The sequence below is a fragment of the Erythrobacter sp. JB1-7 genome (genome assembly GCF_057365015.1).
Map to the genome: position 1 here is coordinate 284,816 of NZ_CP200291.1, position 57,671 is coordinate 342,486.

Below are 57,671 nucleotides of genomic sequence, written 5' to 3' on the forward strand. Positions count from 1 at the left end.
TGGCCCTGTGACCATGGTTTGAAACGCGCCGCGCCACACGATCTCTCCGCCCACGCGGGCGAAGATTGGGCCTGAGGTTTTGCCGTATTCCTCATAAGCGCGCTTGCCTGACCAGCCATTGCCATGGTGCTCATGGCCTTGCGGGTATTCGGCCAAATCGCGGAAACGAAGCAGGTTGAGCATATGGATCGGCTCATCGCGGGGCAGATCTTTGAATGCTTGGAAGTTGGCGGGCGATGGGTCGATATATGCTTTAGCCACCGCGTCACCCCTCCAGCTTATAATCGGCGAACCTATCGCGCAGGTCTTTCTTCGAAATTTTGCCCGTGGCGGTGTGCGGAATATCGTCCACAAATTCGACCGCATCGGGCAGCCACCATTTGGCAACGATAGGCTTTAGATGCTCCACGATATCCTCGCCCGTGCAGGCAGCGCCCTCGTTCTTGATGACGAACAGGACGGGGCGCTCATCCCATTTGGGATGCGGCATGCCCACACAAGCGGCCTCTGCCACGTCTGGGTGGCCCATGGCGGCGTTTTCAAGCTCCACAGAGCTGATCCATTCGCCGCCCGATTTGATCACGTCCTTGGTGCGGTCGGTCAGCTGCAAAGTGCCATCGGGGTGGATGATGCCAACGTCGCCGGTATCGAACCAGCCATCTGCGCCCACCGCGTCTTTTTCCGCTTTGAAATACCGCTTGATAATCCACGGGCCCCGGATTTGCAGGGCGCCTGATGTTTCGCCATCGCGCGGCAATTCGGTGGTCATGTCATCGAGGCTGACAATGCGCAGCTCCACGCCGAAAACGGGGCGGCCCTGCATGGCGGTTTTGTCGACTTTTTCCTCGAACGAAAGCTGGTCCCAATCCCATGTCGGCCCGCCAACGGTGCCGATAGGCGATGTTTCGGTCATCCCCCATGCGTGCTGGACGCGGGTGCCGTTTTTCATCAACCGCTCGATCATAAAGCGCGGGCAGGCAGAGCCGCCGATGGTCGCGGCTTTCAAAGGCGGCAGGTCGATGCCTTCACGATCACAATATTGGAAATGGGCGAGCCACACGGTCGGCACGCCGGCGCTGTCGGTCACCCCTTCGCGCAGCATCAATTCGTGCAGCACAGCCGGATCATTAACAGCCGAGAACACAAATTTGATCCCCGCCATCGCACCCGCATAAGGCAGGCCCCAGCTCGCCGCATGGAACATCGGCACAACGGGGAGCATCACAGAAGCGCTGGAGAAATTGAACGCCGCCGGTTGCAGCCCGGCAAGCGCATGGAGCACGGTGGAGCGGTGCTCATATTGCACGCCTTTGGGATTGCCCGTCGTGCCCGACGTATAGCAGATCATGCACGGATCGGTCTCCGCGCCGTCAACCCAGCTGTAATCGCCCGATTGTTCGCCAATCCAGTCTTCGAATGCGGGGGAATGCTCGGCTGAATCGTAGCAAATGTAATGCTTAACCGTGGGCCAGCGGTCTTTCATCTGGTCGATAATGGGCTGGAACGCCGCATCATACAGCATCACTTTGTCTTCGGCATGAGTGACAATATATTCGAGCTGATCGGCAAACAGGCGCGGGTTCACTGTGTGCAGCACCCCGCCCATGCCCGCAACGCCGTACCAGCTGACGAGATGGCGTGAATGGTTCATCGCGAGGCTGGCGACCTTTTCGCCCGGTTTCAGACCCAAAGCCTCCAGCGCCTGCGCCATTTTCAGCGCATCGCGGCGAATGCCTGACCAATCCGTGCGCGTTTCATTGCCATCAGCCCAGCGCGTCACAATTTCGCGCCCGCCCGCCTCGCACGCGGCATGGTCGATCACATGGGTGACCCGCATGGTCCAGTTTTGCATGGCTCCGAGCATCAATTGTGTCCTCTCTCATCAAGCGCTCTTGCGCGTTTCTTTAAGCAACCTTCTGGCAAGGCTCACCGCGCTTTTCAATGATATTGCGTGACAAGAAAAAGGGGCCGGCGCTAACCGACCCCCTTGTCTCGTTTAGCCGAAGCAATCCGCGTTACCGGATAAAGAACCCGGCGATATCGAAAGTCTCGCCATTTTTGATCAGAATGACGGTTTCCGTGGACCAGCCCTCAATGTTCTCAAATTCGGTTTGATATTGCAGGATTTCATAGTCCCCTGCTGGCGCTCCGGGTAGAGTTTCGACTTTTTCGACCGAAACCAAACGCCGTTTTGTTACCGCGCCCAATGGCTGGCGAACAGGTTCGACAAGCGCTGCCCATTCGCTCGCGCTTGACTGGCTTTGAAAGAATTCTCCAGCGCGCTTCCAGCTGGCTTCCCAGTCGCCTTTATCTACCGCGCTCATGAATGATTTTGCGCGGCTGAGCGCTGCAGGCGAAGCATCTTTGAACGCGCCTGACGCTGCTTGCTGTGCTGCCGTGGTGGCAACAGGAGCCGATGCGGCTGAATTTGAGCCATCCTCTTCTCCAGAGCCTGAAACAACTGCGATGATGGCGGCGGCGATTACGATAGACATGATGAGCATTCCTCCTGCGAGCCAGATGAGCCGGGATGGCCGTGATTGGCTGAGGTCTGCATTGTCTGCGCCAGCGCTTTCATCCGCTATCCCAGAAGATGTGCGCGCAGGATTTTGGGGTGAGTTTTGCGGTGAGGTTTGGGGCGCGCTGCCCTCGGCATCCCCCAAGATTCTTGCGGCCTCTCGGCTGCTGCCCACACCCAATTTGCGGCGTGCATTGCGCAGCCGGTCGTTGACGGTGTGTACCGAGATGCCAAGTTCAGTCGCGCTCGATTTGGTGTCATGGCCGCCGAGCAAAAGGCGCAAGGCTTCCTTTTCTTTCTCGGTTAGCTGCCCAAGCGCCTCAGCCATTATGCGACCCGTTTCAGCTTTGCGCGGTCGCGTTTCGGCTCAAGCGTCACATTGGCCAGCCCTTCGGCCTCCTGCAGCCGGTCAGCCAGCGCTCCATCAAGCGCATAGCGCGAGCCAAGCCGGATATGCGCCTCCTCATCCGCGCCCAGCACAAGGCGCAGCAGCACCTCACCCATGGCGCTTTCGCTGGGGGTAAGCTCCAGTTTGAGATCCGCCAGCGCCGACACGCTGAGCACATCGGCTTTCAATATCATCGGAATGCTGCCCGATACGCTTTCAAGCGGGCGCGCGCCGCGAATGGTCAGGCGCGGCGGTTCACCCGGATTGGGCGCGTCGAGTTCCGCGGTGAGCAGCAGGCACGTGCCCTCGCCCGCCCAGTTTTCAAATTGGGGGACAAGGCTCTCTTCAAAACAGGCGGCGGAAAACTGGCCTGAAGAGTCAGAGAAATCCGCACGCACATAATTGGCCCCGCGCTTGGTGCGCAATTTGGCGACCCCTTCGACCATGGCGGCCAGCATTGCGGTGCCTTTGCCGCCCACAGGCGCGCCCGCTTCCATCACCGCCTGATAGCTGCGAGCGCCCTGGCCAGAGGCGACATCGCGGTATTGCTGCACTGGATGGGCAGAGAAATAGAAGCCAAAATTCTCCCGCTCTTTCGCCATCTGTTCGATGCGCGGCCATGCAGGTGTCTCTTTCAAACGCAGCGTGTCTTCGGGTGCGTCTTCTCCGCCGAACAGTCCAACCTGCCCGCTATCGCGTTCACGCGCGGCGGCTTCTGCCACGGCCAGCAGCATATCGGCATTCGCAAACAATTCACCGCGATTGGGATGTAGGCAATCAAACGCGCCAGCGCAGATCAACCCTTCCAATTGCCGGCGGTTCATTGATCCTTGCGGCAGGCGTTCAAACAGATCGGACAGGCTTTCAAATTCGCCGCTCGCATCGCGCTCTGCAGTGATCGCGTCCATGGCTTTCTCACCAACATTGCGAATGCCTGCGAGCGCATAGCGCACACCGTATCCATGATCGGTCTGTTCGACAGTGAATTTGGCCTGCGATGCGTTGATGCAGGGGGAAGCACTTCGATCCCGCCTCCTGCTTCTCCCGCAACCGGATAACGGCGCGCATCATCGACAAAGATGTTGAGCTTTTCCGATTGGTGGAGGTCAAAACACATGGAAGCGGCGTAAAACTCTTCGGGGTAATGCGCTTTCATCCAGCCCGTCTGATAGGCGAGCAAAGCGTAAGCCGCCGCGTGCGATTTGTTAAAGCCATAGCCTGCAAACTTGTCGATCAAATCGAACAATTCGTTGGCCTGCTTTTTCTCAATCCCGGAGACTTCCTTACAGCCATCCACAAACCGGACGCGCTGAATGTCCATTTCGGCCTGCACCTTTTTGCCCATGGCGCGGCGCAGCAAATCGGCATCCCCAAGCGAATATCCCGCCAGGATCTGCGCGGCCTGCATCACCTGTTCCTGATAGACAAAAATGCCGTAGGTTTCGGCCAGAATGCCTTCGAGTTTAGGATGCGGGTATTCGATGGGCACTTCGCCCGCTTTGCGCTGGCCGAACAGCGGGATGTTATCCATCGGCCCGGGACGATAGAGCGAGACGAGCGCGATAATATCGCCGAAATTGGACGGCTTCACCGCTTTCAGTGTGCGCCGCATCCCTTCGGATTCCAGCTGGAACACGCCGACTGTGTTACCCGCCTGCATAAGATCGTAAACGGCCACGTCATCGAGCGGCAATGTGCCCAGATCAATTGTGATCCCGCGCTCTTCGAGCAAGTCCACCGCTTTGCGCAGCACCGAAAGCGTCTTCAGCCCCAGAAAGTCGAACTTCACGAGCCCCGATGATTCGACATGTTTCATATCGAACTGCGTGACCGGCATATCCGAACGCGGATCTCGGTATAGCGGCACCAATTGCGCCAGCGGTCTGTCGCCAATCACAACGCCGGCTGCGTGCGTGGAGGAATTGCGCGGCAAACCTTCGAGCTGCATGGCCAGATCAACGAGGCGCTTTACCTCGTTATGATTGGTGTATTCCGCCTTGAAATCCGATGCCCCATTCAAAGCGCGCGGCAGCGTCCACGGATCGGTCGGGTGGTTGGGCACCATTTTGCACAGCCTATCGACCTGGCCATAGCTCATCTGCAAAATCCGCCCGCAATCGCGCAAGACGGCGCGCGCTTTCAGCTTACCAAAAGTGATGATCTGCGCGACGTGATCGGCACCATATTTCTGCTGCACATAGCGGATAACCTCGCCCCGGCGCGTTTCGCAGAAATCGATATCGAAATCCGGCATGGAAACACGTTCGGGATTGAGGAAGCGTTCAAACAGCAGCCCCAGATCAATTGGATCAAGATCGGTAATCGTCAGCGCCCATGCAACGATTGACCCCGCACCAGACCCGCGACCCGGCCCCACGGGAATGCCGTTATCCTTGGCCCATTGGATAAAGTCGGCAACGATCAGGAAATAGCCGGGAAAACCCATATTGACGATGATGCCGATTTCATAATCGAGGCGGTCGAAATATTCCTTGCGCGCCTCTTCGCTCATTGCGCCGTAGGGTTCGAGCCGCGCTTCAAGCCCTTTACGAGATAGGTCGGCCAGCATTTTCGCCTCGCCTTCCAGATCGCCAGCCAAGCTAGGCAGGATCGGATCGCGGTAAGGCGGCGCGTAGGCGCAGCGTTTGGCAATGGTCAGTGTGTTCTGGATCGCTTCGGGCAAGTCGATGAACAGATCGCGCATCATATGGGCGGATTTGACAAACCCTTGCGCATTGGACCGCGCGCGGTCTTCGTTATCGACATAAGTGGACCCGGCAATGCACAGCATCGCATCATGCGCTTTATGCATATGTGGTTCGGCAAAACTGGCAGGATTGGTCGCGACCAGCGGAATGTCGCGGGCATATGCCATGTCGATCAGGGCTTCTTCCGCCGCTGCGCAGGCCGGATCGCCGTGGCGAGCGAGTTCGATGTAGAGCCTGTCAGGGAACAGCGATTGCAACCGGTCTGCCACCTGCTCGCCTGCATCCCCCTGCCCTTCGGCCAAAAGCCGGGTGAGCGCCCCCTCACCCGCGCCCGTCAGCGCGATCAGGCCGTCTGTGTGCCCGGTCAGATCATCCCAAACGACATGCGGATCAAATTCCAGCGGGCGCTCCAGATGCGCTTTGGAAACGAGATGGCACAGATTGTCATACCCGCTGGAGGTTTGGGCATAGAGCGGCAGGTAATCGACAAGCTTGCCTTCGGACCCGTCACGCGCAACGCCCAGCAGGGTGCCGATAATCGGCTGCACACCTTCGCTTTTGCAAGCGCCTGCAAACATCACCGCGCCGTAAAGGCCATTGCGGTCACATATGGCAATGGCGGGAAAATCGCGCTCTTTTGCGAGCTTCGCGATCGCCTTGGGGTCCGCCATGCTTTCGAGCATGGAATAAGACGACAGGACGCGAAGGGGAACGAACGGGGCGAAAGGCATCATGCGAAACTACGCAAGGCCGCGCGACATTCAACCGCGCGCCCGCACCTCTTGGGGAAAAGCTGGGGGCAAGCTATAATCCACAGACGGGAGGACAAAATGACTGACATGATCGAAGTTGAAAATGTGAACACGCCGGGCAGAATGACCCGCGTAAATGCACCTAAATACAACGATATGCGCGCAGCATTAGAAAAATCGCTGCCCAAAGCCTCCCCCGGCCTTACTCAGGATGAGACACGCGAAGCGGTTAAGCCGCACTTGAGCGAAGACTTGTTTCCCGGCGGAAAGACCTGCGGATGGTGGGCAAAAACGGTGCAGCTTGATCTGGAAGCAAAAGGATTGCTGGTTCGCGAGGCGACCAAGCCGCTCAGGTGGCATTGGAAGTAAGCCTGCCTGCCCCCAAGACGCTAAATCAGCTTTTCAATATCCTTTGCAATGCGCGCAGGGGTGTCGCCTGATCCGTACCGTTTGACCACTTCGCCTTCCCGGTTGATGAGGAATTTGGTGAAATTCCACTTGATCGAGCGCGTGCCCAATGCGCCGGGGGCTTCTTTCTTCATCCAGTCAAACAAAGGCGATGCGCCTGATCCGTTGACCTCCACCTTTTCCATCAGCGGGAATGTGACGCCGAAATTGACTTTGCAAAATTCCGCGATTTCATCCGCATTGCCCGGTTCCTGCCCGCCGAACTGGTTGCAGGGAAAACCAAGCACTTCGAAATCAGAATCCTTGAACTGCTGATACAGAGCCTCAAGCCCATCATATTGCGGGGTAAATCCGCATTTCGACGCGGTGTTCACCACCAGCAGAACCTTGCCCTTCTTCTCGGTAAGATCGAGGCTTTCACCGCGATTGGTGGTAACGGTGAAATCTGCGATCGTGGGCATAGAACTATCCTTTTGCTGCTCTCCCGCAAATGGGGAGCGGCAAGGGCTATTCAAGCACCCCTTCGTGCAAGCGCACCACACGGTCCATCCGCGCAGCCAGGCGTTCATTGTGCGTTGCGACCAGTGCCGCGCTGCCTTCGCCGCGGACCAGTTCCAGGAATTGGCCCAGCACTGTGTCGGCGGTGTGTTCATCCAGATTGCCCGTCGGCTCATCCGCCAGCACCAATGTTGGCCGATTAGCGAGCGCGCGGGCGACGGCGACCCGTTGCTGTTCACCGCCCGACAATTGATTGGGCCGGTGCGTCAGCCGGTGGCCAAGCCCAAGGCTGGAAAGCAAATGCTCCGCGCGCCCCTGCGCTTCCTCACGCGAAGTGCCGAAAATCATTTGCGGCATCACCACATTCTCGCTCGCGTCGAAATCGGGCAGCAGATGGTGGAACTGATAGACAAAGCCCAGATGTTCGCGCCGCAAACGAGTGCGCTGATCGGGCGGCATGCTTTCGGCCGCTTCGCCGGCAATGCGGATGCTGCCTTCAAAGCCGCCTTCCAGCAGGCCGACCGCTTGCAGCATGGTCGATTTGCCCGAACCCGATGGGCCAAGCAGCGCGACAATCTCGCCCGGCATAATATCCAGATCTACACCGCGCAGCACTTCGATGCGCTGGCCGCCTTGCTCAAAACTGCGCTGAAGCGCACGCAAGCTGGCGATAGGGGCGTTTTGGTTATTCATAACGCAGCACCTGAACCGGATCGGTGTTCGCCGCTTTCAATGCGGGGTAAAGCGTCGCCAGAAAACTCAGCACAATCGCGAGAGTGACAATGCCCGCAATCTCCCAAGGATCAGTTTTGGAAGGAAGCTCTGTCAAAAAGCGCACTTTGGGATCCCACAATTGCTGACCGGTCACAAAAGCGATGAATTCAACAATCGGATTGCGGAAATAAAGGACGAGGAACCCGAGCGCCAATCCCGCCACCGTTCCCAGCGTGCCAATTGTCGTGCCTGTCGTCACAAATATCTTGAGCAAAGACCGCCGCGTTGCCCCCATTGTGCGCATAATCGCAATATCGCGCGTTTTGGCACGCACCAGCATCACAAGGCTCGACAGGATGTTAAATGACGCGACCAAAACCATGAAAGACAATGCAAAGAACATCGCCACACGCTCAACTTCCAAGGCTTCAAAAATGGTTGAGTTGATCGTTTTCCAATCGGCAATCTGCGCCCTTCCTGTCAGGCTTTCTTGAACCGGTTCCAATATCTCTGCGACATTGTTGGGATCGGTCACAGTTACTTCGATCAGGCCGACCGTATCATCAAGCAGCAGCAGGGTCTGCGCATCGGACATCGGCATGATGACAAAAGTTTCGTCAAAATCGTAAAGGCCAATCTCAAAGATTGCGCCCACTTCGTAAGCGACTTGCCGGATGGATGTGCCAAACGGAGTGCTGCGCCCTTGCGGGTTGATGATCGTTATCGAATCGCCCACACGCACGCCCAGATTGCTGGCCAATTGGGTGCCAATAGCAACGCGGCTTTCGCCCGGTTCAAGGCTGGCCATGCTGCCCAGCATCACCTTATCTTCAAGCTCGGCAATGTCCTGCGCTGTGTGGCCTCGCACAAAAATCTGGTTCACCCTGCCATTAAAGCTCGCCAGCAAAGGCTGTTCGATCAGCGGGGATGCTTTGATCACGCCTTCGGTGCCGCGCACATCTTCGAGCACGCTTTCCCAATTATCCAGCCTGCCGCCAAACGCCTGCACTACGGCATGGCCGTTTACGCCTGCAAACCGGTCAATCATTTCAGAGCGAAATCCGTTCATCACGCTCATCACGATCACCAGCATGGCCACCGACAGCATCACCACGCCCACAGAAATCCCGGCGACCAGCGCGATAAACGCCTCGCCTTTGCCCGGCCATAAATAGCGCTTGGCAATCATTCTTTCAAAAGGTGTGAGCATAGGTGCGCTCGCGCATGTGCAAGTGTGGATATGAACCGCCGCTGTAGGCGCAGGCTCGCCGCCTCGCAATCGCTGCCCTCACCGCTATTGTGTGTAAAAATGCGCGCGCGAAATTCCCGCATTGAGAAACCCGGCATGTGCGCCATCACGAAGCTTGTAATTGTATCGTAACATCGCCATTGATCCTGCTCCCCAGCACGCAGCGCAGCGGACTTCTGGTGATGCCCAATAATACCGATAAAGTCGCAGGCCCAGTTCCAGGCAATCTAACCCACCCATGGCTCGATCTCGACGGCGATAAGCTGCGAGAGGAATGCGGCGTTTTCGGCGTTATCAACGCCGCCGATGCGGCCGCTGCGACCGCTCTGGGCCTCCACGCTTTACAACATCGCGGACAAGAAGCGGTGGGGCTGACGAGTTTTGATGGCAAAGAGTTTTTCTCGCGCCGCGGGCTTGGCCATGTGGCGGAAAACTTCTCCACACCCGAAGCCATCGCCGAATTGCCGGGCACAATGGCAGCGGGCCATGTGCGCTATTCCACCACGGGCGGATCGGGCCTGCGCAATGTTCAGCCGCTTTATGCAGAGCTGGCAAGCGGCGGATTTGCCGTGGCGCATAACGGCAATATCTCCAACGCGAAAATGCTGCGCAAGGATCTGGTCGGCAAGGGTTCGATCTTTCAATCAACCTCTGACACCGAAGTCATCATCCATCTCGTCGCCACATCGCGCTATCCCACCATTGCAGACCGGCTGATCGATGCTTTGCGATTGGTCGAGGGCGCCTATGCGCTGATCGTGATGACACCCGAAGGGATGATCGCCTGCCGCGATCCTTTGGGCATCCGCCCGCTGGTGATGGGCAAAATGGGCGATGCCATCGTCTTTGCCTCGGAAACGGTTGCGTTTGATGTGGCTGGCGGCGAATTCATCCGCGAAGTTGAACCAGGCGAATTGTTGCAAGTGGGCTTTGATGGCGAAGTGAAAAGCGTCCACCCCTTCGCCAAACCGCCCGCGCGCCCCTGCATTTTTGAGCATGTCTATTTCAGTCGTCCTGACAGCTTCTTCGCAGGCCATTCAGTATATGAGGCTCGCAAAGCCATCGGCGCTGAATTGGCGCAAGAATCGCCGTGCGATGTCGATCTGGTCGTGCCTGTTCCCGATAGCGGCGTGCCAGCGGCCATCGGCTATGCGCAAAGTTCCGGCGTGCCGTTTGAGCTTGGCATTATCCGTTCGCACTATGTCGGGCGCACGTTCATCCAGCCATCGGACAGCGCGCGCCATGCAGGGGTAAAGCGTAAACACAACGCCAATCGCTCTTTGGTCGAAGGCAAGCGCATTGTTCTCATTGACGATTCCATTGTGCGCGGGACAACCAGCCTCAAAATCGTTGAGATGATGCGCGAGGCAGGCGCAAGCGAAGTGCATTTCCGCGTCGCCAGCCCGCCCACGGCGCATTCCTGCTTTTACGGGGTGGACACGCCCGAGCGCGAAAAACTGCTCGCCGCGCGGATGGAATTGGAGCCGATGCGCGAATATATCCAGGCAGACAGCCTGGCGTTCATCTCAATTGATGGCCTTTACCGCGCGGTCGGCGCGAAAGGGCGCGATAAAGCGTGCCCGCAGTTTTGCGATGCGTGCTTCACCGGGGATTACCCCACCAGCCTCACCGATTTGCGGGCGAAAGAGGAAGGCAGCGATGAGCTCCCTTTTGCTGATCCAAAAGCTGCTTAAAGGCGTGACCCATGACTGATTCTGAAACCCTTATCCGGCCAGACCGCGCTGGTCACCGGCGCGAGCCAGGGCATTGGCGCGGCCACAGCGAAAGCTTTGGCGAAAGCGGGCGCGCATGTCATATTGGTGGCGCGCAAAGTGAAAGCGTTAGAGCTGATCGAGGATGCCATCCATGAAGAAGGCGGCACATCCACCATCGCGCCTGTCGACCTGACCGAAGCGGACGCGGTATCGCGCCTGGCCAGCGCCATTGGCGGGCGCTGGGAAAGCCTTGATATCCTCGTTCTTTCAGCGGCTTATCTGCCAGAGCTTACACCGCTTTCGCAGATTGATCCAAAACAGTTCACCACCGCCGTGATGACCAATATGGTCTCCACTCAGGCGATGCTGGCAGCGTTTGATCCGTTGATGCGGCGCGCGAAGGCCGGCAAAGTCATCGGGTTAACCAGCTCGGTCGGCGCGTCCCCTCGCCCGTTCTGGTCGGCCTATGGATCGACCAAGGCTGCGTTTGACAATCTGCTCGAAACCTATGGAGCAGAAGTTGAAAAACTCTCGCCGCTTAAAGTGGCCATTATCGATCCCGGCGCAACCCGCACCGGTATGCGCGCGCGCGCCTATCCGGGCGAAGATGCGCAATCGGTCAAACCGCCAGAAGTGGTGGCCGCGCGGATTGCGGAGCTCGCGAGCGAAGGATTTGCAACAGGTCATCGCGAACGCATCGACGGCTGATCGCAAAACGCATCCTTCACGGGGGACAAATTTACCTGGTGGTAACCATTTTCAGTGACGGGTTGGAAGGCCGCTCTGCTGCACTACGTAGTTTGACCAAGGGCGAAGAGACCTCCCGCTGATTGGACCCGAGTACCGCACGATGCCGATTGAAAAAGAACCTTATGCCGTCGCAGCACAGGAAGACCGCTGCGCGCCGCGTACAAAGCTGACGATCCCTGCGACTTTGCGGGCCTCTGGCGGGCGCGCATTTCAAAGCGTGGTGCATGATCTGTCGATCTCAGGCTTTTCCGCCGCGTCGATCAACCGCATGCACGAAGGCCAGAAATGCTGGCTGACACTGCCGGGGCTCGAATCGCTTCAGGCAGAGGTTGTGTGGTGGGACAATTGCATTGTCGGCTGCGCGTTCGAAGAGCTGCTGAGCCCGATTGTGCATGACAACATCCTGCAACGATACAGCAATCTGAACGCGCCCCGAAAAGCCATTTGAAGCAAGGCGAACTGGGCGATCTTAAGCGCCCGGCGCGCTTCCCGGCTTAACCGCCGCCCGGCACTGCCAGCTTCGCGATAATCGCGCCCGCCTGCCCGCGAAATGCGCCCGATGTTGCCTCTGGCCAATTGCTCACAATCGCGATGACGGTGTTGGTGCCGGGTATTACGGTGATTGCCTGGCCGAAAATTCCCTGCGCGCCGTAATTGTTGCCGGGATAGGTCCACCATTGATAGCCATAGCCAAACCCGCCGCCAAACTGGACCTTGGCAGAGCCAGCCTCGCCAAACCAACCTTCGGGAACGATCTGCTCACCTGACTGGCCTTTGCCGCCTTCCAGCGCGAACTGGCCCATGCGGGCATAATCGGACAGGCGCAAAGACAGGCAGCACCCGCCAATATTGCCGCCGCGCGGATCGACCATCCAGAACATCCCGCCTTCAAATCCGGCAGGTTCGACAATCTTGGTTTGCGCATATTCAGCCATGGGCAGGCCGATGGCGTTTTCGATCAGAAGGCCGATCAGGTTTGTCTCGCCTGTGGAATAAGAGAATTTCTCCCCCGGCGGATTGGCCCTGCCCAACTCTTTCATCTGCGCAACAATCGCATCCTCACCATATTCGGTCACAAATTTATTCAGCTGCGCGACGTCGCTTTTTGGGTCGGTGTAATCCTCGTTCCAGTCGGCACCGCTGGTCATCGTTACCAATTGGCCGACGGTCACACCGTCATAGGAAGACCCTATTAATTCAGGGATATACTGCGTCACAGCATCATCAAGGCCGCCGATAAACCCATCCGAAATGGCAGCGGCAAGCAGAGTTGAAGTGAAGCTTTTCGCGACCGAAAAACTGGTCCACCGGTCCGCTTTACCAAGGCCAAGGCCGTATTGTTCGTACCGGACCTTGCCATCCTGCAGCACCATAATGCCAGCGGCATTGGTGTCAGCCATGAGCTTTGCCAGATCAGCTTGAAGATCATCGCTCAGCGGAGCGCCTTGCGGCAAAGCGCGCGTGTTGGTGGCAGCGGGCACTTCGTGGCCGGCAAACCAGCTTTCCATATCGCGGAACCGGGCCGAACGGGTGGCATCATCCCAGAAAAGCACCTGCTGCTGCGCGGGATCAAGAACAGGCGGCTGGGTCAATTCAACCGCCCCAAGCGGCGCGGTCTGCGCCCCTGTTTCTGCCCCCTGATAAGACGGAGCGCATGCCGTCATCGCCAATGCCGCCGAAGCGCTTAACAACAGCCGCGCGGCCAATCGTGTGCGTGTCATGCCCTCATCCCCTTTGTGTTTATTCGTTCAGCTCTACAGGATTAATCAAAGTCACCTGGTGCACATTAACGTTACCTGTGAGAAAGCCCGCTTCGCAATAGGCAAGGTAATATCGCCAGAGCCGCACAAACCGATCGTCAAACCCTTTGGGCAGGCGCGATTGTTCGGCCGCAGCGTCAAACCTTTCGCGCCAGATACGCAAAGTGGCGGCGTAATCAGCGCCAAAATCGGTTTGATCGCGCCATTCAAGCCCGCGCGCCTCAGCAAGGCCGCGAAATTCGGATGATTTGATCAGCAGCCCGCCGGGGAAGATATAAGCCTGAATGAAATCGACCGTGGCGGCATAGGTTTCAAACAGGTCATCGGCCATGGAGATATACTGGATCGCCGCCTTGCCGCCCGGTTTCAGATTGCGCGCAAGGCAATCGAGAAAATGCGGCCAGTTTTCGCGGCCCAAGGCTTCGACCATTTCAACGCTGGCAATCGCGTCAAATGCGCCATCACAGTCGCGGTAATCGAGCCGCTGCCAATTCACATTGCTGGTGCGGCGGCGAGCCCAGTCCAATTGTTCATCCGACAGGCTGATGGCGGTGGCCGCGGCGGCGCGTGCATCAAGCTCACACGCCAATGCGCCCCACCCGCACCCAATTTCGAGCGCTGTGTGATGTGGCTGCAGGTCTAGCCGATCAAGGATCGCTGTATTTTTGCGCTTTTGCGCTGCTTCTAGCCCATCTTCATCCACACCGCTCAGCGCAAGCCCGCTTGAATAGGTCATGCCGGGATCAAGCCAGGCGGCATAGAAATCATTGCCAAGATCATAATGCGCCGCGATATTGCGCTGAGAGCCCTGGCGGCTGTTGCGGTTGAGCCTGTGCGCCGCGCTGGCGGCCCATTTGAACGGCCCGGATGATCGCGCGGTGCTGCCAAGCGTGCGCGCATTGTCGCCCATCACCGCAAACAAAGTGGTAAGATCAGCGCAGTCCCATTCGCCCGCCTCATATCCCTGATACCAGCCAATCGACCCACCTGTCGCAAGCCGCAACAAGGACCGCCAATCCTTTAGTGTCATCTCCGCATCAAAGCCGCGCGCGCGCCCGCCCAGCATCCGCGATGTGCCATCTGGCAGATGCGCCAGGATTGATCCGCGCTCCAGTCCCGCATCCACGCGGTCCACCATCGCGGTAAAACCGGGCGCGATTAGCCGCGCAAGCCATCCGGGCGATGCGCCAAAGCGTTCGCCTGCGCTTATCAGCGCATCCCCTCTCATCTTTGCTGGCAATTCAGGCGCATTCATCGCGCAAAGCATAGGCGCGGCCATGCATGCGGGGCAAGCGCTAGCGGGCGGCTATCCGCCTTCTTTCATGGCTTTATACGCATCCAGCGCCCGTGTCCGCGCGGCCTTGTGGCCGATGATCTTGGCGGGGTAGGCTTTGGGCAGGCAGCCATGCTCTTCAGGATCATGGATATAGGGTTCATCCAGATCGCTCAGTTCCGGCACAAATTCGCGGATATAGGCGGCGCAATCAAACTTTTCCGATTGCGACAGCGGCGCCATGATCCGCACGAACATATTGCTGTCGACGCCCGTGCCCGCTGTCCATTGCCAATTGGTCGAATTGGACGCGTAATCCGCATCGCACAGCGTGTCCCAAAACCACTTCTCGCCCTCGCGCCAATCGATCAGCAGATGTTTGATTAAGAAGCTTGCCGTTATCATCCGCACCCGGTTGTGCATCCATCCCGTCTGGTAGAGCTCACGCATGCCTGCATCGACGATTGGGTAGCCTGTGCGGCCCTCTTGCCACGCTTTCAAATCGCGCGCGGCCTGTTTGTCGGAATGCGGATCGCGCCAGGTGAGTTTGTCAAAATCCTCGCGGTAATTTTCGCGGGCATAGAGGGGGAATTGCGCAATCGCGTTCTGCGCATAATCGCGCCAGATCAGCTCGCTTTCATAAATGCGCCAGCCATCGGAGCGTTTGTGTTTGAAGTGATGCCAGATTTGCACCGGCGAAATCTCGCCGAAATGCAGATGCGGCGACAGGCGCGATACGCCGTCCACAGATGGCAGATTGCGCTGCTCTTCATAGCCATCAACCTCCGCCTCCCACCTGTTAAGCTGCGCATAAGCGGCCTCTTCGCCCACGTCCCATGCCTCGCGCAGGCCGCCTGCCCAATCGGGCTTTACCGGAAGCAGGTTCCAGTCATCCAGATTATCGGAGGCTGGCCAGCTGTCAGGCGAAGACAGCGTTTCAGGCTCAGGCACTTCATCGCGCGGCGGAAATTGCGCGCGCACCGCGCGGCTGAACGGGGTGTAGATCTTGTATTGCCCGCCCGACCCTGTCGTCACCGTGCCGGGAGGGGCAAGGTAATTGCCATCATAGAGTGTGAGATCGCAGGCTTCGCCCAAAGCCTTTTGCGCTTTGCGCCACCACGGTTCGTAATGGCGATTGGCGTGAATGGTGGCCGCGCCCGTCTCTGCCGCGATTTGTCTGAGCTCCTCCACCGCATCTCCTTTGCGCAAAATGATCTTCGCATGACGCTTGGCAAAGCTTGATTGCAGGCTTTCGAGCGAGTGGTGCAGCCACCAGCGCGATGCCCCGCCATAGGCGTGGGTTTTGGCCGCCTCATCATCGAGCACATAGACCGCGATAACAGGGCCAAGCTTGGCGGCTTCATATAGAGCGGGATTGTCGGCGATACGCAGATCACGCCGCAGCCAGACGATTTGGGTTTGAGACATTCCATTTCCCGTTCGGGCTGAGCCTGCCGAAGCCCCGTTCTGTCTTCTGGCGCAGCACTCGAAGTGAAGTACAGCCCTTCGACAAGCTCAGGGCGAACGGATTTAGTGAAGGAGCGAATTAACGCGGCGGAAGTTCCGCACATTCGGCATCAGGCACCGCGATGCTGAAGCGGTCCCGCGCGCGTGGGTCGTAAAAGCGGGCATCGTGCAGAACGATCGAGCCATCGTCAGCGCGCACAGCAAAGGGCGCGCGGCTCCAAAACAGAAACGCATCGAGCTGGGAATTGGCAGCGCGTTCTTCGGTGAGATCAGGCAGAACGCAATAGCTATCGCTAAGCGGCGCATCCTCGTGATCAGAACCACCAATGGTATAAAGCGCGCCCTGCCAAATATCCTCATCTGGTTTGGTGAAAATTTCGCGCTGCCAGAACGCGAACGGAACCGGGCTGACAATCACTTGAGCGTTCGGACCATAATTTCGAGGCGAGTTTGCGGATGCATGAATTGTGCCCGAAAATGCCCCATTCATCGCAATATACACCAGCGCCGCAGTTGCAGCGACCCACGCAGGCCGTTTCCATTCGCGCCCGCGTTTTTCTTTGCGCAGGCTCCACCAGACGCTCAAACCAAGCAGCGCCCAGAGCCATACATCAATGATAAACAGCGTATCGCCATAAAACCACTGCGAGGAAAACGGCTCGAGCAGCCTGATCCCGTACACATTCAGCCAATCAAGGGCCGGGTGCGACAGGCACCCGATAAAGCTGAGGAGATACAGCCATTTGAAATTCACCGGCAGGCGGCCTTCGGGCCGTTTCCCGCGCTTTTCCTGCCAGCGGTCAAACCACCACAAGAGCCCTGCCAAAATCAGTGGCAACAACACCCATGCAGGCGGTCCGTGGGTAATCCCTCGGCGAAAGCCCAGATGTTCTGTCCCTTCCAGCCAGAAAAAACACGCCGCATCCACATCGGGCAGGTTTGCGCCAATGATCAGCGCGGGCATGGCAAGGCCCGTTTTGGTCTTCAGGCCCATCTGGCCCATCAAAGCGCCCGCAAGGCTGTGCGTGAGGTTATCCATTTGAAATCCGCTAGCCCTCGTGCATAGCCGCGTCAAAGAATTGAAAGGCAAGCCTTTGACCCATACCCCGTTTATCCGCCCTGATATGAAAGCGTTTCTGGATGCGCTGGCCGCAGCAGGCAGCCCGCCGATTGCGGATATGACGCTGGAGGAAGCGCGCGCATCCTACCGCGCGCTGCACAGCATGGCGGACAGGCCCGCGCGAGAACTGGCGGTGATAAAGGATTTAAGCTGCCCCGGCCCCGCAGGCGATATTCCGCTGCGTCTATACGATGCGCAAGCGGATCGCGGCCCCTCGCCCATCATCACGTTTTTCCACGGCGGCGGATTTGTTATCGGCGATCTGGAAACGCATCATGCGCTGTGCACCGAAATTGCCGAGCTGATGGACTTGCCGCTGGTCGCGGTGGACTACAGACGCGCGCCAGAGGCTCTTTTTCCCGCCGCGATTGACGATTGCGAGGCGGCGGCGCGGTGGATTGCCTCTTCTCCCGGTGCTTTGGACAGAGAGGCGACCGGGATCATCACTATCGGCGATAGCGCGGGCGGCACCGCCACCATTGCGGTGGGCCAATTGCTTGCCGCCAATCCCGCAGATGTGCCCATAGTGCTGCAAGTGCCGCTGTTCCCCCTCGCCAGCGATGCGCAGGGTTCTGCTAGCTTGGAAGAATTTGCCGAAGGGTTCATTCTCACCAAAGCGGCAGTCGAGTTTTTCGATGCCGCCTATCAGGCAGACCGGGCCGACCCGCGCGGGTTTCCCATACTGGGCGATCACACAGGCGCGCCGCCCAGCGTGGTTGTCACCGCCAGCCTAGATCCCATCCGCGATTCCGGGCGCGATTACGCCAGCGCTTTGGCGCGAGGCGGGGCGGATTGCATCTTCCTTGAGATGCAGGGCGTCACCCATTCTTTCACCAATATCAGAGGCGCAGTGCCATCCGCGCAAGGCGATCTGGAGCGCGTAATCGCCGCGATGAAATTCCTGCTGGGAGCCAAGCCATGAACGATCTGCCTTACCGCCCATGCGCGGGGTTTATGCTGGTGAATGCCGATGGCCACGTGCTGGTCGGACAGCGGCTTGAAAAACGCGCGCATGGCAAATGGCAGATGCCGCAAGGGGGCATTGATCCGGGCGAAGACCCTGAGACCGCTGCCTTGCGCGAACTGGAGGAGGAAACCGGCGTTACCGCTGATCTGGTCGAAATAATCGCGCCTGCATCAAAGGTGCTGCGTTATGATTTGCCGCCTGAATTGATGGGCAAATTGTGGAAAGGCAAATATCGCGGTCAGGAGCAATATTGGTTTCTGGGCCGCTTTACCGGCAGTGATGCTGACATTAATCTCAACGCGCATGAACCGGCTGAATTTGGCGCGCATCGCTGGGTAAGCCCGCACGAATTGCCCGATCTGATCGTCCCGTTCAAACGCGAAGTGTATCAGCAGATCGTGGACGAATTTGCGCCGCTGATCTGAATGCTACGCATCAATTGGTGGAGGGCTGATCCTCTGCCGTTTCCGCTGCCAAACGGGCAGGCGGACCTTTGGCGATAGTGTTTTCGAGCGCGCGGGTTTCGGGGCATGTATCGCCGCACAAGCTTTGCAATTGCGCCAGATTGCGGCGCGCTTTGTCCACCGCGCCTTTTTCGACCAAGGCTTCCCCCTCACCCGAAATCGCGGCAAAATTGCCCGGATCGCGGGCCAGTGCTTCGCGGTAATAGGTGATCGCTTTGCCTTGAAGGCCATCAGAGCGCGCGGCTTCTGCGAGTTCGAGGAAAATCGGCGTGTATCCCGGATCAATCGCCAGAGCGGCCTCGTATGCGTCAATCGCGGCCTGAGTATCGCCCGCTTTTAGCAAAGCCTGCCCCTGCGCCACCAGTGCAAGCGCGCGTGCATCCGGTTCATTATCCTGCGCCGCTGTCACACTGGCGGTGACAGCAAAACACAAAGACAAAGCGGCAGCAGCGGGCGCAAAACGCATCAGGATATCCTTCAATTCATCAGACCGGGATGGGAGCACATCATCCATACCATGAATGGCTAACATGGCCCTCGTAAAATGGCGATAAAAAACCCATCCGTGCCGTCGCGGAACGGATCGAGGCGCAGTCCTTCGCCGCGTTTGGTGCCAAGCGGCAGGCTGACCGCTTCGCTGCGCCAGCCTTCGTGCCGTTTGAGGAATGCAGCGATCTGATCAGCGCCTTCTGCATCCAGCACGGAGCACACTGCATAAGTGATCGCGCCGCCCGGCTTTACACATGCCGCCGCCAGATCAAGCACATGGGCCTGCAAGCTGTTCAAGCGGGAAAGCTCATTCGGAGTAAGCCGCCAGCGGCTTTCCGGATTGCGCCGCCAAGTGCCCGTGCCCGAACACGGCGCATCAACCAGCACATGATCGGGAGCACCCACAAAGGGTTCAAGCGCCGCCATCTCCTTACCCGGATCGAGCAGCACGGTGTGATCCACTCCCACGCCTGCTTTCACGCTTCGCGGGGCAAGATTGCCCAGACGGCGCTTATCCGTATCGGCTGCAATCAAACTGATCGCATTGCCAAACCGCGCGGCGAGGCCCAGCGTTTTGCCCCCTGCCCCTGCGCACAGATCAAGCACGGTGTCTCCGGCCTGAGCAGGCACAGCTTCGCACACAAGCTGGCTGGCGTGGTCCTGTATTTCTATCGCGCCTGATTTATACGCGTCCCATTGCTCCACCTGCGTGCCAAAGGGAAAGCGCACACCCTGCGCCGCGGCGAGCAGATCGCCCGTGATCGGCAGTTCCAGAGTTTCCCGGTCCGCTTTCAGCGCGTTCACGCGGATGTCGAGCGGAGCGCGGTCCAGCAAAGCGAGCGCCGCGTCATCCTTCATATCCGATTTCGCCAAAGCTTCCGCCTGCCATTGCGGGGCAAGCCCGGTACGCGCGGGCGTTTCATGCTCGCCTATCGCTGCGGGGCCATAAGGCGAGCCATCGAACAGGGCAGCAACCGCCTCATCCTCGCCCGCGACCGCCAGCATTGCTGTGCGCCCCGTTTGCGGCACCGGACCGCACAGGCGGACCGCGCGGTAGACAAGTTCACGCACCGCCCGGCGATCCTTGGAGCCGGCATAGCGGCGCTCTTTGAAATATTGCGCGATCAGCCGGTCTGCAGGCGCGCCTTTGGTTTCGGCGGCTGCGATGATTTGGTCGAGCAGTTCAATCGCCGCCTGCACACGGGCTGCAGGTTTCATCAGCGCGTCGGATAATTCGGCGCTTCGCGCGTGATCGCCACATCGTGCACATGGCTTTCCGACAGCCCGGCATTGGTGATGCGAACAAACTTGGCGCGTTGCTGCAAATCGGCAATGGTCGCAGATCCAGTGTAACCCATCGCGGCTTTCACCCCGCCGACAAGCTGATGGATGACATCTGCGGCAGGCCCTTTGAAAGGCACTTGTCCCTCGATCCCTTCGGGCACCAGTTTCATGGCGGAGACATCCTGCTGGAAATACCGGTCCGCGCTGCCGCGCGCCATCGCGCCAACGCTGCCCATGCCGCGATAGGATTTGTACGAGCGCCCTTGATAAAGGAATACCTCACCGGGGCTTTCCGCCGTGCCTGCGAGCATCGATCCGACCATGACGCTCGATGCGCCCGCGGCAAGCGCCTTGGCCGCATCACCCGATGTGCGAAGCCCGCCATCTGCGATCACCGGAACGCCCGATTTCGCCGCTTCCTCGGCGCTTTCCATGACGGCGGTGAGCTGGGGCACACCAACCCCTGCAACAACGCGCGTGGTGCAGATGGAGCCCGGGCCAATGCCCACTTTGATCGCATCCGCGCCTGCATCAATCAGCGCGCGGGTTGCTTCTGCGGTGGCGACATTGCCAGCGATCACCTGAACCGAATTGGAGAGCGATTTGGCCCGCTCAACCGCTTTCGACACGTCAGCATTATGGCCATGCGCGGTGTCGATGATGACGACATCCACCTCGGCATCGATAAGCGCCTCGGTCCGCTCAAAACCTTTATCGCCCACAGTCGTTGCAGCAGCCACGCGCAAACGGCCTGCCTCATCCTTGGTCGCATGCGGGTAATTGACCGCCTTTTCGATGTCTTTCACTGTGATGAGGCCGATGCATTTGTAATCATCATCCACAACCAGCAGCTTTTCAATCCGCCGGCCATGCAGCAAGCGGCGCGCGTCTTCTTGGCTAGTGCCCAAAGGCACAGTGGCCAGATTATCCGTTGTCATCAATTCGCGCACGGGCTGCGCGGGGTTTTCGGCAAAGCGGACATCGCGATTGGTAAGGATACCGACCAGCTTGCCGCCTTTATCGGTGACGGGAATGCCGCTGATCTTATGCTGATCCATCAATGCTTGCGCTTCGCCCAGAACCGCTTCGGGGCCGATAGTGATCGGATTGACCACCATCCCGCTTTCAAACCGTTTGACCGCGCGCACCGCGGCGCATTGTTCGGGCACGTCCAGATTGCGGTGAAGCACGCCAATGCCGCCCAATTGCGCCATGACAATGCCCATATCGGCTTCTGTCACTGTATCCATTGCCGATGACAGGACGGGAATGTTGAGCGCGATAGAACGCGTCAGCTGCGTCCTTGTATCGGCCATGGATGGCAGGACGTTGCTTTCCGCAGGGCGAAGCAGAACATCATCAAAGGTAAGGCCGAGAGGGATTTCCATGTGCACGGGGCTTTCTGTGGGAGAGGCGAATCGTGCGCCTCCGCTTACGATGGACTGCCCCGTCCTGCAATGTTCATCGCCGCGCTAGGGTTGATAACCGCGCGTATCGGCAAAATGGCGCAGCAATTCGGCATGCAGCAGCACATCATCCACTGCCCCGCCCAGCTCCAGCCCTGCAATTTCATCTGAGGGAGCATGGTAATCGCCATCCAGATACGGCCCCAGGATCGCGCGCGAACCGAATGTGGTTGATATGAGCACTGCGGGCACGTCTTTATTGAGCAGCGCCCAGCCATCCTGACGCTGGACAAACTGGTTCGCCACTTCGGGATCGCCCAGCTTTCGCCCCGCCTGGCGCAGAATATCTTTAACCGGGCGATCAATCACGGTTCGCCCATCGCCAATAAAGCCAACCGGGCTGCCCTGAGGCGCAAGCGCGGCGGTGTCGAAATTGAACGCGGCAAGGATTGAGGAAAGCGGCACAGGGGGCGTTTCGGCAAAGGATTTCGCGCCCAGCAATCCGGCTTCTTCCGCGCTGGTCGCCAGAACATAGATATCGCGGTCATGCGGGCCAGTGGCAGCCAGACGGCGCGATACTTCGAGCATGGCGGCAATCCCGCTGGCATTATCGACCGCGCCATTGCAGATAGCATCAGGAGCATCTGCGCTGCCGCATTCGCCCAGATGATCCCAATGCGCCAGCATAAGCACCGCGCCTGCATCCGGGTTTGTGCCTGCCAGTTTTCCGATGACATTGTAGCTTGTAAATTCGCGCCTGTCCGATGTCGCTTCAATCGTTGCCTGCGCGTTCAGGATGCGGGGTGCAAAATCATCCCGCATGGCCGCTCCAACAAGCCGGTCCCAGCTTTTTCGGTTGAGTGCAGCGCCCAGTGCATCATGCGTGACATAAGCGCTTAGCGAACGGGTTTCCTCGCTCGCAAGCACAATGCGTTCATTGCCAAACGCGGTCTTCAGCCCAGCAATCTCCGCGCTGTTCTCAACCACTGTGATGATCGCCGCTGGCCCCTTGGCAAACAGCTCTGCGCGCCTGTCAGAGCCAGTGCGCGCGGCGCCGCCGGGATTTTCAGCGCTCACTCCATCCAGCATAATGACGACTTTGCCTGCAATTATGTCTGCGGGCGCTTCATAACCCAATTGGCCGACAAACACGGCCTCTGCCCGCTCAACCAATTCGCGGCGCGACGCGGTGAAAGCGACCGCGTCTTTGCTGTCAAAAGCGATCTCGCGATTGCCGTACCGGACCGCGACTTTGCTGGTAAAAGGCGCCGTGCTGACCAGCGGGACCGGCGCGCGCCATTCGCTGCCGGGATCATTGGTGCCCGATGTCAGCCCTGCGGCCTCCATCTGCTGCGTGATATAAGCAACCGTGCGTTCACCGCCCAAAGTGCCCGGTTTTCGCCCGCCAAAATCATCGCTGGCAAGCACTTCGATATCGCGCATCATCGCGTCTGCAATGCGCGCACGCTCTGATGAGGATGCAGAAGCAATCGGCCCGCCAGAACACGCCGCCATGGCAGCGACCGCCATTGCAAGGCCAAACAAGCGCAGCGCGTGCATCATTCGGCAGTCCAGCCCCCGTCAATGCTCCAATTGGCGCCTGTCACATTGCCCGCTTCCTCGCGGCACAAAAACACCGCGAGCGCGCCCACTTCATGGGGTTGCACAAATTTCTTGGTCGGCTGTTTGGCGAGCAGTACATCGTTGATAACTTCTTCCCGGCTAAGACCACGCGCCTCCATCGTATCGGGGATTTGCCCTTCGATCAGCGGCGTCCAGACATAGCCGGGTGAAATGCAATTGGCAGTCACGCCCGTTTGCGCCAGTTCCAGCGCGATGGTTTTGGTAAAGCCTGCCACCGCATGTTTGGATGCATTATACGCGCTTTTGAACGGCGATGCAGTGAGTGAATGGGCGCTGGCGGTGTTGATGATCCGGCCCCAGCCTTTCTCTTTCATCCCCGGCACCGCGCACCGCGTTGTGTGGAACACCGCCGTCAGGTTAAGCGCGATCACTGCGTCCCATTTGTCTGCCGGGAAGTCCTCCACCGGGCTGACATGCTGCATGCCAGCATTGTTAATGAGGATATCAAGCGGGCCGATATCCGCCATCATCCCCTCAATCGCGGCCTTATCCATCAGGTTGGCACCGTTAAAATCTGCGCCCAGTTCATCCTGCAGGGCGGCAATTTCATCACGGTCGCCCAAACCGTTGAGGATGATGCTGGCCCCTTCTGCCTTAAGCGCGCGCGCCATCGCCAGACCAATTCCCGAGGTCGACCCCGTGATCAAAGCCTTCTTGCCTTCAAGCAGCATTGCCAACCCCCTTATCGTGTTCCATTGATGCACAGCAATTGCGCGGGTCGCCGCGTGTGTCCAGCGAATTTGACGCACACTGCGATGCAATAAAGGATCAATGCGTCGCGGGGAGGATGCACAATGCGGCTGAACAGGTTTGATACATCAAAGATTAAAGTGCGCTCCTCTAATGGCGGCGGCAGGCGCATGGGGCGCGCGGGCGGCGTTGGCTGCGGCACTATCGTCATCGCGATCATTGCCGCTTTGGTGTTTGGCGTTGATCCGATGCAGACCATCGGCACAATCGGCGGGATGCAGCAGCAATCAGGCCCCGTCAGCACATCCAGCAGCGATATGAGCGAGGAACAGGTCTGCAATAGCGGTCCCTATGCGATGGAGGCATGCTCAGCTCTCACCAATCTGAACGAGACATGGGAGCCCATTTTTGCGCGATCAGGCGTGCAGTTTGAACAGCCCTTCCTTGACCTTTACCGCAATGGCCGTGTGATGACGCAAGGGTGCGGCGGGGCGACATCAGCGTCGGGTCCGTTTTACTGCCCGGCCGATATGGGCATTTACATCGATGTCTCGTTCTACGATCAGCTAGCGCAAATGTCGGGCACGCGCGGGGATTTTGCGCGGCTCTATGTGCTGGCGCATGAATATGGCCACCACATCCAAAACATTCGGGGTCTTGCCGATCAAGTGCGCAGCGCGCAGCGGCAGAACCCTTCGCAATCCAACCGGTTGCAAGTGCGCATGGAATTGCAGGCGGATTGCTATGCAGGCGTGTGGGCGGGCCTTAACGCTGACCGGATTGAGCCGGGCGATATGCAGGAAGGTCTGGCCGCAGCCAGCGCGATTGGGGATGACACCTTGCAGCGCAATGCAGGCCAACGTATCAATCCTGAAGGTTTCACACATGGCACCAGCCAACAGCGCCGAGAGGCTCTGCAACGAGGATTGGAGAGCGGTAATGCAAGCGCTTGCGACGCATATTTTCAAACTTAAGATTGTTCCCAAATGCGCTGCCCCCGTGGGATTTGCCATCGCGGCTGTATTCGCCAGTCCGGTAGCAGCCCAAGTCGTTAGCGATGATCCCGATGCTGAAGAGATTGCGCGCACCCCGCTGAATGATCTCAACATCAATCCTGATGAAATCCCCGAAGTGCTGCTAATCGCGGCGAAAGACCCTTATGCATCCGAAGGATTATCCAGCTGCAATGCAATTGTCGCGCAAGTGGCTGAGCTCGATACAGTGCTCGGACCTGACTACGATCTTGCAGGAGAAGCCGACACCGATTTGACTGTCGGAAAAGCAGCGAAAGGTCTGGTCGGATCTGTCATCCCGTTTCGCGGTATCTTGCGCGAAGTGTCCGGCGCCGCGGGCGACAAGCGCAAGGAGAATGCCGCGATTATGGCCGGCATGGTGCGGCGCGGGTTCTTAAAAGGTTTGGGACAGGAACGCGGGTGCGAATACCCTGCACGTCCAAAAACCGAAACTGCCGAAGACGAGAATTAAACCCATCCATAATGACAAAAGGGCCGGAAGCGGTGATGCTCCCGGCCCTTTGTCTGTCGCGGAATGAGCCGCGTTAAGCTTCCAGCTCTTCCTCATCCGGTTTGCTCGCGCGCACCTGTGTCCAGTCAATATTGCGCGTGGCATACATCACCCCTGCAAGCGCTGCGAACAGCATGACAGAACCGATCACCAGCGACCATGCCTCAAGGTTGAGCAGCACGTAAAGCACCGCATACAGCCCCACCAGCATACCGCCGATCACACCTGCACGCTTCCAGCTTTTCAGCACAGCCGCGCTGTAACTGGTCAGCAGGCCAATGATTGCGCCGCTTGATATCGTATAGGCCAGCGCAAATCCGACCAGCTCTGCAAAAGCGAGCAGCATGACGAAGAACAAGATCAGCCCCGCCCCTGTCAGCAGATATTCCGCAGAAGCAACCCGCGCGCCTGCAACAATGTCGAACATCAAAAACGCAAGGAACGTGAAGCCGATAAACAGGAACCCGTATTTCAAAGCGCGCTCGACCTGTTTGTAAAGGTCAACCGGCTCCATAAAGCCAATCGAGGCGATGTTATCGCCCGGAGGCGGCACGGAACGGCTTCCAAATCCATCATCATAATAGGTCGGATTGACCGGCACTTCGGGTTGGCCAATGCTGACCAGCGATTGCCCCAGCGCCAGATTGGAAACCGACCATTTGGCTTTGAACCCATCCTTGCTTACCTCGCGGTCGTCATCCCCCGGCAGAAATCCTCCGGTAAAGCTGGGATGCGGCCAGGTGCTGGTCACATTCCAATCGGTCGCCGCCCCGCGCGGGACAAAGCTGAGATTGGTTGATCCGCGCAGCGAATAGCCAAAATCAAGCGCAATCGGCTCTGCCCCTGTCCAATCGAAAAAGGCGTGAACCCCGCTGCCATTGCTGTCAGGGCCAAGACCTGGATTAAGCACAAGCGCAGCGCCATTGGCAGACAATTGCGCATCGGTTTGCAAGCCCTTGGGATCGCTTACCGAAAGCTGGATATAGGCCTCATCCAGCAGCAGGCTGGCCGCATCAATCCCCAGCTTGTCGAGATCATCGGGCAAAGCAAACTGCGCTGTGCCCGCCATTTGCGCGTCATAGACGACCGTTTCATAAATCGCCCCGCGGCTGCGCTTTTCCGGATCAACATTGGTGGTGATATCCTGCGCCTGTGCAGCGATGAACAGGTTCTGGCGAGTCTGGTAATTGCGCGTGACAGTTTTGCCGTCCACCTCTTCGGATGATTGGGTGGTGGTTGTGTACGGCACCACCAGCATCGGCCCGGCAATCGTTTGCGCGCCGGCCCAGCCCGCCTCAATCGAATTTTGCGCGATGCGTGCCTGATGCTGGCGATCGCTCACCAACAGATACACCATCGCCAGCGGAATAATGAGCGCCAGGCCCACCAATCCCGCCAACAGCAATTTCACACCCGGACTTCGTTCCTTGCGGCCTGAGCCGCCTTTGTACGCCATCGCCTCGTCCTCCTATGATTGAGACGAAACGTGCAATGATAGCGACGAAGTGAATTGAATGTGAACTGGTGTAAATAAGCCGCGTCAGCTCGATTGATTTTCCCATTCGCGGATTTGCTTATCCAGCTCTTTCACGATGTCACGGCGCATCGACTTGTCGAGATCGCGGCTTTTCAGGATCGCCTTGCGCGCTTCCTTTAAGCCCATGAGAGCATTTGCCATGATACGCTTTTTACAGACCATGGTGGTGGTGAGCCCGTTTTGATCCGTAGTCGTTGTGGCAACATCATCCGATGAGGAATGGCATTCCATCTTTACAACCGTGCGGCCCATATGCTGCCCCGCCTCATTAAGCTCCGCCATGGTTTCAGCCAGTTCAGCGGGAAGCTCGTCCAATTCCTCTTTCGCCTCAGCAAGACTTTCGCGGACCTCTTCGAGGATTTCCTCGCGCTCTTCATCGGTCAGGCGGCGGGTGCTGCTGATATTGCTGGTGCGATAGACGGTGCGGTGCACTTGTCCTTCGCCCTCCTGCTCATCTGCGGCATCGACAATGACGGTGACCGTCTCATCGGCAGAAATGTCCCGCGCCTCGCCCGTATCAGGATCAATTGTCAAAATTGTCGCGGATGGCGCATCCGGTGCAAGCGGAGCAGCGGGCGCCTCTGGAGCGAGACCGGGAGCGAGACCGGGAGCAGGAGCGATGGGCGGCTGCGGCGGCTGCACTGACACTGCGGGAGCACTTGGCGGGGCGACCTCGGCAAGCGAGACGGCAGGCGCATCGGGCGCACCGGGCACATCAGGCGCAGCATAGCTGATCGAGGCAGTCAGCGGCAAAGCGAGCACGCCTGCCCCCAAGACAAAGCGGCCAGCAATAGTGCGGCGCTGGGACATATCGGTCATAGTAAGGCTCCTTAGCCGGTGGATGATGGATTTTTCGCCCAGCACAGGGCACGCCATCGGCGCTGCGAGGGCAACATTGGGACCAGCGGCAAAGCTGGCAATAACATTGGCATAATGCGCTTTGGTCTCTGCCGGAGCCTGCGCCATGACGCGCGCGTCGCACGCCGCTTCCTGATCGCGGCGCAGCGCCAGCCAGCCATACCGGCCAAGCGGATTGAACCAGTGTAGCGCAAACAGCAGCTGCACCGCCATATTGACGCTGAGATCGCGGCCGCGGTGATGCGCCAGTTCATGCGCCAGCGCCAGATCGCGCGCCTGTCTGTCAGGCTGCGCCATAAAACCCTGGGGCAAGGCCACCACTTTGTCGATCACGCCAAAAGCAACAGGCGAATGCGTGGCAGGGGTTTCAATGAACCGCACAGCGCCATCGCGCCCCACATCGCGCGCGCCGTCAAACAGATGCGCGCGCAGGCGGAAATAGGCAGCAAACCGGGCATAAAGGAACGCGGCGGCACCGATCAGCCACACTGCGATTGCGATGGCGATGAGCGCAGACCCATCAAACCCGGCAATCGGGGTAATCAGTGTGGCAGGATCAGGCACCGCCGCTCCCGATTCCGCAGTGCCAGAAGTTGTCGCAACCGGAGTGTGGAATCGAGTTTCGTTATCAAGAACCTGCAGGTCCGCATTTTGATCCAGCATGGCCGAACCTTTTTCTTGCGGCGGCGCAGGGGCAAGCCAGCTGGGCAATTGCACGGGAGGGAGCAGCAATCGCGCCATCGGAAGCGCCCACAAGGCATAGGCGATCTGCGGCCCAAACCAGCGCGCAACCGGGCGGCGAATGATCAGCACGGCAGCGATGAGAATGCCGGTCCAAACCAGCGTATCGACAAGCCACCCGGTCATTGCTTCAACTCCTTGAGCAACGCCTCAATCTCGGACAGATCATCTTCGCTGAGAGCTTCAGTTTCTGCCAGATGGGCAACCAGGCTTGCAGCTTTCCCGCCAAACAGGCGGTCCACCAGTTTCTTGGATTCCCCGCCGACATAATCCTCGCGCGCGATTGTCGCGGTGTAGAGATAGCGGCGGCCATCAGGCTTTGCCTCAATCGCCTGTTTCTGAACGAGCCGGGAAAGCAGCGTCTTGACCGTGGGAAGGCTCCACCCGCGCTGTTCGCACACCGCTGCGCACACATCGGCAGCGCTGGCGGTGCCCTTGGCCCAGAGCACTTCAACCACGGCGAGTTCAGCCTCGCTGATGCGATCCGGGATATGGCCTGCAGGATTATGGCCTGCGCTTGAAGTTGGATCGGCCTTTGACACAAGCACTCTCCCCTGACTGATTACGCCTGTAGTCATACCGACTACGTCTGTAAACATGAAGCCCGGATGAACGTGGCCGATTGAAGCTTGCTCTTCGATAAACCGCCGATATTCTTGGCCGAATGACCTGGATCACCCGCAGCCTCGTTTTCCTTTGCTTTTGCCTGACACCCCTCCCCCACCAGTATGTACTTGCGCAACAGGACATCTGGGCAGAGACAGAGCAGGTTCCCCTCAACCCGGACGATACAGCGGCGGCGGAAGTGGGCGAACTTGTCTATAAAGGCGGCATCAAAATCGATCCCGGCGAGCATGATATTGGCGGGATCTCAGGGCTGGAATGGCACGATGAGGCACTATGGGCGGTGAGCGATAATGGCCGCTGGATGCGCATTTTGCCCGATGAAGCAGGCGGCGAACTGGTCGATCTCACCGCAATAGACATCGGAAGGCTGCGCGATCTGAAAGGCAAAGAGCTCAAGAAGAAAGAGCTCTCCGATGCAGAGGCAATAACGCGCGATCCGGAAGGCGGGTGGCTGATCGCGTTCGAGCGGCATCACCGGATCTGGCGCTATGCATCTCTGGATGGACCTGCCGCGGCGACTGATGCTCGCTCAGGCACAAATTCTGCGATCAAGCTCACCGAAGATGCCGTGCCGAATGCAGGCCTCGAAACTTTGGCCGTGGGCACCGACGTCATTATTGCGTGCGTTGAACGCGAACCAGAAGAACGTCCCAATTGTTCGCTCTCATCCATGGGCGGATCACAGCAATTCAAGCTGGCTGTTCCCGATATAGTGGCCGAACATGACGGTGCGCCCGTCGATGCCACATGCTCGGTCGACGACATCTGCTACGTGCTTTATCGCAGCTATCGATCTGGTGAGGGAAACCGCGCAGCTATCGTCGAATTCTCGCCCGGCAAAGAAGCGCGGAACCTCGCAACCTTCTTACCGCCGCTCACGCTCGACAATTTCGAAGGGTTAGCCTTTCGCGAACACAATGGCCGCCGCTATCTTTATCTCGCGTCCGATGACAATTTTAACAACTGCATGAAGCGAACACGCGATGGGTGCCAGAACACGCTGTTGATGAAGTTCGAGATCAAGCAGGACGATATCCCGCCGCCTTCAATCGAAGCGCCGCCGCCTGTGACGCAATACGAGACCACTTCGGTCGTACTTGAAACGGCGCTGGGCGACATCACCATCGCGCTTGAAACCGAGCGCGCGCCTATCACGGCTGCTAATTTCCTTCGCTACGTGGATGAGGACCGATTTGACGGCGTAGTCTTTTACCGCGCCATGTCGATGGAATGGGGCGACCAGCCCAATGGCTTGATCCAGGGCGGCGCGCAGTGGGATCCCAAACGCATCCTTCCCGGCATTGAGCATGAGCCAACCAATATGACCGGCCTCAGCCACACCACAGGCGCGATTTCGATGGCGATGGGCGAACCCGGCACCGCCAATGGTGATTTCTCCATCATGCTGGGCGATCAAACCGGCCTTGATGCAAAGCCCGCCTCAGACGATCCAGTGTGGAAGCATGGTTATGCGGTGTTCGGTTATGTCACCGATGGGATGGATGTCGTTGCCGCCATTCACGCAAGCCCGGTTGATCCGGACAAAGGCGATGGTTGGATGAAAGGGCAGATGCTGGCCGAACCTGTCACAATAATCGAAGCGCGGCGTGCCAGCACGAGCACCCTCAGCACGCCTTAATCATTCGCCCACAGCGGGCCGTCCGACAGGCATGCTGGCCGTTTGCGGCATGCGTTCTTCCAACTGCGGCAGCCACTCGGCGACCCCCGCGCCAATCGAGGTTTGGGGCAAGGATGCAAGCAGACGCTGGCTAATCTCCCACCCTGCCACCGTGCGCCCTGCCTCTGATGCGGCATCGCCGAGGGGCTGCGGTTTGCGCAAAGCGCGATTGATCAGAGCATCGCCAAAGAATGTCCAATCATTCTCCGCTCGGCAGCCAAACGATGTGCGCGTGTCCGCCGAAGCGGTGAGGATGGCGGTGTCTTCACTTTTTAGGGCGGGAATAAACACGCCTGAATAACACGCCGACAGGATAAGCACGCGCCGCTCGATCCCCAATTCGGCCAGCACCTCCGCCAGCTTGGCGGGGCTGAGCACGCCGTATCCCTCATCACCGTAATGGTAAGCCAGCCCCAATTTCAGCCCATGGCTGGTCGTATACATCACCAGCACATCTTCATCGCGGTCCATTTTCTCCGCGACAGAAGCAAGGCTGACCAGCAGCGTATCGATCGACCCGCGCGGGCGATCATCGCGAGTGCCATCCGGCCCGGCAAGCGTCAGCGTGCGCCCGCCCGCATCAAACCTCGCGCCCAGCACACGCCCGGCTTCGCGCGCTTCGCGAGCAAAAACCGGATCGCTATCAAGCGCGACCGTCACGACATAAGCATCCACCACGCCCGGCCGCTGAGGCTGGATCGCAGCGAGCGCTTTATCAAGGCGGCGGCGCTGTTCGAGCAGGTCTTTCGCCGCAAATCCGCGCTGGAACTGCGGGGCGGCATCAAAGCTTTTTCGCTTTTCAGACCGCGTTTTGCCCGTGGCGAGATTCGGAATGGGCACCGTGTGCTCAGGCGGCTGATTGGGGTTATCCGCAGAATCGCTGCTTGACGAGGACTGCGAAATAGCAGGAACCGCGACCAGAGCGGCAAGGCCCAGCCCCAAAAGTGCACCTTTGATCATAGACGCAAGGCTGGCGGGTTAGGGCGCGAAGTGCAAGGTTTTTGGTTGGGTCTTGCTCAAGCCATCAAAAGCGGGGCCCGGGACCAAGCCTGCGATGACGAATTTAAATCGAACGATAGGTACGTCATTCGAATTCGAGATCAGAAGACAAGTTGCTGATTAGTGCCGACCGGCTCGCCTCAGTTAGATAGAGTGCGAGCACCGCCGCCGGAGTGCCAAAGAATGTAGATAGGATCGCGCCATCCAAAGCGAGAAAAACAATAGTCAGGGCGATCACAAAAAATGGAGTGCTTATCAGCCAACTTCGCAATCGCTGACCCTTTTCCCACGCAAACAGTGGCACAGGGAGATCGCGAAAGAAGTATACAATGGCGGCTGCGACGATCGAGCAAACGACAAAAAGCATAATGTAAGCAGTGCTCATATACATCATCGGTATGCCGATGCTATCGGCGCACCAAGGAAACTCACCTCGCGCTGCGTCGAGCTCGATGCTGAACATTGTGGATTGCCAGCTGATAGCCAGCACAACTGCACCTAAAACAAAAAACGTCAATGGGTTGGTGGGCGTCCAGACCTTCCTCGCATCCGTTTTCCTAAACACCAGTAAGATCAACCAAGCAGAGATAGCTGCTAAGGCGAGACTGGCGCCGCCCTGCATAACCGGATTGCGCATAGTCTCAAGCGCCGCCAAACTTTCATGCCACCCCTCGACCACACCGCGACCATCGCAGGCATCCGGGCCTTTCAATTGCCTCGCTGCGTGAACATCACTGTATGCTGGCATCGTTTGCCCGTAGAAAAAGAGGCCCGCTCCCGCCGTAGCGACCAGCGCTAGCGGCAAACGGGCGAGCCGCTCAAAACTTTGGGTCATATGCCGCTAGTAAACCCGCGCCTTAGGCTCGATATATTCCGCATCTTCGGTCAGTGTGTATTCGTGCACCGGGCGGTAATCCAGGCGGATATTGCTTCCGCGGCCGCCCCAGCCATCGAACCAGGCGACGGTGTGCTTCATCCATTCGGCATCGTTCCGGTCAGGGTAATCCTCATGCGCGTGCGCGCCGCGACTTTCCTTGCGGTTCGCGGCTGATGCCATGGTGACGTTTGCCTGGCTCATCAGATTGTCGAGCTCTAGCGTCTCAATCAGATCCGAATTCCAGATCAGCGATTGGTCAGTCACGTGAATGTCTTCCATCCGCTTGTTCTGATCGGCGAGTTTCTGGACGCCTTCATCCATCAGTTTCTGGTCGCGGAAGACGGCGCAGTGTTTCTGCATCGCTTTTTGCATATCAGAACGGATTTCTGCCGTCGGCGAACCGCCTTTGGCATAGCGGAAGTGATCGAGGCGAGTTAGCGCGAAATCGGCGCTGTCGCCCGGCAATTCGGGCTGGCTTGCGCCTGCAACGGTGTTTTCTTTGAGGTGGAGGCCAGTTGCACGGCCAAAGACGACAAGGTCAATCAAAGAGTTTGAACCCAGACGGTTTGCGCCGTGCACAGAGACACACGCCGCCTCACCCACGGCGTAAAGGCCGGGAACGACGCTGTCGGGATCGCCATCGGGACCAATGGTCACAACCTGACCGTGATAGTTACACTGGATGCCGCCCATATTGTAATGGACCGTCGGCGTTACCGGCAAAGCTTCACGCGTTAGATCAACGCCTGCGAAAATCTTGCCGCTTTCGGTGATGCCGGGCAGGCGCGCGGCTAAGACATCAGGATCAATGTGGTCAAGATGCAGATGGATATGATCGCCCTCTGCCCCGTGCCCGCGACCTTCGCGCATTTCCAGTGCCATTGAGCGGCTGACAACATCGCGTGATGCGAGATCTTTGGCAGATGGTGCGTAACGCTCCATAAAGCGTTCGCCTTCGGAATTGGTGAGGTAACCGCCCTCGCCCCGTGCGCCTTCGGTAATCAGCACGCCTGCGCCGTAAATGCCGGTGGGGTGGAACTGGACGAACTCCATATCCTGCAAGGGGAGGCCAGCGCGCAAAACCATGCCGCCACCATCGCCGGTGCAGGTGTGCGCGGATGTTGCGGTGTAGTAGCAGCGGCCATAGCCGCCAGTTGCAAGCACAACAGATTGCGCGCGGAAACGGTGGATGGTGCCGTCATCCAGACACATCGCCATCACGCCGACGCATTTCTGCTGGCCATCGACAGTGGCCATAATCAGGTCGAGTGCGAAATATTCGATGAAGAAATCCGCATCGTATTTCAGGCTCTGCTGATAGAGCGCGTGAAGCATCGCATGCCCGGTACGGTCAGCCGCTGCACAAGTGCGCTGCACTGGCGGGCCCGCGCCCATATTTTGCATGTGCCCGCCAAAGGGACGCTGATAAATCGTGCCATCTTCATTGCGCGAAAACGGGACGCCTGCATGTTCCAGCTCGTAAACTGCCTGGGGCGCTTCGCGGGCGAGATATTCAATCGCGTCCTGATCGCCCAGCCAGTCTGACCCTTTGACGGTGTCATACATGTGCCAGGTCCAGTGATCGGGCGTGTTGTTGCCAAGCGATGCCGCGATCCCGCCTTGGGCCGCGACGGTGTGGCTGCGTGTGGGGAAAACCTTCGAAATGTTGGCGGTGCGCAGGCCCGCTTCGGCAGCGCCCATGGTTGCGCGCAGGCCTGATCCGCCCGCACCCACGACGACGACGTCATAGGTGTGGTCGATGATCTTGTAAGACCCTTTCAGGTCGGGGCCTGATGCGTCGTTTGCCGGCTTGCTTGCCATTATCCTTGAACTCCGAATGCGAGACTTGCGACGCTGAACAGTGCGAATGCGCCGCCGCCAAAGGCTGCCAGATTAAGCGCAGAGAGCGCTCCGAATTTGGTGCCGGGATTGTGAACGTAATCTTCGATAAGGACTTGCAGCCCCATGCGCGCATGCGAAAAAAGGCTGATAACCAGCAGCATCATCGGCACGGCGGCAATCGGCTTTTTAAGCCAGGCCGACACCGCGTCGTAATTCAGATCGCCCAGCATCAAAAAACTGACCGCAAGCCAGCTCATCAAAACGAGATTGCTGATCGCGGTAAAGCGCTGGACCAGCCAATGATGTGCGCCTTCGTGAGAGGAGCCAAGCCCGCGAACGCGCCCGATTGAGGTTCCGTTACCCATGGATCAGCTCCCCTGGCCGAAAAAGACGTAGAGCCACACGGCAACAGTCGCGAACAAAGCGATCAGCGGCGATAGGATCGACCACATCTTGTTGATCGACAATTCATAACCCGCGCCAATATCCAGCACGAAATGGCGCAGACCGCTCATCATGTGAGTGAAAAACGCCCAGGTCAGGCCGACCATCACGATGTAACCCATTGGCGATGTCATCAGACCATAGAACAATTCATAGCTCGACGGGCCCGACGCAATCGCGCCCAGCCACCACACCAGCAGCGCCAGCCCAACCAGCGCCATGCCATCGCCTGTGGCCCGGTGCAGAATGGAAACCAGCATATGCGGCCCCCAGCGCCATATCTGAAGATGCGGCGAAAGCGGTCTGTTGTTCATAGTGATCCCGTTAAAACCTTTGAATGCGTAACTGTCATTTCTTCTCCACTTAGCGCACCATGCGATAGAGGCAAGCGCATCGCGCATAGCTCTCTTGCAAAGATTGAGATAACGAGTTGCAAAATTGGGGATAGAGATCTGCCATGAGCGCCATTTTAGTCACCGGATCAAGCCGCGGGATCGGCGCTGCTATCAGGGAAGTGCTTGAGGCCCGCGGGTGCCGGGTGATCGGCCATTCCACACGCGGCGATGGCAAAGAGGAATTGGCGGCAGATTTCCACAGCACTTTTGCCGCGCAGGCCCTGTGGGAAGAGGCCCTGGCAATGGCCGATGGTAGAATTGACGCGGTTATCAACAATGCGGGTCTGTTTGAGGCAAACCCGCTTAAAGCATCGGACATTGAATGGATGGATGCGTGGGAAGATACGCTGCGCATCAATCTAACGGCAGCTGCGCAATTGTCGCGTTTCGCTGTGAAGCACTGGCTTTCGCAAGACCGTGATGGCGAGGGTGTGCGCGGGCGATTGGTGCATATCGCCAGCCGCGCAGCCTATCGCGGCGATTCTGCCCGATCACTGGCATTATGCGGCAGCCAAAGGCGGCATGGTAGCGATGCACAAGACAATTGCTCGCGGCTATGCTGGTGATGGCGTGTTGAGTTTCGCTGTCACGCCAGGCTTTACCGATACGGCGATGGCTGGAAATTATTTGGAGAGCCGCGGCGGTGATCGGCTTTTGGCAGATATACCCCTTGGCCGCGTGACAGAACCCGAAGAAATCGCGAGCATTGCCGCATTTTGTGCCTGCGATGCCCCGCCCAGCATGACAGGCGCTGTGATTGACGCAAATGGCGCGAGTTTTGTCCGGTGAGATTTGGAGTGCCTCTCCCCCGCTTCTGCGAAAATGGGCTGGTCCCTTCCAAGCGAATGGCGGTAAAGAACCACTGATGAAACAAACCTACCTTCTCACCGCATACGCACCCAAACGCGTGGTTCAGGCCGCTCTTTTGGCGCATGACGAGCTGGAGGAATGGGATTTTGAACTGACGATCACGGGCCGCGAAATTGCAGAGGAGCGACCCGATGACTGGGTGCTAGAGGCGTATTATCCGCGCAAGCCTGCCGCCGCGCAAAAGCAGGCGATCGCAGCTCTGTTCGCTGGCAAAGCGCCACGGATCGGCGTGGAAAAGCTTGAAGAAGAAGACTGGCTCACCTTAAGCCAGCACGGCGCGCCGCCGATCAGCGCGGGGTCGTTTTACGTCCACACTCCCAATTATCCCCCTGCTGCAGAAGCGATCAATTTCACCATTCCGGCAGCGCAGGCCTTTGGCACAGGACAGCACGAAACAACCGCGGGGTGTCTGGAAATGCTGGAGGCGGTTAAACGCTCTGGCCTTCCCGCGCGCCGGATCGCCGATATTGGAACGGGCACCGGGCTGCTTGCCTTTGCCGCAATGCATTTGTGGCCCCGCGCGCGCGTCACCGCTTCCGATATCGATCCCATTTGCGCTGATGTGGTGCATGAGAACAGCGCGCTTAACGACATCGCGATAGGCAGCGCCCCCGGTGCGCTCACCATGGTGATTGCCGATGGGATGCATGATCCGCTGCTCTCGCTGCGCGGGCCTTATGATTTGCTCATTGCCAATATCCTTGCAGGGCCCCTGGTGGATCTCGCCCCTGATTTCGCCGCCAGCATCGCGCCCAAGGGCAGCTTGGTGCTCGCAGGTCTGCTGGCAGGCGAACAGGAGACCAAAGTGCGGCGCGCCTATCGCAAAGCAGGCTTTCGCACCGCGGCCCGCTTAGAGCGCGGCGATTGGGCGATCCTGTGGCTAAAACGCAGGATTGTGCATGGCTGAACAGGCTTTGCGAGCGCTCGGGATAAAGGCGGCAAAACGTATAGCCGCCGTATTGATCGCTTTACCCCTCCTGTTTGCTCTGAGCGCATGGATCGGATCTTCTGTCCCGCGCAATGGAGATTGGGAGCAGCCGGCAACAGGCATCGAGATCATGATCGGCACCAATGGCATCCACACCGAAATCGCCATGCCGCTCGTTACGCCTGAACACGATTGGCGCACCGCTTTCCCGGTGAGCGATATTGCCGATCCCCATCGCGAATACACCCATGTAGCCGTCAGCTGGGGCGAGCGTGCATTCTTCCTCGAAACCCCCAGTTGGAGCGATCTGAGCCCAGAAGTCGCCGTCAACGCTTTAAGCGGCGGCGATGGCGTTCTGCATGTCGCGCATTATGTCCGCCCTGCGCCTGATGCTGATTACCGCGTGCTGCGCGTGCGCCCTGCAGAATACCGCAAGCTGGCAGCGCAGATCACCGCGCAGATGAAACCGGCAAACAAGCAAAAAACCTATGCCGGATATGACGGTCACGATGTGTTTTACGAAGCGAAAGGCACCTATCACCTTGGCAATACATGCAACCAGTGGACCAGCGATCAATTGGCCAAGGCTGGCATTGCGACTGGGTGGTGGTCGCCATTATCGGGGGGAGTGATGAAATGGGTGCCTGAGGCGGACTAGGCAGGCGAAAGCCGCGCCTCAAGCAGGCCCAGCGCATTGCGGGTAAAGCTCTCCATATTGGCAATGCGATCATCGCTGCCGGTTTCGAGTTTTTGCGTGAATTCTTTGCCATTCGGCCCAGCCAAAGCCGCAACACTCGTGCCCGCCGCAGCCCCTGTGGGGTGCGATGATCCGCCAACAGAACCGCTTTCCGCCAGCCCCCATTCCGCGCCGAAATTGTCCCGGATCGCGCGCGCTTGGAGAAGCGCATATTCCTCACTCGCCCCGCGCATGCCCTTGTAAGCTTCACGCGGCAAATCAAACAGAACATCGCGCGCCCGCAGCGAATAGACCACGCCCCCGCCCACAAAAAAATCAAGCGCACCAGGCACCGTGAGAAGGCTCGCCGCAATCAGCCCCCCGGTTGCGCCATCTGCTATGGCGACTTTCTCCCCGCGCGTCCGGAGCAGGTTCGCGATACGCGAGGCTTGGCCATTAGTTTGCTCAAGCATCTTCGCAGTCCTTCTGCGCCCGTCGCCAAGGATAGATCAGCTGGCTGAAATAGGACCGCGGAACATTTTCCGGAATTCCATAATCTTGCGGCCAATGTCCTTTCGGGAGGTAAAACGTGCCGAACATTTTATCAATCCAGGGAAAATGGATCGCGAAGTTCTTGTCAAACGCCTCATCTTCGAGCGCATGATGCCAATGATGATAACGCGGTGTCGCGATCCAATGGCCCAGCCTGTCAAAGTTGCCGCGAACATTGGCGTGAAGCAATGATGACCAGACGAAAATGAAACCCAGGTAAGCCTGCATCACCGCTGGACTAAATCCCAGCGTGAACAGTGGCAAACTGGTCACCATTCGTAGCAGGATTACTTCGAGTAAATGCATGCGCGATGCAGCAAGCCAGTCCAACGATTTGGCACTGTGATGAATCGCATGAAAGCCCCACAAAAACGGCACTTTATGAAACAGACGATGATACCAATATTGCGCAAAATCAGATGCAATTAGTACGACCGCAAATTGCACTAGCCACGGCAGCTGAGCGACCCACAAACGAAATGCATCCCATGAATTCGAGTTGGCGTTGATTATGTTAGAGGGCGCAAGGGTTAGAAAACCGAGGATTTGCACAAACATTGTGCTGACGAGAAAGTAGAACAAATCCTCACGCCATTCGTGGCGAAACAATCGCTGTTTTCTGTCACGGGGAAACAGACGTTCTAAAGGTGCGAACATGAATCCCGTCACCAGCAAGTTTATGATGAAGAAATCTAACCCGAAAAACACGCCCCAGCTTTGAGTCTCGTCGGGCTGGACATTGGCTCCTCCTAGCAAAGCAGCAGCTATGCCTATTACCAGAGCACTGGCGCCCAGAACTTTTTGCGGTCGCAGAATCAGGCTTAGCAGCGCAAGAGAATAGCTAGCCAACAACACCGCGTGCACAACAGTCCGAAAGCCAGCCCATTCTTTGACGATGTCCAGTTCTGGCGTTGCGAACCATTCTGGAAATCGCAGCGCAATCACCAGCCCAAGTCCGGCAATCGAAAACAGGAACGCGAAAAATCCAGCTAGCCAGCCACTGCCAAAACGCCGGACTTGTTTTGGCGATTCAAGGTCGTGCACAAGTTTCGCGAAGTAAGCGGCTAATCCCCTCTTCAGCCGCAATTCAATCCGGCGGCTCATCCCGCCGCTTTCACAATATCGGCCCAGCCTGCCTCGTCGATTGTTTCAATGCCAAGCTCTGCCGCTTTCTTCAGCTTTGCCCCCGCGCCCGGCCCCGCGACCAGCAGATCGGTTTTGGCGCTCACGCTGCCCGCTGCTTTTGCTCCCAAACGTTCGGCTTGCGCTTTGGCTTCATCGCGGCTCATGGTTTGAAGCTTTCCGGTGAAGACCACCGTTTTGCCTGCGACGGGCGAGTCCAGCGTTTCCACTTCATAGCGCGGGGGAGAGACCTCGCTCAGCAAGTCTTCCCAAACGCTGGCATTGTGCGGTTCGTGGAAGAAATCGCCAAGAGCTGTGACCACGCTGGGGCCGATGCCGTCGATATTGGTAAGCTCTGACAAAGCATCCTCGCCGCCTGCACAGGCCTGCTCAGCCAATATGCGAAGGGCAGGCAATTCATGGACATGCTTCATCAAATCGCGCCCAGTCACTTCGCCCACATGCCTGATGCCAAGGCCAAACAGCAGGCGCGCCGCATCGGGTTCGCGCTTTTCTTCCACAGCCGCAAGCAGGTTATCGACAGACTTGTCCTGCCACCCGTCAAGCGCGAGAATATCCTCGCGCCGCGTTCTCAGACGGTAGATATCCGCAGGGCTTTCGAGCCACCCTAAATCAAAGAATTGCGCAATCGTCTTGGTCCCGAACCCTTCGATGTCGAGCGCTTTGCGGCTGACGAAATGCTCCAGCCGCTGCGTGCGCTGGGCCGGACAGATCAGTCCGCCGGTGCAGCGCACATCCACTTCGCCTTCTTCCGCCACAGCCTCGCTGCCGCATTCGGGGCAAGCATCGGGAAAGGCGTATGCTTCGCGCGGCTCATCCCGCGTCAAATTCTCGACCACTTGCGGGATCACATCGCCTGCGCGCTGAACCACCACGCGGTCTCCCGGGCGCACGCCCAGCCGTTCAATCTCATCGCGATTGTGCAGCGTCACATTGGTAACCGTCACCCCGCCGACAAGCACGGGAGAAAGCCTGCCGACAGGGGTAAGCTTGCCCGTGCGCCCGACCTGAATGTCGATGGCTTCCAAAGTGGTTTGCGCGCGTTCAGCCGGAAATTTGTGCGCAATAGCCCAGCGCGGCGCTTTCCCAACCGAGCCAAGCCGCGCCTGCCAATCGAGCCGGTCGACCTTGTACACCACGCCATCAATCTCGTAATCAAGATCAGGCCGCGCAGCCGAGATCGCCTCGTAATGCTCGATCAGCGCTTCGACAGTTTCCATGCGGGTAAACAGGGGAGAGATTGGAAATCCCCACCGGCGCAATTGATCGACCACTTGCGCCTGCGTCTCCCCCGGAACCATAGATGCAGCGCCCCAGCCGTGCGCCCAGAACTTAAGACTTCTTTTTTTCGTAATTTCCGGATTCTTTTGACGAAGTGATCCAGCGGCAGCATTTCTCGGGTTGGCAAACAATCTGATTTTTGCACGCGCCGCTTTGGTTATTGAGGCCTTTTCACCCTCTACGGCCGAAGATGCCTCAGCGATATCATGAAGACGCTGATTTAGAGCCTTGAAATCAGCTTTTGCCATATACACCTCACCGCGCACTTCGAAGATATCGGGCACACCGGCGGGGAGCGATTGCGGGATATCGGCGATATGCGCCACATTGGGCGTCACATCCTCACCCACCTGCCCATCCCCGCGCGTGGCGGCGCGCACAAGCTTGCCTGCTTCATAGCGCAGCGAACACGAAAGCCCGTCAATCTTGTCCTCAGCCGTAAACGCCATAGGCGCATCCTCAGCAAGCGAGAGGAACCGCTTGAGCCGCGCGGCCCATTCGGCCACGTCGCCTGGGTTGAAGGCATTGTCGAGGCTCATCATTCGAACCTCATGGGTCACTTTGCTCAAAGGCGATGCCGCGATGGCGTGCCCCACTTTGCGCGACGGGCTGTCATCGCGGATCAAATGCGGAAACGCTTCTTCCAGCTCACGATTGCGGCGAGTGAGCGCATCATATTCTTGATCGGTGATCTCAGGATTATCCTGCGCATGATAAAGTTTGTCATGCCGCGCAATCTGGCGGGCCAGACGCATCAGTTCATTGGCAGCTTCGGCTTCGGATAAAGAACCCGCCTTCATTCCGCCCCGCCGACTTCGCTTTCCGTGCCCTCAGGCAATTCTAGCGGCACACCTGCATCTGCCGCCTCATCGCCTGCGTCGCTCCCGTCTGTATCAAAGCGGATTTGCAAGTCCTCAAACCCGCTAAAAATCTCTTCAACGCGCGCTTTGGCTTCTTCATCGGTCATATCTCCGGTTTCCACCTGCTGCGAAATGTCCTGCAGTTCGGACAGTTTCTCACGCAAGCCAGCGCTCGCATTGCGTTCAAACGATCCATCGGCGATAGCGCTGGCAATCCCCGCGCCGGCCAGGATCGGTGCCAGCAATCCCAGGCCGAAAGACACGAAGAACAGCCGTTTAAAGCTCATCTCCGTGAGCAAGCCCAAGACAATCATCACAGCAAACGCAGCCAAAGTCGTCAGGCCAATTGCCGCCAAAGGCAGCAATGCCGCCAGCGAAGCCAGTATAATTTCCATCAAACGCCCTCCAACAGCCTGTCCGCTTGCGCACGCGCCTCGGGTGTTACCTCAGCGCCTGACAGCATGCGGGCAATCTCTTCTTGCCTCCCGCTGCTATCGAGCTCAACAACGCCCGTCTTGGTGACTGTGCCGCTGGACGATTTGGCGATGAGGTAATGCTGCCCTCCGCGCGCGGCCACCTGGGGACTGTGAGTCACGGCTAGCAATTGCCCTTCTTGCGCTGCAAGCCGCTCCAGCCGCTCACCAATCGCAGAGGCCACCGCCCCGCCTACGCCGCGGTCAATTTCATCAAAGATAATGGTCGCTGCTCCGCCTTTTTCCGCCAGCGCCACTTTAAGCGCGAGGATGAAGCGCGACAATTCACCCCCCGATGCGATTTTGCCAAGCGGCGCGTGATCCGCGCCGGGATTGGTCGAGATCAGAAATTCGACCGCATCGGCGCCGCTTACGCCCCATTTGTCCTGCTCTAGCGGCGCAATCGCGGTGAGGAAGCGCGCAGCATCCAATTTTAACGGAGCCAGTTCCGCCGCCACCGCTTTATCGAGCAATTTGGCGCCCTTCACCCTTGCCTTGTGCGCTTTGCTCGCTGCCGTCTCATAAGACGCGCGCGCTTTTTCAGCGGCCGCTTCGAGTGTTTTCAGATTAGCACCGCCGCTTTCGATCGCATCCAGTTTTCCGCGCATTTCGGCCATTAGATCGGGCAGCGCGTCCACTTCGCAGCGATGTTTGCGGGCCTGCGCGCGCAGTTCAAACAGGCGTGTTTCCGCATCATCCAGCGCTGCGGGATCAAAATGGAGCGCGCTTGCGGCATCCTGAAGCTTATCTTCTGCCTCGCCCGCTTCGATCACAGCGCGATCAAGCGCAGCCAATGCCTCGGCAAGCAATGGGTGTTCTTCGGCAATGCGATCAAGCTTGCGCGCAGCCACCCGCAAGGTTGCCAGCGGCGCGTCTGAACCCTGCCACAAATGGCGCAGTTCTTCGAGATCGCCAGAGAGCCGTTCGCCCTTTTGCATATCCGCGCGCGCGCCGGCTAGCTCCAGTTCCTCTCCCACTTGCGGGTCAAGCGTTTCGAGTTCAGCCAGATGCGCTCGCAGCAATTCCTCATCCTCGCGCGCCTTTTCGATTTGACGGCGCGCCTCTGACAATTGCGCCTCGGCTTTGGCCCATGCCGCCCAGTTTGCAGACAGTCCTTCAAGATCAGTACCGGCATACCGATCCAGCAGCACCCGGTGACCGCGCGGGTTCACAAGCCCGCGATCATCGTGCTGGCCGTGCAGTTCGACCAGAGCAGGCGCGATATCGCGCAGAGTGCGCGCGCTGGTGGGTTGGTCGTTGATAAAGGCTTTTGACCCGCCATCGGCCTTGACCTGCCGGCGGATCAGCAAAGGCTCACCCGGCTCGCATTCAATCTCGGCCTCATCCAGAATTTCAGCGATCAGTTTCGGCAGACTGCCAAACTCGAAACTGGCCGTGACGGAGGCCTTGTCTTCACCTGCCCGCACCAGAGATGTCTCGGCCCGGTCGCCCAGGATCAGCCCCACGGCGTCAAGCAGGATGGATTTGCCTGCCCCCGTCTCCCCTGTAAGCACACCCAAACCGCGCGCAAAATCGAGATCAAGCGCTTCGATAAGGACGATGTTGCGGATGGAAAGCCGGGTGAGCATTGCAGCAATGGTATCTAACCACTTGTCTCCCCCGCGTCACGCATCTGCGCACAGTTTTCGCCAAGCGTGATTGACCAAGGTTCAGCAACGGAGCAGATTTGTGCTATCTGGCCTCCGCGAATATCCAGAATTACAGGCAAGGATGGCAATGCTTAAGACGGTTCTGATTGTAGCTGTGATCGTTGTAGCAATCGGCATAGGCGGCTTCATCTATCTGGGGCAAAGCTCCAAGAACGGATCAGTCCCCGGCCTCGTAAGCGGCACGCTTGCTCCCTGCCCTGACAAACCCAATTGCGTCTCCAGCGAGGCAGGGACAGCACCTGAGAAGGCAGTCGATCCCTTTGCACTTGACGCATGGGACCGGGTGCCCGGCGCTTTGAAAGCCATGGGCGCCGCCATCACCGTGCAGCAAGGCGATTACATCGCTGCCGAGTTCACCTCACCCACATTCGGGTTCGTCGATGATCTCGAACTGCGCAAATCCGGCCGAGGGGTCGAAGTGCGCTCCGCATCACGGGTCGGCTATTCCGATGCCGGGGCCAATGCCAAGCGCGTGGAAGCGCTCAGAGCCCAGCTCACCCCGTAACCGTTCAGATTGCCTCAACGCCCGCCGCGTGCTTCTCAACCAGTTTGTACGCTTTTTCGTACCATTCATCACCGGGATAGTTCGCCCCCAGAACAGCAGCGTATTTCTTCGCCTCATTCGGAATGCCAAGCGCCAGATTGCTCTCCGTCAGCCGGTACAAAGCCTCCGGCGTGTGACTGGTCGTCTCGAACTTCTCGATCACATTGCGGAACCGGATGGCAGAGGCCAGCCACTGGCCAGAGCGCTGGTAATGCCGTCCGATCTCCATCTCCTTACCCGCCAGATGGTCCGCCACCAGGTCCAGCTTCAGCCGCGCATCCGCCGCGTATTCCGTCTGCGGAAAGCGCCGGTTCACTTCGCGCAATGCCGTGCGCGCTTGTTCTGTGATCTTCTGATCGCGGTTAACATCCGAGATCTGCTCGTAATAGGACAGCGCAATCAGGTAGTACGCATAGGGCGCATCCTTGTTGCCCGGATGGATCGACAAGAACCGCTGCGCGTTCTGGATCGACTTGTTGTAGTCTCTCGCGATGTAGTAGCTGAACGCGCTCATCAGCTGCGCGCGCCGGGCCCAGGGCGAATAGGGATGCTGGCGTTCCACCTCATCAAACAGCGCCGCTGCGACCAGCGTGTTGCCCTTGTCCAGGCGCCGCTGAGCCTCGCCATAGAGCGATTCCACATCCCGCGCGACATAGGCCACGTCCTCATTCGCGGCCCCCCCACCGCATCCAGCAAGAGTGGCAATGGCGGCTCCTGTAAGAGCCATTTTGGCGATCGATGTGCGCGTAATCCGTGTCATGCCTTGCCTATAGCCAGCGCGCACGTGAACGCCAAGTGAAGTTGCACGCCCGATGCGCACTTGTCTGGGGATGACCGCAAGCGCCCAAACTCCCAATTACGCGGGTGGCTCGGTTCACCGCAGCTGAGCCACACATGGACCGCATGTTACACGGTCTTAGCGTAAAAATCAGATCGATCACAAAACCGGCTTTTGATCGAGTGAGGCGATTAAAGGGCGCAAGGTGAGCGGGCATACACGCAGGTTTAGACGCTATGCGCAGTGTAGGAAAATGCCGGAGCGCGGGAGTACAATCTCGCAGACAAGACAAAGCGACACGCCCCACCCCTCCCCCGCTCGCCCTGAGCTTGTCGAAGGGCTGCACTCAGTCCAATTTGTTCAGCGTCAGCGTAGTTCGGATTACTCAATCGGCAAAAGCGTGATGCTGCCGGTGCCAATCGAGAAAGGCCGGATGTGGACGATGCGCCGCCCTCTTTGGAGCGATAAGTCTGCGCGAGGAATTGATAATCTCCTCAATTCCAATTCTGTCATTCACCTTGCGGTGGATCAGAATGTCCAAATCATCGCTAAAACCGATGAGACCGCGATCAAACATCCAATGCACCGTTCCAGACAATGCGATGCCGTTTTGCACGCTGTCGGGCCCATTGTGCTCAACCGGCTTGATGTGAGCAGCCTCTGCTTCTGCGCGCCCACCACCGTTGATTAGTTTCCAACCTGTGACCGCACAGGTGCTGTCATATGCAGCCAAGACGGAACGACGAAACAGGCCATCGCGTTTTTTACGATTGGTCAGCGACTGGATGATGGGCCGCTCAAACTCGAAAGGAACCCGTTGCTCTTGAACAAGGTCCAGTTCGGCTTCGAGGTCCACGCGCGGCAAAATGTCGTCATCACCCGCGAGACCTGCTTCTACTATTCTGACGAAGTCAGCATCTGAAATAGGCCTCACGGCAGATTGCGCGCGGCCCGATATCTTCCCGCTTTCATTCAAAACACCGCGTTCGATTGGCCCATCAGGACCGCTGAAAGGAACCACTTGAGTGAAATCGACGTACGAGCCCAGCTCGATCAATGCGAGAAACATGTCCGCTTTTGTTGGGTCGGGAATCATCTTCTCTACTTTCGCGACAGCGAAGTAACCACGTGAATTCGGGACCTTGGTTGGCTCTAGGTAGACTATCCAATTGCCGACACTACGTTCGGCACGCGACAGGTATTGTTTTGGGAATTGATAGCGTTCTGCTGGACTGTCATCGTAGATAGAGTCTGAGCGGTGGATGAAAACGGTGAAAGTCATTGAGCAGCGTTTTCAGACGAGAATGCTTCGGTAGAGTCGATTGTCGAGGCCGGCATCGCCAGAAATCAACGCTAGAATGTGTGCAATTCTAGCACCGAATTCATGGGATTTTTGTCGCCATTCTTCCTCGTCTTTCTTCAGCGCCTTGATTGCTCTTTTCTTCTCCTGCACAAACTCTAAGAACTCGCCATAATCGTCGATGGCATACGCAGCGGTTTGATGGATCTCTGACCCGTTTGAAAGGTGAGCGAAATCACCCACATCGGTAAATTCCCCTAGTCTTTCAATTGGTGTAAAACCGATCATTCGGTCAACATCACTTGGCGTCACTGTTTCGTTGATGCGATGGATTGCCAATAGGTAGATAATTGCCGAGAAGCACGTGAGCATCCGAGAATATTTCAGTTTGAGGTTCTTCACCCTCCAGTCGCTACTATCGCCCCTGTAATACTCATAATTCACGCAAAACGTCCGCCACATGCGAAGTATATCGTTGACGAGAAAATATGGAACAAAATCAGATTCGTTCGAAGCGAAGTCGCGGAAGTACGCGTCGATACAGTCTCGCTTTAGTTCACTGTAGACCTCTCCTCCTAAGACAGAGCGACTCTCAAGAATCAAGAGCATTCGACCCGTAAAGGTATTCTTAAAGTCATCAGCGGGACTACCAGTCTCGTCGACAATATCGGAGTAAAGATGCGTCCTAAGAAATTTACCGCCAGCGTCAAAATCAGCCATGCCAGCATTTTCGACCGCCTGGATGAGTTCGCTCTTGAGTCTTATTTGTCGAACCTCTGTCATGAGCGGTGATCGGGGTTCATCACAGTCACCCTCTTTGGTGCGCGATACGATGAAAACATCTAAATCGCTTTCAGCTCCCGCCTCCAGCCGGCCATAAGAACCTGTCGAGTAAATCGTGCCGTCCTGACCAAGAACCTCGGCTGCACTCGATAAGTTCTCTTGCAAACGAGAAAGTCTCGTCTGCGACCCGGAACGTAATTCATCTAGGTAAGTATTCGCCATGCTCATGCTGTAATCGAAAAATGTTCGAAAACAACTCTGCTTGAGAAATTGCGTCATCAAGAGCGTTGTGTGTGTGCGGCGACTTCGACTGCAAGACGCTAGGTATGCGTTCCTTGCCGATAGTGTGAATTGTTCGACCTAAAGTCATCGCCATTGCTGTCTTGATATCAAAACACTTCGAAAAACCGAATGGTGAACCACCAGCTGCAAACTGAACAAAGTACCAGTACATCCAAGTCCAATCGAAACTGAGCGGATATGCGACAAAGACCGGCTCGCCCTTGCCTACGACGTTCTCGACCCAAGCCCCAGCAGCTGTCATGGCTGCAATAGGATCCTGCCCAGTTTCAATCAATTTGTTTCGGTCAAGGCCGTTTACCTGGAGCGCCTCAACCTCAAACTCGTGGTAAATCGGCCGAAGTTCAGTATAAAAATTGTGATTAAACTCTGGCGGCTCGTAGAATGTTCTCCCATCAAATGCCCCTGCGTAGACTAATGCGAATGAAAGCATCGAATACCGCCCCGGGATCGGCCCATCCGTTTCCACATCGACAGAAAAATACACGTCCATTTTCCGAGTAAAGGCTGGCGGAAAGCCTCTTACGGTTTGAAAGCTAGGATGGTCGGGAAGGTTCATAAACAAGCAGTAGCCTCATTTGCGAATGAGCGCTACTCCTCCCCCATCCGCAGCGCAGCAATAAACGCCTCCTGCGGAATGCTCACATTTCCGTATTCCCGCATCTTCGCCTTGCCCTTTTTCTGCTTTTCCAGCAGCTTTTTCTTGCGCGAAATGTCGCCGCCATAGCATTTGGCGGTCACATCCTTGCGCATCGCGGCGATGGTTTCTCGGGCGATGATTTTGCCGCCTATTGCCGCTTGGACAGGGATTTTGAAGAGGTGGCGCGGGATCAGGTCTTTTAGCCGTTCGCACATGCCGCGTCCGCGTTCTTCCGCGACGCCCGAGTGGACGATCAGCGACAAAGCATCGACGGGCTCGGCGTTGACGAGGATGTTCATTTTCACCAGATCGCCTTCGCGCAGGCCGATCTGTTCATAGTCAAAGCTGGCATAGCCGCGGCTGATGCTTTTCAGCCGGTCATAGAAATCGAACACGACCTCGTTCAAAGGCAGCTCGTATGTGACCTGCGCGCGCCCGCCGACATAAGTCAGATCGGTCTGGATGCCGCGGCGGTCCTGACACAGTTTGAGGATCGATCCGAGATAATCATCGGGGGTGTAGATGACCGCCTTGATCCATGGCTCCTCGATCATCTCGATCCGGTTGGTGTCGGGCCAATCGGCGGGGTTGTGGAGCATGATCTCCTTCGCCTCCTCCGTCTTCGATTTGCTGAGCTGCAAACGGTACACAACCGACGGCGCGGTGGTGATGAGATCAAGATCGTATTCGCGGCTAAGGCGTTCCTGAATGATCTCAAGGTGGAGGAGCCCCAGGAACCCGCAACGAAAACCGAAGCCAAGCGCGGCTGAGCTTTCCATCTCGAAGCTGAAGCTGGCATCGTTCAGGCGCAATTTGCCGATGCTTTCGCGCAGTTTTTCAAAATCTGCTGCATCCACCGGGAACATACCGCAGAACACAACGGGCTGGACTTCTTTATAGCCCGGCAAAGCCTCGCTCGCCCCGCCTTTTACCGTTGTGATGGTGTCGCCAACGCGGGCTTGTTCAACCTCTTTGATCTGCGCTGTGATAAAGCCAATTTCGCCCGGCCCAAGGTCATCAAGGTCCGTGCGCTTGGGCGTGAAGCAGCCGACCCGGTCAACAAGGTGCTGCGTGCCGCCCTGCATAAACCGGATGTTGAGCCCTTTTTTAAGCTCCCCTTCGATCACGCGCACCAGAATGACGACGCCGAGATAGGGATCGTACCACGAATCGACCAGAGAGGCCTTAAGCGGCTTGTCCCGCTCACCGGTAGGAGAGGGGATTTTGGCAATGACCGCTTCGAGCACGTCTTCAATGCCAATGCCCGATTTGGCAGAGGACAGGACGGCTTCGGATGCATCGAGGCCGATAACTTCCTCAATCTCTTCGCGCACGCGCTCGGGCTCTGCTGCAGGCAGGTCGATTTTGTTGATGACGGGGACGATTTCGTGGTCGTGCTCGATCGATTGGTAGACATTGGCGAGCGTCTGCGCCTCAACGCCTTGGGCAGCGTCCACCACAAGCAGCGCGCCCTCACATGCGGCAAGGCTGCGGGAAACCTCGTAAGCGAAATCGACATGGCCCGGCGTGTCCATCAGGTTGAGCTGATAGGTCTCGCCATCCTTCGCGGTGTAATTGAGGCGGACGGTTTGCGCTTTGATCGTGATGCCGCGCTCTTTTTCGATGTCCATATTGTCGAGCACTTGTTCGGACATCTCACGTTCGGTCAGGCCGCCCGTGTACTGGATCAGCCGATCAGCAAGCGTGGATTTGCCGTGGTCGATATGCGCGATAATCGAGAAATTGCGGATTTTGGAAAGGTCAGTCATATGCTTTGCGATCTAGCGATGGCGATTGCCAATGTCATTCGCGAATATTGCAAGACCCAAAACAGATGATCTGCATCAGGCCAGCGTCGGCTCGCCCCGAAGATACGGACCTAGGCCGCTTCTGTCTTCACCGCATTGGCATAGCCAAACTGAGGAACGCTGGCCGATGGGTCGAGCAATCCGCCTTCCATACCGGCATAATTGCCCTGCGACAGCGCCGCCAAGGGCGCTCCGGCAGAAGCCAGCGCATAGGGCGAGACGCGGTTGCGCGTGACAAGTCCGCCTGATCCATCATCGACAAGGCTTTGTTCAAATTCGAGGCCCTGCGTATCGCCGCTGGTGCGGATGACAGTGGCGACGGCCAATTGCCCGCCGCCCAGATCGACGACGAATTGCGTGCCTTTGGGCACGTCCATCAACCCTTCGATCAAAGCGCCGGTGCGCGACAGATTGCGCAATGTCACTTCGTAGGAGTGATCATCGTGGATGACCTGAATTTTGCGGAATACGGTGCGCCTGCGCGCGCGTTTCGTCCGGTCACCGCTGGGAGCGATTTTCCAGGTTTCGCCGATCAGTTCGCGCTCAACCGTTTTGGCGCTGACGGGGTCTGAATAGATCGGACCCTGCACAAATTTGACGCCGCATTCGACCAGCGCCTTGTTCAGCGCTTCGCTTTCGATGCCGTTTGCGATGGTGTCCATTTCCATCGCTCCTGCCAGCGCCACAATCGCGCGGATCAGGCCCAGCCCGTCATTGTCGGCATCGGATTTGAGGCCATCTTCGGCTTTGCGATCGGCTTCGGCGATCAGGCCTTCATCAATCTTGATATTGTCAAACGGTGCGCGGCGCAGATAAGCGAGCGAGGAATAGCCGCTGCCAAATTCGTCCAGCGTCAGCCGCACTCCCAGCTTGAACAGCGCGCCAAGCACCCGGTCAACCGCATTGGTGTCGCCAAAGAACACCGCTTCGCTAATCTCAAGCTCAAGCCGGGTGGCTGACAATTTCGCATCCGCCAGCGCATCGGCGACATTTTCGACAAAGTCCTGCGAATTGATGAGAGCAGGCGCTACATTGACCGAAACCCGCACGCTGTCGGGCCATTTGGTCGCGTTGCGGCACGCTTCCCTGATCGACCACAGGCCGACCTCGGTCGTCTGGCTCGATCCGTCGAGGATTTGTGCAAATTCTTCAGAAACAATCGGGCCGCGCTGCACATGGTTCCAGCCCACCTGAGCTTCCAAAGTGCGCACTTGCTGCGTCTTGGTGTCGACAATCGGCTGGTATTCGAGAAACAATTGCTCGTCGCGAACCGCTGCGCCCAGATCTTCTTCGAGACGGCGGCGGAACAATGCCTCGTTTTCCAGATCGCCTGAGAAGAAACGATACTGCCCTCGCCCGCCATTCTTGGCCGCATAGAGGGCCAGATCGGCAGATCGGACCACTTCATCGCAGGTCACGCCGTCATGCGGCGCAATCGCGATGCCAACAGAGGCCCCGATGACGCAGCGCCCTTCATCAAGCGAATAAGGCTGGCGCAGCATATCGATGATCTTCATCGCAATATCGCCCAGTTCGCCGCGATCATCGACGTCGGGGATCATCACCTGAAATTCATCACCGCCCAAGCGGCCAATTTCGCAATCACGCTCAATCGCGCGGCCCAGCCGGGTGGCGACCTGTTTAAGCAGCTCATCGCCAGCGGCATGGCCCAAAGTGTCATTAACCTGTTTGAACCGATCAAGGTCCATCATCATAATCGCACAATTGCGCTTGGCCGATTTGAACGCGGTCAGCGTTGTGTCGATCATGTGCGCCATGCGGTGACGATTGGCGAGACCTGTGAGCAGAATCGAACTTTGCCAGCCGAGCGGTTTCTTCTTCGCGGTGGAATTCTTCGGTTATGTCTGCGCCTGTTCCGCGAAAGCCAGCAAATTCACCGGACCGGTCAAAAACCGGCTGACCCGAAAGCCGCAGCACAGCGCCGTCAGGCTTTTTGACCGCGCGAAGGGCAAAGCCTGAAAACGCCTTGCGCGCACCCAGCATCAACGGGAGCGATTTTGTCCGCCCCTCGCGATTGGCAGGCTCGAATGTGCTCGCCATCGCTTGGCCCAGCAAATCGGAAAGCGGCACATCAATGCGTTCAGCAATCGCCGCGCTCAAATATGTCAGCTGACCAGACGCATCGCTGGCCCAGAACCAGCCAAGGCCGGAGCGTTCCAGTTCATCGAGCATGCTGAGTTTTTCGGTGTCAGACAATACGCTGGACGCATCAAAATCCTGCGCGGCCGCGCTGCTGCGCCCACCGCGTTTGTGGCTGCCAGATGACGAGCCATTCGATTTGGATGACAAGAAACCCTTAAAGGGCACCGGCAAACGTCCTTCTTCTGTGTGTCCGGCCCGGCACGGGCGCGAGGACAAAGGATATCTAAATCCGGTTGGTTATTATTGTGCTAACACCAAGACGCTGGCACGTCTTTGTTCACTAAAATTTACGCGCGCGTAAAACGCGCATATCGGGCGGCAGGCAGCCCTTGCGGGACCATCACCCGGATGCGGTGAGGCGGGCGCCCCTAAGGACTTCGAATGTCCCATCGGCGCGGCGGCTTAGCGGCAGAGTGAATTCCACTCCTGCACGGTCTTCAACCGACCAGCGCACCATGGCACGCGCGCTTGATTGAGCGCTGAATTCGATCTGCACCGTTGCGCCCTCGGGCAGGTTCCACAAGCCATCCAGCATCGCGCCGCCCGAAGACAGATTGCGCAAAGTGGCAGGCATGCGGTTGCCATTGTGGTTGATGAATATCCGCTTGAGCAGAACCTGACGCTGACCGCGCGCGGATTTGGGGCCTTCGGCTGCGGCAACGCCGGTCCCCTCAACCAGTGCGCTCGCTTCTTCCATGCCAACAGGCTTGTGATAGATATATCCCTGGACGTGGCTGCAGCCCAGTTTTCGGATCAATTCCAGCTCATCAAGCGTTTCAACGCCTTCGGCCGTTGTGTCCATGTTAAGCGCTTCGGCTAACGAGTTGATCGAGGCAATGATCGCGCCATTGCGGCTGCCCGGCTCGGTCGCACCGCGCACAAAGCTCTGGTCAATCTTGATCTTATCAAACGGCGCTTTCTTCAAATAGCCAAGCGAGGAATAGCCCGTGCCAAAATCATCAAGCGCCAATCGCACACCGACCCGTTTGAGCGCTTTGAACATGGCATCGGTGCCCGCGCTGTCGTTTAGAAACACGCTTTCGGTCAATTCAAGCTCAAGCCGCGAAGGCAATATCCCGCTATGCGCCAGCGCATTGGCGACGATTGTGGGCAGTTCTTTCTTTGAAAACTGCAGGGGCGACACATTGACCGCGCATTGAATATGCGAAGGCCAGCGCGCCAGATCCTCACACGCCGTGCGCAGCGCCCATTGACCCAGTTGATCGATGAGCCCTGCATCTTCTGCAACGGCGATAAATTTATCGGGTGAAAGCCAGCCGCGTCGTGGGTGCTCCCACCGCATAAGCGCCTCAAAACCCGTGATCTTTTCGGTCGATGTGTTGACGACGGGCTGGTAATACAGCTCCAGCTCGCCGCGCGTAATCGCCTCGCGCAGGTCTTGCTCCAGTTCCGCGCGTTCCTCGGCAGCGGAATGCAGGGTTTTGTCATAAAAATGATGCACCCCGCGCCCTGCATCCTTGGCCGCGTACAGCGCCAGATCGACATTGCGGATCAGCTCTTCGCTGGTGCTGCCATCGGCAGGGGCAAGCGCGATGCCCACCGATGCGCCGATGATCACGCCCTGCCCTTCAATTGTGTATGGCTGCGATAGCGAATTGATGATTTCACGCGCGAGAAAGCCCAGTTTATCCCGGCTTTGATTGCCGGGGATCAATACCTGAAATTCATCGCCGCCAAGCCTGCCGCAGCGCCCGATCCCATCAAGCACCCGCTCCAGCCGCTGCGCCACCTGTTTCAGCAAAGCATCGCCTGCGGGATGGCCCAGCGTATCATTGACCTGCTTGAACCGATCAAGATCCAGCATCAGCACCGTGCAGGCACGTTCGCGTTCCTGCGGGGCGGAGAGAATCTGATCGAGCAGATCGCTCATCTGCGCGCGGTTCACCAGTCCGGTCAGGCTGTCATAATGCGCCAGCCGGGTGACTTCCTGTTCATTGCTGCGTTTTTCGGTGAGGTCTGTGCCGTGCCCTCTGAACCCGCAAAAGTTTGAAAAGCTGTCATAAACAGGCCGGCCTGTCAGCGCCCAAAGCCTGTCTGTGCCAGCGGCGCGCAGTTCCAGTTCCTTGAATGCAGAACGGGCAGACAAGTGAAAGCCAAGACTGCGTTCCGCCGCCACGGCGCCGGGGGCTGCATCGACAATTTCGCTTAACGGGGTGCCGCGCAATTCATCAGGCGTGCGGCCCATTACAGCGGCTGCAGACGGGGAGATATAGCTGATAAGGCCGCGCCGGTCGGTTTCCCAGAACCAGCCGGGGCCGGTTTCCTCAAAACTGCGCAAAATGTCTTCAGCGCGCGCGGCGACCCGTTCGCGCGCATCAATGGCCACCCGCCGCTTTTCCGCAGCCTGCCATTCAAACCGCGCAACCAGGATTAGCGCAAGCGCGGCCCCGATCAATGCGGTGACCGTGAGAAAGGTATAACTCACAGAGGCAAACGCCGCCCACACGGCAAGCTTTGCGCAAAACAGCGAGACTATCCGCGTGCCGAACAAAGCCGCAGATGCCGCATTGATGCACACGACCGACCCGATCGCCCATTGCCAGGCAAGCCCGTATTGCACCCAGCTTGCAAAAACATATCCCGCACAAACCAGCGGGATTATCACCCCAGAAAATAGCAAAGCAAAGCGCGCCATTCGCGAAAGCCCCGCATTGCGCTCCATTCTTGCCAGACGTTCTCCGAAAGCAAACACACCCACAGACACAAGACCGGCAATAATCGGCAATCCCGTAGGAACCTTGGCCGTAACGCAAGCGGCGATCAGATAGGTAAGCGCTATAAACAGCGCCATCCCGCGAGGATTGCGCGGCAGGTAAAAATGGTGAGCGAGGCGTTCGATCCCGTCATCGAGGTCGTTTGCGTCCAAAGCCGCAGACAGATCGCGCACAGGACGGCGTCTGTCATCTGCTTTGCGGTGACCAAAATCGCGCTTTTTTGAGGACTTATTCTTGGTTTGAGACGGGTTGCCATGGGACCGGCGACCGGGCCGCGTTCCATCACCGCTCGCCACTATCTCCGCGTTATCCTTACGCGCAAGCACACGGCCGTCATCGGACGGCGCGCTGGCAGGATTAAGGGCGCGGTTAGTCATCCACGGTCAATGGCGCTTACCCATTTGAAAAACGGTTAACCCGGAGCACTAAATCAAGGATTTTTAATGGATGTCCGGCCATCGCGCCGAAAAAGTCTTGGCGGTGTCATAACGATTGATATCAGTCCCGCTTTTTGAGCGCAGGTTGCACTTCGATAAAGGCCTTGGGCGTGGTTGGACGCGCATGCATCAGGCCGGAATACGAATCGTCTTTCAGCGCCTGTAAAGGACGCCCCGCCATCTCCATCTGGTATGGCGACACCCGGTGGCGAGTACACAATCCATCTGCCCCGTCGCTGATCAGCGAGTTTTCAAATTCCACCCCCTGACTGTAACCTTCAGAACGCCGCACGATGGCAACCGCCAGCTGGCCGCCGCCTAGATCAAGCACAACGCTTGTACCTAACGGAACATCAAGCAGACCTTCGATTTTCGCGCCGGTCTTCGACAAGTTGCGCAGGAAAACGGTGTAGCGGTGATCGCCGTGAATGAGTCCGATCTTGCGAAACTCGGTGCGGCGCTCTTCGCGAAAGCGTTCCGGCCCGCGCGGAGCATAGATCAAATCGCCAGACTCAAATCGCTCCAGGACATCTTCCAACGGCACTGCGCGTGAAAAAAGGATGCCTTGCAAATGCGTGGCACCCTGTTTTTGCACTGCGGTCAATTCATCTTTGGTTTCCACGCCTTCGGCAACGGTTTCCATATTGAGCACACTGGCGAGGCTGACGACGGCTGCGATAATCGCAAGATTATTGTTGGAACCGCTTGAACAACCGCGCACAAAGCTCTGATCTATCTTGATTTTGTCAAATGGCGCATCGCGCAGATAACTGAGTGAAGAATAGCCGGTTCCAAAATCATCAAGCGACAGGCGCACGCCCAAAGCTTTCAGATTCTTAAACACGCGTAATGTGCGTTCGACATCGCCTACAAACACGCTTTCGGTGATCTCCAGTTCGATCTGCCCCGGATTGACGCCTGTCTTCTTGAGCGCATTGCGCACGATTTCGACAAAATCATCCGAAGCAAATTGCACAGCCGAGACATTGACTGCGGCTTTCACCCCGTTTGGCCACGTCGTCACATGCTGGCAGACTTCGGTAAGAGCCCACTCCCCCAACTCGCGGATCAGGCCCACTTCTTCAGCAACTGGAATGAAATCACCCGGTGAAATCATACCTCTCTCGCTGTGATTCCAACGCATCAAGGCTTCCATGCACGCGACCTCGTGCGTTGTTGCATCAACAATGGGCTGGTAATGCATTTCCAGCTCATCTTTTGCCGTGGCATCGCGCAGATCAGCCTCGATCTGGTGGCGGTGGCTGGCCTTGTCCTGCAAGTCAGAGGTGTAGAACCGGTGCTGGCCGCGCCCGCCGCCTTTGGCAGCGTACAGCGCAAGATCCGCCGCTTTGACCAGTTCATCGGTGTCAATCCCGTCATAGGGCGCTGTTGCAATACCCACTGATGACCCGATCACCGCGCGGCTACCGTCGATCGAATAAGGCTGCGAAATCATCTGGATCAGGCGCTGGCCCAAATCGCCCAAATCCCCGCGATCATCCATATCGGGCAGTATGATCTGAAATTCATCGCCGCCAAGACGCCCAATTTCGCCTTTGTCTCCAATGATCCGTTTGATCCGGGCTGCAACCTGCTTGAGCAGTTCATCGCCTGCTGGATGACCCAAAGTGTCGTTCACTTGTTTGAACCGGTCCAGATCAAGCATCATCAAAGCGCAGCTGCGCTTCGCCAGTTTGAACGCGGTCAAAGTGGACGTAAGATTGCGCGCCATACGGTGACGATTTGACAGGCCTGTCAGCGAATCGAATTGTGACAAGCGTTCGGCATCAACCCGGTTTTGGTGCGCGTGGCTGATATCCTTTGCGCTTCCGCGATAGCCGGCAAATTCGCCTTCGCTGTCGAAATGCGGTTTGCCCGATATCTCCCACCAGGCCTCTTTATCGCCCGATGTCAGTTTAACCGCGCTTGATGCAATGGAATTGC

At 57.8% G+C, this 57,671-nt stretch carries 49 protein-coding genes and 2 pseudogenes (2 of these 51 running past the window's edge); 13 read left to right on the forward strand and 38 right to left on the reverse strand.

Annotated features, from left to right (window positions below; all coding sequences use genetic code 11):
• From AC0V6W_RS01410 to dnaE, 4 genes and pseudogenes are all read right to left on the reverse strand, one after another.
• Positions 1–261, reverse strand: the 5' portion of a protein-coding gene (locus AC0V6W_RS01410) for a DUF1330 domain-containing protein (protein WP_486146431.1). 180 nt of this gene lie to the left of the window's left edge; the window shows 261 of its 441 coding nt (coding positions 1–261); its start codon is at positions 259–261; the stop codon falls past the left edge of the window.
• 4 nt (positions 262–265) lie between these two features.
• Positions 266–1,864: a long-chain fatty acid--CoA ligase gene (locus AC0V6W_RS01415; protein WP_486146433.1), complete on the reverse strand. Its 1,599-nt coding sequence runs from the start codon at positions 1,862–1,864 to the stop codon at positions 266–268.
• A gap of 151 nt (positions 1,865–2,015) precedes the next feature.
• On the reverse strand, positions 2,016–2,846 hold the full coding sequence (locus tag AC0V6W_RS01420) for a DUF4019 domain-containing protein (protein ID WP_486146435.1): 831 nt from the start codon (positions 2,844–2,846) through the stop codon (positions 2,016–2,018).
• Positions 2,846–6,345: pseudogene (dnaE, locus tag AC0V6W_RS01425) on the reverse strand (DNA polymerase III subunit alpha). Before dnaE ends, AC0V6W_RS01420 begins: the two are co-directional and overlap by 1 nt.
• A gap of 99 nt (positions 6,346–6,444) precedes the next feature.
• Between dnaE and AC0V6W_RS01430 the strand changes: the two are divergent.
• The gene (locus AC0V6W_RS01430; RefSeq protein WP_486146437.1) at positions 6,445–6,735 is read left to right on the forward strand and encodes a DUF6958 family protein; all 291 of its coding nucleotides are present in this window, start codon (positions 6,445–6,447) and stop codon (positions 6,733–6,735) included.
• Positions 6,736–6,755: 20 nt separating this feature from the next.
• Here AC0V6W_RS01430 and AC0V6W_RS01435 read toward each other — a convergent pair whose 3' ends face one another.
• Genes AC0V6W_RS01435 through AC0V6W_RS01445 form a run of 3 tightly spaced genes read right to left on the reverse strand, consistent with a single transcriptional unit; the run spans position 6,756 to position 9,196 of the window.
• Positions 6,756–7,235 (reverse strand): glutathione peroxidase, encoded by a 480-nt coding sequence (locus AC0V6W_RS01435; RefSeq protein WP_486146439.1) that lies wholly within the window; start codon positions 7,233–7,235, stop codon positions 6,756–6,758.
• A 46-nt stretch (positions 7,236–7,281) separates the two neighbouring features.
• Positions 7,282–7,965 carry an ABC transporter ATP-binding protein gene (locus tag AC0V6W_RS01440; protein ID WP_486146441.1) on the reverse strand — a complete coding sequence of 228 codons (684 nt, stop codon included), beginning with the start codon at positions 7,963–7,965 and terminating at the stop codon, positions 7,282–7,284.
• Positions 7,958–9,196, reverse strand: coding sequence for a lipoprotein-releasing ABC transporter permease subunit (locus AC0V6W_RS01445; protein WP_486146443.1), 1,239 nt, complete (start codon positions 9,194–9,196; stop codon positions 7,958–7,960). The genes AC0V6W_RS01440 and AC0V6W_RS01445 overlap by 8 nt, the downstream gene beginning before the upstream one ends.
• Positions 9,197–9,417: 221 nt before the next feature.
• Here AC0V6W_RS01445 and purF point away from each other — a divergent pair, with 221 nt between their 5' ends.
• From purF to AC0V6W_RS01460, 3 genes are all read left to right on the forward strand, one after another.
• Positions 9,418–10,929: an amidophosphoribosyltransferase gene (gene purF, locus AC0V6W_RS01450; protein WP_486146445.1), complete on the forward strand. Its 1,512-nt coding sequence runs from the start codon at positions 9,418–9,420 to the stop codon at positions 10,927–10,929.
• Between the two features lie 18 nt (positions 10,930–10,947).
• Positions 10,948–11,658 carry an SDR family NAD(P)-dependent oxidoreductase gene (locus AC0V6W_RS01455; RefSeq protein ID WP_486151428.1) on the forward strand — a complete coding sequence of 237 codons (711 nt, stop codon included), beginning with the start codon at positions 10,948–10,950 and terminating at the stop codon, positions 11,656–11,658.
• A 142-nt stretch (positions 11,659–11,800) separates the two neighbouring features.
• On the forward strand, positions 11,801–12,148 hold the full coding sequence (locus AC0V6W_RS01460; RefSeq protein WP_486146447.1) for a PilZ domain-containing protein: 348 nt from the start codon (positions 11,801–11,803) through the stop codon (positions 12,146–12,148).
• Between the two features lie 46 nt (positions 12,149–12,194).
• On the opposite strand, the gene AC0V6W_RS01465 is transcribed toward AC0V6W_RS01460, so the two are convergent.
• From AC0V6W_RS01465 to AC0V6W_RS01480, 4 genes are all read right to left on the reverse strand, one after another.
• Entirely contained in the window at positions 12,195–13,421 is a 1,227-nt protein-coding gene (locus AC0V6W_RS01465; RefSeq protein ID WP_486146449.1) for a serine hydrolase domain-containing protein, read from the reverse strand.
• 19 nt (positions 13,422–13,440) lie between these two features.
• On the reverse strand, positions 13,441–14,739 hold the full coding sequence (locus AC0V6W_RS01470) for a class I SAM-dependent methyltransferase (protein ID WP_486146451.1): 1,299 nt from the start codon (positions 14,737–14,739) through the stop codon (positions 13,441–13,443).
• A 27-nt stretch (positions 14,740–14,766) separates the two neighbouring features.
• Complete coding sequence (locus AC0V6W_RS01475; protein ID WP_486146453.1) at positions 14,767–16,161, reverse strand: cryptochrome/photolyase family protein; 1,395 nt, start codon at positions 16,159–16,161, stop codon at positions 14,767–14,769.
• Positions 16,162–16,279: 118 nt separating this feature from the next.
• Positions 16,280–17,239, reverse strand: a complete 960-nt coding sequence (locus tag AC0V6W_RS01480; protein ID WP_486146455.1) for a metal-dependent hydrolase — start codon at positions 17,237–17,239, stop codon at positions 16,280–16,282.
• Positions 17,240–17,258: 19 nt separating this feature from the next.
• Between AC0V6W_RS01480 and AC0V6W_RS01485 the strand changes: the two genes are divergently transcribed.
• Together AC0V6W_RS01485 and AC0V6W_RS01490 are read left to right on the forward strand one after the other, a co-directional pair.
• Positions 17,259–18,242: an alpha/beta hydrolase gene (locus AC0V6W_RS01485; protein WP_486146457.1), complete on the forward strand. Its 984-nt coding sequence runs from the start codon at positions 17,259–17,261 to the stop codon at positions 18,240–18,242.
• Complete coding sequence (locus AC0V6W_RS01490; protein ID WP_486146459.1) at positions 18,239–18,712, forward strand: RNA pyrophosphohydrolase; 474 nt, start codon at positions 18,239–18,241, stop codon at positions 18,710–18,712. Before AC0V6W_RS01485 ends, AC0V6W_RS01490 begins: the two co-directional genes overlap by 4 nt.
• A 10-nt stretch (positions 18,713–18,722) precedes the next feature.
• On the opposite strand, the gene AC0V6W_RS01495 is transcribed toward AC0V6W_RS01490, so the two are convergent.
• The 5 genes from AC0V6W_RS01495 to AC0V6W_RS01515 form a co-directional block, all read right to left on the reverse strand.
• Positions 18,723–19,265 carry a tetratricopeptide repeat protein gene (locus AC0V6W_RS01495; protein WP_486146461.1) on the reverse strand — a complete coding sequence of 181 codons (543 nt, stop codon included), beginning with the start codon at positions 19,263–19,265 and terminating at the stop codon, positions 18,723–18,725.
• Between the two features lie 11 nt (positions 19,266–19,276).
• The gene (locus AC0V6W_RS01500) at positions 19,277–20,458 is read right to left on the reverse strand and encodes an RsmB/NOP family class I SAM-dependent RNA methyltransferase (RefSeq protein ID WP_486146463.1); all 1,182 of its coding nucleotides are present in this window, start codon (positions 20,456–20,458) and stop codon (positions 19,277–19,279) included.
• Positions 20,458–21,912, reverse strand: coding sequence for an IMP dehydrogenase (gene guaB / locus AC0V6W_RS01505; RefSeq protein ID WP_486146465.1), 1,455 nt, complete (start codon positions 21,910–21,912; stop codon positions 20,458–20,460). The genes AC0V6W_RS01500 and guaB overlap by 1 nt, the downstream gene beginning before the upstream one ends.
• Before the next feature lie 84 nt (positions 21,913–21,996).
• A complete protein-coding gene (locus AC0V6W_RS01510; protein WP_486146467.1) occupies positions 21,997–23,493 on the reverse strand; it encodes a M20/M25/M40 family metallo-hydrolase in 1,497 nt (498 codons plus the stop codon).
• Positions 23,490–24,245, reverse strand: a complete 756-nt coding sequence (locus tag AC0V6W_RS01515; RefSeq protein ID WP_486146469.1) for a 3-hydroxybutyrate dehydrogenase — start codon at positions 24,243–24,245, stop codon at positions 23,490–23,492. The genes AC0V6W_RS01510 and AC0V6W_RS01515 overlap by 4 nt, the downstream gene beginning before the upstream one ends.
• A gap of 123 nt (positions 24,246–24,368) precedes the next feature.
• On the opposite strand from AC0V6W_RS01515, the gene ypfJ reads away from it, so the two are divergent.
• On the forward strand, positions 24,369–25,238 hold the full coding sequence (ypfJ, locus tag AC0V6W_RS01520; protein WP_486146471.1) for a KPN_02809 family neutral zinc metallopeptidase: 870 nt from the start codon (positions 24,369–24,371) through the stop codon (positions 25,236–25,238).
• A gap of 25 nt (positions 25,239–25,263) precedes the next feature.
• Positions 25,264–25,749, forward strand: a complete 486-nt coding sequence (locus AC0V6W_RS01525; RefSeq protein WP_486146473.1) for a hypothetical protein — start codon at positions 25,264–25,266, stop codon at positions 25,747–25,749.
• A 73-nt stretch (positions 25,750–25,822) separates the two neighbouring features.
• Here the strand turns inward: AC0V6W_RS01525 and creD are convergent, their stop codons facing one another.
• The 3 genes from creD to AC0V6W_RS01540 all read right to left on the reverse strand — a co-directional run bounded on the left by creD (position 25,823) and on the right by AC0V6W_RS01540 (position 29,466).
• Positions 25,823–27,244 (reverse strand): cell envelope integrity protein CreD, encoded by a 1,422-nt coding sequence (gene creD, locus AC0V6W_RS01530; protein WP_486146475.1) that lies wholly within the window; start codon positions 27,242–27,244, stop codon positions 25,823–25,825.
• An 84-nt stretch (positions 27,245–27,328) separates the two neighbouring features.
• On the reverse strand, positions 27,329–29,050 hold the full coding sequence (locus AC0V6W_RS01535) for a M56 family metallopeptidase (protein ID WP_486146477.1): 1,722 nt from the start codon (positions 29,048–29,050) through the stop codon (positions 27,329–27,331).
• Positions 29,047–29,466, reverse strand: a complete 420-nt coding sequence (locus AC0V6W_RS01540) for a BlaI/MecI/CopY family transcriptional regulator (protein WP_486146479.1) — start codon at positions 29,464–29,466, stop codon at positions 29,047–29,049. Before AC0V6W_RS01540 ends, AC0V6W_RS01535 begins: the two co-directional genes overlap by 4 nt.
• 122 nt (positions 29,467–29,588) lie before the next feature.
• Here AC0V6W_RS01540 and AC0V6W_RS01545 point away from each other — a divergent pair, with 122 nt between their 5' ends.
• Positions 29,589–31,190 (forward strand): esterase-like activity of phytase family protein, encoded by a 1,602-nt coding sequence (locus AC0V6W_RS01545; RefSeq protein WP_486146481.1) that lies wholly within the window; start codon positions 29,589–29,591, stop codon positions 31,188–31,190.
• Here the strand turns inward: AC0V6W_RS01545 and AC0V6W_RS01550 are convergent, their stop codons facing one another.
• The 5 genes from AC0V6W_RS01550 to sdhC form a co-directional block, all read right to left on the reverse strand.
• Positions 31,191–32,189 (reverse strand): C13 family peptidase, encoded by a 999-nt coding sequence (locus AC0V6W_RS01550; RefSeq protein ID WP_486146483.1) that lies wholly within the window; start codon positions 32,187–32,189, stop codon positions 31,191–31,193.
• 124 nt (positions 32,190–32,313) lie between these two features.
• Entirely contained in the window at positions 32,314–33,063 is a 750-nt protein-coding gene (locus AC0V6W_RS01555; RefSeq protein WP_486146485.1) for a hypothetical protein, read from the reverse strand.
• Between the two features lie 6 nt (positions 33,064–33,069).
• Positions 33,070–34,887 carry a succinate dehydrogenase flavoprotein subunit gene (sdhA, locus tag AC0V6W_RS01560; protein ID WP_486151430.1) on the reverse strand — a complete coding sequence of 606 codons (1,818 nt, stop codon included), beginning with the start codon at positions 34,885–34,887 and terminating at the stop codon, positions 33,070–33,072.
• A gap of 38 nt (positions 34,888–34,925) precedes the next feature.
• Positions 34,926–35,312, reverse strand: a complete 387-nt coding sequence (gene sdhD, locus AC0V6W_RS01565) for a succinate dehydrogenase, hydrophobic membrane anchor protein (protein WP_486146487.1) — start codon at positions 35,310–35,312, stop codon at positions 34,926–34,928.
• 3 nt (positions 35,313–35,315) lie between these two features.
• Positions 35,316–35,705, reverse strand: a complete 390-nt coding sequence (sdhC, locus tag AC0V6W_RS01570) for a succinate dehydrogenase, cytochrome b556 subunit (RefSeq protein WP_486146489.1) — start codon at positions 35,703–35,705, stop codon at positions 35,316–35,318.
• A gap of 143 nt (positions 35,706–35,848) precedes the next feature.
• Between sdhC and AC0V6W_RS01575 the strand changes: the two are divergent.
• The 3 genes and pseudogenes from AC0V6W_RS01575 (at position 35,849) to AC0V6W_RS01585 (ending at position 38,242) form a co-directional block, all read left to right on the forward strand.
• Positions 35,849–36,575 (forward strand): annotated as a pseudogene (locus tag AC0V6W_RS01575) (SDR family NAD(P)-dependent oxidoreductase).
• 76 nt (positions 36,576–36,651) lie between these two features.
• Complete coding sequence (locus AC0V6W_RS01580) at positions 36,652–37,563, forward strand: 50S ribosomal protein L11 methyltransferase (protein ID WP_486146491.1); 912 nt, start codon at positions 36,652–36,654, stop codon at positions 37,561–37,563.
• The gene (locus tag AC0V6W_RS01585) at positions 37,556–38,242 is read left to right on the forward strand and encodes a TIGR02117 family protein (RefSeq protein WP_486146493.1); all 687 of its coding nucleotides are present in this window, start codon (positions 37,556–37,558) and stop codon (positions 38,240–38,242) included. Before AC0V6W_RS01580 ends, AC0V6W_RS01585 begins: the two co-directional genes overlap by 8 nt.
• Here the strand turns inward: AC0V6W_RS01585 and AC0V6W_RS01590 are convergent.
• The 5 genes from AC0V6W_RS01590 to recN are packed head-to-tail and all read right to left on the reverse strand — an operon-like array spanning position 38,239 to position 44,158.
• A complete protein-coding gene (locus tag AC0V6W_RS01590) occupies positions 38,239–38,733 on the reverse strand; it encodes a CinA family protein (RefSeq protein WP_486146495.1) in 495 nt (164 codons plus the stop codon). The two genes, AC0V6W_RS01585 and AC0V6W_RS01590, sit on opposite strands and share 4 nt — an antisense overlap.
• Positions 38,726–39,916, reverse strand: coding sequence for a sterol desaturase family protein (locus AC0V6W_RS01595; RefSeq protein WP_486146497.1), 1,191 nt, complete (start codon positions 39,914–39,916; stop codon positions 38,726–38,728). Before AC0V6W_RS01595 ends, AC0V6W_RS01590 begins: the two co-directional genes overlap by 8 nt.
• A complete protein-coding gene (gene ligA / locus AC0V6W_RS01600) occupies positions 39,913–42,036 on the reverse strand; it encodes an NAD-dependent DNA ligase LigA (protein WP_486146499.1) in 2,124 nt (707 codons plus the stop codon). The genes AC0V6W_RS01595 and ligA overlap by 4 nt, the downstream gene beginning before the upstream one ends.
• Entirely contained in the window at positions 42,033–42,491 is a 459-nt protein-coding gene (locus AC0V6W_RS01605) for a hypothetical protein (RefSeq protein ID WP_486146501.1), read from the reverse strand. Before AC0V6W_RS01605 ends, ligA begins: the two co-directional genes overlap by 4 nt.
• Positions 42,491–44,158: a DNA repair protein RecN gene (gene recN, locus AC0V6W_RS01610; protein WP_486146503.1), complete on the reverse strand. Its 1,668-nt coding sequence runs from the start codon at positions 44,156–44,158 to the stop codon at positions 42,491–42,493. The genes AC0V6W_RS01605 and recN overlap by 1 nt, the downstream gene beginning before the upstream one ends.
• A 148-nt stretch (positions 44,159–44,306) precedes the next feature.
• On the opposite strand from recN, the gene AC0V6W_RS01615 reads away from it, so the two are divergent.
• Positions 44,307–44,744, forward strand: coding sequence for a DUF1499 domain-containing protein (locus AC0V6W_RS01615; protein WP_486146505.1), 438 nt, complete (start codon positions 44,307–44,309; stop codon positions 44,742–44,744).
• A 4-nt stretch (positions 44,745–44,748) separates the two neighbouring features.
• Here the strand turns inward: AC0V6W_RS01615 and AC0V6W_RS01620 are convergent, their stop codons facing one another.
• The 9 genes from AC0V6W_RS01620 to AC0V6W_RS01660 form a co-directional block, all read right to left on the reverse strand.
• Positions 44,749–45,543 carry an outer membrane protein assembly factor BamD gene (locus AC0V6W_RS01620; RefSeq protein WP_486146507.1) on the reverse strand — a complete coding sequence of 265 codons (795 nt, stop codon included), beginning with the start codon at positions 45,541–45,543 and terminating at the stop codon, positions 44,749–44,751.
• 403 nt (positions 45,544–45,946) lie between these two features.
• Entirely contained in the window at positions 45,947–46,843 is an 897-nt protein-coding gene (locus AC0V6W_RS01625; RefSeq protein ID WP_486146509.1) for an HNH endonuclease, read from the reverse strand.
• Positions 46,844–46,855: 12 nt separating this feature from the next.
• Positions 46,856–47,872 carry a hypothetical protein gene (locus AC0V6W_RS01630; protein WP_486146511.1) on the reverse strand — a complete coding sequence of 339 codons (1,017 nt, stop codon included), beginning with the start codon at positions 47,870–47,872 and terminating at the stop codon, positions 46,856–46,858.
• Positions 47,844–48,503 (reverse strand): 3'-5' exonuclease, encoded by a 660-nt coding sequence (locus AC0V6W_RS01635; protein ID WP_486146513.1) that lies wholly within the window; start codon positions 48,501–48,503, stop codon positions 47,844–47,846. Before AC0V6W_RS01635 ends, AC0V6W_RS01630 begins: the two co-directional genes overlap by 29 nt.
• A gap of 32 nt (positions 48,504–48,535) precedes the next feature.
• Positions 48,536–50,353, reverse strand: coding sequence for a translation elongation factor 4 (lepA, locus tag AC0V6W_RS01640; protein WP_486146515.1), 1,818 nt, complete (start codon positions 50,351–50,353; stop codon positions 48,536–48,538).
• Between the two features lie 110 nt (positions 50,354–50,463).
• Positions 50,464–52,161: a putative bifunctional diguanylate cyclase/phosphodiesterase gene (locus AC0V6W_RS01645; RefSeq protein ID WP_486146517.1), complete on the reverse strand. Its 1,698-nt coding sequence runs from the start codon at positions 52,159–52,161 to the stop codon at positions 50,464–50,466.
• Positions 52,091–52,702 (reverse strand): PAS domain-containing protein, encoded by a 612-nt coding sequence (locus AC0V6W_RS01650; protein ID WP_486146519.1) that lies wholly within the window; start codon positions 52,700–52,702, stop codon positions 52,091–52,093. Before AC0V6W_RS01650 ends, AC0V6W_RS01645 begins: the two co-directional genes overlap by 71 nt.
• Before the next feature lie 193 nt (positions 52,703–52,895).
• Positions 52,896–55,667: an EAL domain-containing protein gene (locus tag AC0V6W_RS01655; protein WP_486146521.1), complete on the reverse strand. Its 2,772-nt coding sequence runs from the start codon at positions 55,665–55,667 to the stop codon at positions 52,896–52,898.
• Between the two features lie 121 nt (positions 55,668–55,788).
• Positions 55,789–57,671: the 3' portion of a putative bifunctional diguanylate cyclase/phosphodiesterase gene (locus tag AC0V6W_RS01660; protein WP_486146523.1), read on the reverse strand. It continues 325 nt past the right edge of the window; only the last 1,883 of its 2,208 coding nucleotides appear in the window; its start codon lies off the right edge, out of view; the stop codon is at positions 55,789–55,791.

Bases quoted from the DNA above. Each gene is read 5' to 3' on its own strand.
- AC0V6W_RS01415 (WP_486146433.1), bottom strand. From the start codon at position 1,864: ATGCTCGGAGCCATGCAAAACTGGACCATGCGGGTCACCCATGTGATC.
- AC0V6W_RS01420 (WP_486146435.1), bottom strand. From the start codon at position 2,846: ATGGCTGAGGCGCTTGGGCAGCTAACCGAGAAAGAAAAGGAAGCCTTG.
- AC0V6W_RS01430 (WP_486146437.1), top strand. From the start codon at position 6,445: ATGACTGACATGATCGAAGTTGAAAATGTGAACACGCCGGGCAGAATG.
- AC0V6W_RS01435 (WP_486146439.1), bottom strand. From the start codon at position 7,235: ATGCCCACGATCGCAGATTTCACCGTTACCACCAATCGCGGTGAAAGC.
- AC0V6W_RS01440 (WP_486146441.1), bottom strand. From the start codon at position 7,965: ATGAATAACCAAAACGCCCCTATCGCCAGCTTGCGTGCGCTTCAGCGC.
- AC0V6W_RS01445 (WP_486146443.1), bottom strand. From the start codon at position 9,196: ATGCTCACACCTTTTGAAAGAATGATTGCCAAGCGCTATTTATGGCCG.
- purF (WP_486146445.1), top strand. From the start codon at position 9,418: ATGCCCAATAATACCGATAAAGTCGCAGGCCCAGTTCCAGGCAATCTA.
- AC0V6W_RS01460 (WP_486146447.1), top strand. From the start codon at position 11,801: ATGCCGATTGAAAAAGAACCTTATGCCGTCGCAGCACAGGAAGACCGC.
- AC0V6W_RS01465 (WP_486146449.1), bottom strand. From the start codon at position 13,421: ATGACACGCACACGATTGGCCGCGCGGCTGTTGTTAAGCGCTTCGGCG.
- AC0V6W_RS01470 (WP_486146451.1), bottom strand. From the start codon at position 14,739: ATGGCCGCGCCTATGCTTTGCGCGATGAATGCGCCTGAATTGCCAGCA.
- AC0V6W_RS01475 (WP_486146453.1), bottom strand. From the start codon at position 16,161: ATGTCTCAAACCCAAATCGTCTGGCTGCGGCGTGATCTGCGTATCGCC.
- AC0V6W_RS01480 (WP_486146455.1), bottom strand. From the start codon at position 17,239: ATGGATAACCTCACGCACAGCCTTGCGGGCGCTTTGATGGGCCAGATG.
- AC0V6W_RS01490 (WP_486146459.1), top strand. From the start codon at position 18,239: ATGAACGATCTGCCTTACCGCCCATGCGCGGGGTTTATGCTGGTGAAT.
- AC0V6W_RS01495 (WP_486146461.1), bottom strand. From the start codon at position 19,265: ATGGATGATGTGCTCCCATCCCGGTCTGATGAATTGAAGGATATCCTG.
- AC0V6W_RS01500 (WP_486146463.1), bottom strand. From the start codon at position 20,458: ATGAAACCTGCAGCCCGTGTGCAGGCGGCGATTGAACTGCTCGACCAA.
- guaB (WP_486146465.1), bottom strand. From the start codon at position 21,912: ATGGAAATCCCTCTCGGCCTTACCTTTGATGATGTTCTGCTTCGCCCT.
- AC0V6W_RS01510 (WP_486146467.1), bottom strand. From the start codon at position 23,493: ATGATGCACGCGCTGCGCTTGTTTGGCCTTGCAATGGCGGTCGCTGCC.
- AC0V6W_RS01515 (WP_486146469.1), bottom strand. From the start codon at position 24,245: ATGCTGCTTGAAGGCAAGAAGGCTTTGATCACGGGGTCGACCTCGGGA.
- ypfJ (WP_486146471.1), top strand. From the start codon at position 24,369: ATGCGGCTGAACAGGTTTGATACATCAAAGATTAAAGTGCGCTCCTCT.
- creD (WP_486146475.1), bottom strand. From the start codon at position 27,244: ATGGCGTACAAAGGCGGCTCAGGCCGCAAGGAACGAAGTCCGGGTGTG.
- AC0V6W_RS01535 (WP_486146477.1), bottom strand. From the start codon at position 29,050: ATGACCGGGTGGCTTGTCGATACGCTGGTTTGGACCGGCATTCTCATC.
- AC0V6W_RS01545 (WP_486146481.1), top strand. From the start codon at position 29,589: ATGACCTGGATCACCCGCAGCCTCGTTTTCCTTTGCTTTTGCCTGACA.
- AC0V6W_RS01550 (WP_486146483.1), bottom strand. From the start codon at position 32,189: ATGATCAAAGGTGCACTTTTGGGGCTGGGCCTTGCCGCTCTGGTCGCG.
- AC0V6W_RS01555 (WP_486146485.1), bottom strand. From the start codon at position 33,063: ATGACCCAAAGTTTTGAGCGGCTCGCCCGTTTGCCGCTAGCGCTGGTC.
- sdhD (WP_486146487.1), bottom strand. From the start codon at position 35,312: ATGGGTAACGGAACCTCAATCGGGCGCGTTCGCGGGCTTGGCTCCTCT.
- sdhC (WP_486146489.1), bottom strand. From the start codon at position 35,705: ATGAACAACAGACCGCTTTCGCCGCATCTTCAGATATGGCGCTGGGGG.
- AC0V6W_RS01580 (WP_486146491.1), top strand. From the start codon at position 36,652: ATGAAACAAACCTACCTTCTCACCGCATACGCACCCAAACGCGTGGTT.
- AC0V6W_RS01585 (WP_486146493.1), top strand. From the start codon at position 37,556: ATGGCTGAACAGGCTTTGCGAGCGCTCGGGATAAAGGCGGCAAAACGT.
- AC0V6W_RS01590 (WP_486146495.1), bottom strand. From the start codon at position 38,733: ATGCTTGAGCAAACTAATGGCCAAGCCTCGCGTATCGCGAACCTGCTC.
- AC0V6W_RS01595 (WP_486146497.1), bottom strand. From the start codon at position 39,916: ATGAGCCGCCGGATTGAATTGCGGCTGAAGAGGGGATTAGCCGCTTAC.
- ligA (WP_486146499.1), bottom strand. From the start codon at position 42,036: ATGAAGGCGGGTTCTTTATCCGAAGCCGAAGCTGCCAATGAACTGATG.
- AC0V6W_RS01605 (WP_486146501.1), bottom strand. From the start codon at position 42,491: ATGGAAATTATACTGGCTTCGCTGGCGGCATTGCTGCCTTTGGCGGCA.
- recN (WP_486146503.1), bottom strand. From the start codon at position 44,158: ATGCTCACCCGGCTTTCCATCCGCAACATCGTCCTTATCGAAGCGCTT.
- AC0V6W_RS01615 (WP_486146505.1), top strand. From the start codon at position 44,307: ATGCTTAAGACGGTTCTGATTGTAGCTGTGATCGTTGTAGCAATCGGC.
- AC0V6W_RS01620 (WP_486146507.1), bottom strand. From the start codon at position 45,543: ATGACACGGATTACGCGCACATCGATCGCCAAAATGGCTCTTACAGGA.
- AC0V6W_RS01625 (WP_486146509.1), bottom strand. From the start codon at position 46,843: ATGACTTTCACCGTTTTCATCCACCGCTCAGACTCTATCTACGATGAC.
- AC0V6W_RS01630 (WP_486146511.1), bottom strand. From the start codon at position 47,872: ATGAGCATGGCGAATACTTACCTAGATGAATTACGTTCCGGGTCGCAG.
- AC0V6W_RS01635 (WP_486146513.1), bottom strand. From the start codon at position 48,503: ATGAACCTTCCCGACCATCCTAGCTTTCAAACCGTAAGAGGCTTTCCG.
- lepA (WP_486146515.1), bottom strand. From the start codon at position 50,353: ATGACTGACCTTTCCAAAATCCGCAATTTCTCGATTATCGCGCATATC.
- AC0V6W_RS01645 (WP_486146517.1), bottom strand. From the start codon at position 52,161: ATGATCGACACAACGCTGACCGCGTTCAAATCGGCCAAGCGCAATTGT.
- AC0V6W_RS01655 (WP_486146521.1), bottom strand. From the start codon at position 55,667: ATGACTAACCGCGCCCTTAATCCTGCCAGCGCGCCGTCCGATGACGGC.